Origin of the sequence: Paenibacillus sp. sptzw28 (assembly GCF_019550795.1) — a bacterium.
In the GTDB taxonomy this organism is placed as follows: Bacteria; Bacillota; Bacilli; order Paenibacillales; family Paenibacillaceae; genus Paenibacillus_Z.
Genome location: NZ_CP080545.1, coordinates 4,314,804 through 4,372,474, shown reverse-complemented (window position 1 = coordinate 4,372,474; position 57,671 = coordinate 4,314,804). Strand labels below are relative to the sequence as shown.

Annotated in this window: 57 protein-coding genes and 1 other RNA gene (2 of these 58 cut by a window edge); 51 read left to right on the top strand and 7 right to left on the bottom strand. The window is 52.8% G+C overall.

The window, feature by feature from the left end:
- The 3 genes from KZ483_RS20135 to KZ483_RS20125 all read left to right on the top strand — a co-directional run.
- A protein-coding gene (locus KZ483_RS20135; protein ID WP_220349351.1) for an AAA family ATPase crosses the window boundary here: on the top strand, positions 1–3,046 show its 3' portion. Its footprint begins 452 nt before the window's first position; only the last 3,046 of its 3,498 coding nucleotides appear in the window; the start codon falls outside the window, past its left edge; it ends in the stop codon at positions 3,044–3,046.
- 136 nt (positions 3,047–3,182) lie between these two features.
- On the top strand, positions 3,183–3,797 hold the full coding sequence (locus tag KZ483_RS20130) for a hypothetical protein (protein ID WP_220349350.1): 615 nt from the start codon (positions 3,183–3,185) through the stop codon (positions 3,795–3,797).
- 262 nt (positions 3,798–4,059) lie between these two features.
- Positions 4,060–5,754: a M3 family oligoendopeptidase gene (locus tag KZ483_RS20125; protein ID WP_220349349.1), complete on the top strand. Its 1,695-nt coding sequence runs from the start codon at positions 4,060–4,062 to the stop codon at positions 5,752–5,754.
- Between the two features lie 106 nt (positions 5,755–5,860).
- Here KZ483_RS20125 and rpiA read toward each other — a convergent pair whose 3' ends face one another.
- A complete protein-coding gene (gene rpiA / locus KZ483_RS20120; RefSeq protein WP_220349348.1) occupies positions 5,861–6,544 on the bottom strand; it encodes a ribose-5-phosphate isomerase RpiA in 684 nt (227 codons plus the stop codon).
- A 43-nt stretch (positions 6,545–6,587) separates the two neighbouring features.
- Entirely contained in the window at positions 6,588–8,537 is a 1,950-nt protein-coding gene (locus tag KZ483_RS20115; protein WP_258881341.1) for an FAD-dependent oxidoreductase, read from the bottom strand.
- A gap of 186 nt (positions 8,538–8,723) precedes the next feature.
- Here KZ483_RS20115 and KZ483_RS20110 point away from each other — a divergent pair, with 186 nt between their 5' ends.
- From KZ483_RS20110 to rnpB, 27 genes are all read left to right on the top strand, one after another.
- The gene (locus tag KZ483_RS20110; RefSeq protein WP_309568597.1) at positions 8,724–9,104 is read left to right on the top strand and encodes a hypothetical protein; all 381 of its coding nucleotides are present in this window, start codon (positions 8,724–8,726) and stop codon (positions 9,102–9,104) included.
- Positions 9,105–9,267: 163 nt separating this feature from the next.
- Positions 9,268–9,609 (top strand): histidine triad nucleotide-binding protein, encoded by a 342-nt coding sequence (locus KZ483_RS20105; RefSeq protein ID WP_220349347.1) that lies wholly within the window; start codon positions 9,268–9,270, stop codon positions 9,607–9,609.
- A 125-nt stretch (positions 9,610–9,734) separates the two neighbouring features.
- Complete coding sequence (gene rpsU, locus KZ483_RS20100; protein ID WP_005547957.1) at positions 9,735–9,908, top strand: 30S ribosomal protein S21; 174 nt, start codon at positions 9,735–9,737, stop codon at positions 9,906–9,908.
- Positions 9,909–9,923: 15 nt separating this feature from the next.
- Entirely contained in the window at positions 9,924–10,367 is a 444-nt protein-coding gene (locus KZ483_RS20095) for a GatB/YqeY domain-containing protein (protein ID WP_220349346.1), read from the top strand.
- Positions 10,368–10,552: 185 nt separating this feature from the next.
- Complete coding sequence (locus KZ483_RS20090) at positions 10,553–11,944, top strand: NfeD family protein (protein ID WP_258881340.1); 1,392 nt, start codon at positions 10,553–10,555, stop codon at positions 11,942–11,944.
- Positions 11,945–11,957: 13 nt separating this feature from the next.
- Complete coding sequence (gene floA, locus KZ483_RS20085) at positions 11,958–12,950, top strand: flotillin-like protein FloA (protein ID WP_309568596.1); 993 nt, start codon at positions 11,958–11,960, stop codon at positions 12,948–12,950.
- A gap of 52 nt (positions 12,951–13,002) precedes the next feature.
- Positions 13,003–13,494 carry a hypothetical protein gene (locus KZ483_RS20080; protein WP_220349345.1) on the top strand — a complete coding sequence of 164 codons (492 nt, stop codon included), beginning with the start codon at positions 13,003–13,005 and terminating at the stop codon, positions 13,492–13,494.
- Between the two features lie 463 nt (positions 13,495–13,957).
- On the top strand, positions 13,958–14,236 hold the full coding sequence (yqfC, locus tag KZ483_RS20075; protein ID WP_220349344.1) for a sporulation protein YqfC: 279 nt from the start codon (positions 13,958–13,960) through the stop codon (positions 14,234–14,236).
- Positions 14,237–14,271: 35 nt separating this feature from the next.
- A complete protein-coding gene (yqfD, locus tag KZ483_RS20070) occupies positions 14,272–15,465 on the top strand; it encodes a sporulation protein YqfD (RefSeq protein WP_220349343.1) in 1,194 nt (397 codons plus the stop codon).
- Between the two features lie 6 nt (positions 15,466–15,471).
- Positions 15,472–16,443, top strand: coding sequence for a PhoH family protein (locus KZ483_RS20065; protein WP_220349342.1), 972 nt, complete (start codon positions 15,472–15,474; stop codon positions 16,441–16,443).
- Between the two features lie 102 nt (positions 16,444–16,545).
- Positions 16,546–18,747, top strand: a complete 2,202-nt coding sequence (locus KZ483_RS20060; RefSeq protein ID WP_220349341.1) for an HD family phosphohydrolase — start codon at positions 16,546–16,548, stop codon at positions 18,745–18,747.
- Positions 18,744–19,241 carry an rRNA maturation RNase YbeY gene (ybeY, locus tag KZ483_RS20055; RefSeq protein ID WP_220349340.1) on the top strand — a complete coding sequence of 166 codons (498 nt, stop codon included), beginning with the start codon at positions 18,744–18,746 and terminating at the stop codon, positions 19,239–19,241. The genes KZ483_RS20060 and ybeY overlap by 4 nt, the downstream gene beginning before the upstream one ends.
- A complete protein-coding gene (locus KZ483_RS20050; RefSeq protein WP_220349339.1) occupies positions 19,241–19,600 on the top strand; it encodes a diacylglycerol kinase family protein in 360 nt (119 codons plus the stop codon). Before ybeY ends, KZ483_RS20050 begins: the two co-directional genes overlap by 1 nt.
- Before the next feature lie 39 nt (positions 19,601–19,639).
- Positions 19,640–20,056 carry a cytidine deaminase gene (locus KZ483_RS20045; RefSeq protein WP_220349338.1) on the top strand — a complete coding sequence of 139 codons (417 nt, stop codon included), beginning with the start codon at positions 19,640–19,642 and terminating at the stop codon, positions 20,054–20,056.
- Between the two features lie 69 nt (positions 20,057–20,125).
- Positions 20,126–21,043 (top strand): GTPase Era, encoded by a 918-nt coding sequence (gene era / locus KZ483_RS20040; RefSeq protein WP_220349337.1) that lies wholly within the window; start codon positions 20,126–20,128, stop codon positions 21,041–21,043.
- 105 nt (positions 21,044–21,148) lie between these two features.
- A complete protein-coding gene (locus tag KZ483_RS20035; protein ID WP_220349336.1) occupies positions 21,149–21,298 on the top strand; it encodes a YqzL family protein in 150 nt (49 codons plus the stop codon).
- Positions 21,299–21,337: 39 nt separating this feature from the next.
- Complete coding sequence (recO, locus tag KZ483_RS20030) at positions 21,338–22,084, top strand: DNA repair protein RecO (protein WP_220349335.1); 747 nt, start codon at positions 21,338–21,340, stop codon at positions 22,082–22,084.
- 366 nt (positions 22,085–22,450) lie between these two features.
- A complete protein-coding gene (gene glyQ, locus KZ483_RS20025) occupies positions 22,451–23,338 on the top strand; it encodes a glycine--tRNA ligase subunit alpha (protein WP_220349334.1) in 888 nt (295 codons plus the stop codon).
- A complete protein-coding gene (gene glyS / locus KZ483_RS20020) occupies positions 23,331–25,412 on the top strand; it encodes a glycine--tRNA ligase subunit beta (protein ID WP_220349333.1) in 2,082 nt (693 codons plus the stop codon). Before glyQ ends, glyS begins: the two co-directional genes overlap by 8 nt.
- A gap of 154 nt (positions 25,413–25,566) precedes the next feature.
- Entirely contained in the window at positions 25,567–26,385 is an 819-nt protein-coding gene (locus tag KZ483_RS20015; protein WP_220353556.1) for a pyruvate, water dikinase regulatory protein, read from the top strand.
- 78 nt (positions 26,386–26,463) lie between these two features.
- Entirely contained in the window at positions 26,464–26,931 is a 468-nt protein-coding gene (locus KZ483_RS20010; RefSeq protein WP_220349332.1) for a YaiI/YqxD family protein, read from the top strand.
- A gap of 38 nt (positions 26,932–26,969) precedes the next feature.
- Positions 26,970–28,820 carry a DNA primase gene (gene dnaG, locus KZ483_RS20005; RefSeq protein WP_220349331.1) on the top strand — a complete coding sequence of 617 codons (1,851 nt, stop codon included), beginning with the start codon at positions 26,970–26,972 and terminating at the stop codon, positions 28,818–28,820.
- An 18-nt stretch (positions 28,821–28,838) separates the two neighbouring features.
- Positions 28,839–29,969 (top strand): RNA polymerase sigma factor RpoD, encoded by a 1,131-nt coding sequence (gene rpoD / locus KZ483_RS20000; protein ID WP_220349330.1) that lies wholly within the window; start codon positions 28,839–28,841, stop codon positions 29,967–29,969.
- Positions 29,970–30,056: 87 nt separating this feature from the next.
- Positions 30,057–30,884, top strand: a complete 828-nt coding sequence (locus KZ483_RS19995) for a hypothetical protein (RefSeq protein ID WP_220349329.1) — start codon at positions 30,057–30,059, stop codon at positions 30,882–30,884.
- Position 30,885: 1 nt separating this feature from the next.
- The gene (locus KZ483_RS19990; protein WP_220349328.1) at positions 30,886–31,653 is read left to right on the top strand and encodes a tRNA (adenine(22)-N(1))-methyltransferase; all 768 of its coding nucleotides are present in this window, start codon (positions 30,886–30,888) and stop codon (positions 31,651–31,653) included.
- A complete protein-coding gene (locus KZ483_RS19985) occupies positions 31,644–32,765 on the top strand; it encodes a Nif3-like dinuclear metal center hexameric protein (RefSeq protein WP_220349327.1) in 1,122 nt (373 codons plus the stop codon). Before KZ483_RS19990 ends, KZ483_RS19985 begins: the two co-directional genes overlap by 10 nt.
- Positions 32,766–32,840: 75 nt before the next feature.
- Positions 32,841–33,265: RNase P RNA component class A (gene rnpB / locus KZ483_RS19980), an RNA gene on the top strand.
- An 83-nt stretch (positions 33,266–33,348) separates the two neighbouring features.
- Here the strand turns inward: rnpB and KZ483_RS19975 are convergent.
- Entirely contained in the window at positions 33,349–35,223 is a 1,875-nt protein-coding gene (locus KZ483_RS19975; RefSeq protein WP_220349326.1) for a S8 family peptidase, read from the bottom strand.
- 185 nt (positions 35,224–35,408) lie between these two features.
- Here KZ483_RS19975 and KZ483_RS19970 point away from each other — a divergent pair, with 185 nt between their 5' ends.
- The 6 genes from KZ483_RS19970 (at position 35,409) to thiI (ending at position 39,910) form a co-directional block, all read left to right on the top strand.
- Entirely contained in the window at positions 35,409–35,909 is a 501-nt protein-coding gene (locus KZ483_RS19970; RefSeq protein ID WP_220349325.1) for a YpuI family protein, read from the top strand.
- Positions 35,910–35,962: 53 nt separating this feature from the next.
- On the top strand, positions 35,963–36,175 hold the full coding sequence (locus tag KZ483_RS19965; protein ID WP_220349324.1) for a DUF1540 domain-containing protein: 213 nt from the start codon (positions 35,963–35,965) through the stop codon (positions 36,173–36,175).
- Complete coding sequence (locus KZ483_RS19960; RefSeq protein WP_220349323.1) at positions 36,172–36,570, top strand: DUF4190 domain-containing protein; 399 nt, start codon at positions 36,172–36,174, stop codon at positions 36,568–36,570. Before KZ483_RS19965 ends, KZ483_RS19960 begins: the two co-directional genes overlap by 4 nt.
- A 148-nt stretch (positions 36,571–36,718) precedes the next feature.
- Positions 36,719–37,420, top strand: coding sequence for a lytic transglycosylase domain-containing protein (locus KZ483_RS19955; RefSeq protein WP_220349322.1), 702 nt, complete (start codon positions 36,719–36,721; stop codon positions 37,418–37,420).
- Between the two features lie 109 nt (positions 37,421–37,529).
- The gene (locus KZ483_RS19950) at positions 37,530–38,687 is read left to right on the top strand and encodes a cysteine desulfurase family protein (protein ID WP_220349321.1); all 1,158 of its coding nucleotides are present in this window, start codon (positions 37,530–37,532) and stop codon (positions 38,685–38,687) included.
- Positions 38,688–38,689: 2 nt separating this feature from the next.
- On the top strand, positions 38,690–39,910 hold the full coding sequence (gene thiI, locus KZ483_RS19945) for a tRNA uracil 4-sulfurtransferase ThiI (protein ID WP_220349320.1): 1,221 nt from the start codon (positions 38,690–38,692) through the stop codon (positions 39,908–39,910).
- A gap of 25 nt (positions 39,911–39,935) precedes the next feature.
- Here the strand turns inward: thiI and KZ483_RS19940 are convergent, their stop codons facing one another.
- Positions 39,936–40,637: a TerC family protein gene (locus KZ483_RS19940; protein WP_220349319.1), complete on the bottom strand. Its 702-nt coding sequence runs from the start codon at positions 40,635–40,637 to the stop codon at positions 39,936–39,938.
- Positions 40,638–40,789: 152 nt separating this feature from the next.
- Here KZ483_RS19940 and KZ483_RS19935 point away from each other — a divergent pair, with 152 nt between their 5' ends.
- The 7 genes from KZ483_RS19935 to KZ483_RS19905 all read left to right on the top strand — a co-directional run bounded on the left by KZ483_RS19935 (position 40,790) and on the right by KZ483_RS19905 (position 46,366).
- Positions 40,790–41,449: a TerC family protein gene (locus KZ483_RS19935; RefSeq protein WP_220349318.1), complete on the top strand. Its 660-nt coding sequence runs from the start codon at positions 40,790–40,792 to the stop codon at positions 41,447–41,449.
- A 106-nt stretch (positions 41,450–41,555) separates the two neighbouring features.
- On the top strand, positions 41,556–42,038 hold the full coding sequence (locus KZ483_RS19930) for a hypothetical protein (RefSeq protein WP_220349317.1): 483 nt from the start codon (positions 41,556–41,558) through the stop codon (positions 42,036–42,038).
- Between the two features lie 68 nt (positions 42,039–42,106).
- The gene (gene typA, locus KZ483_RS19925) at positions 42,107–43,948 is read left to right on the top strand and encodes a translational GTPase TypA (RefSeq protein WP_220349316.1); all 1,842 of its coding nucleotides are present in this window, start codon (positions 42,107–42,109) and stop codon (positions 43,946–43,948) included.
- 178 nt (positions 43,949–44,126) lie between these two features.
- Entirely contained in the window at positions 44,127–44,441 is a 315-nt protein-coding gene (locus tag KZ483_RS19920; RefSeq protein WP_220349315.1) for a YlaH-like family protein, read from the top strand.
- Between the two features lie 44 nt (positions 44,442–44,485).
- Positions 44,486–44,764, top strand: coding sequence for a hypothetical protein (locus KZ483_RS19915; RefSeq protein ID WP_220349314.1), 279 nt, complete (start codon positions 44,486–44,488; stop codon positions 44,762–44,764).
- Positions 44,765–44,775: 11 nt separating this feature from the next.
- Complete coding sequence (locus tag KZ483_RS19910; protein WP_220349313.1) at positions 44,776–45,837, top strand: LCP family protein; 1,062 nt, start codon at positions 44,776–44,778, stop codon at positions 45,835–45,837.
- A gap of 76 nt (positions 45,838–45,913) precedes the next feature.
- Positions 45,914–46,366, top strand: a complete 453-nt coding sequence (locus KZ483_RS19905) for a pyridoxamine 5'-phosphate oxidase family protein (protein ID WP_220349312.1) — start codon at positions 45,914–45,916, stop codon at positions 46,364–46,366.
- 42 nt (positions 46,367–46,408) lie between these two features.
- Here the strand turns inward: KZ483_RS19905 and KZ483_RS19900 are convergent, their stop codons facing one another.
- The gene (locus tag KZ483_RS19900) at positions 46,409–46,954 is read right to left on the bottom strand and encodes a YhcN/YlaJ family sporulation lipoprotein (protein WP_220349311.1); all 546 of its coding nucleotides are present in this window, start codon (positions 46,952–46,954) and stop codon (positions 46,409–46,411) included.
- A 115-nt stretch (positions 46,955–47,069) separates the two neighbouring features.
- Here KZ483_RS19900 and KZ483_RS19895 point away from each other — a divergent pair, with 115 nt between their 5' ends.
- Both KZ483_RS19895 and KZ483_RS19890 read left to right on the top strand, forming a co-directional pair.
- Complete coding sequence (locus KZ483_RS19895; protein ID WP_220349310.1) at positions 47,070–48,401, top strand: PhoH family protein; 1,332 nt, start codon at positions 47,070–47,072, stop codon at positions 48,399–48,401.
- 176 nt (positions 48,402–48,577) lie between these two features.
- The gene (locus KZ483_RS19890; RefSeq protein ID WP_220349309.1) at positions 48,578–49,891 is read left to right on the top strand and encodes a sugar ABC transporter substrate-binding protein; all 1,314 of its coding nucleotides are present in this window, start codon (positions 48,578–48,580) and stop codon (positions 49,889–49,891) included.
- Here KZ483_RS19890 and KZ483_RS19885 read toward each other — a convergent pair.
- Positions 49,862–50,950: a coiled-coil domain-containing protein gene (locus tag KZ483_RS19885; protein ID WP_220349308.1), complete on the bottom strand. Its 1,089-nt coding sequence runs from the start codon at positions 50,948–50,950 to the stop codon at positions 49,862–49,864. The genes KZ483_RS19890 and KZ483_RS19885 overlap by 30 nt on opposite strands.
- Before the next feature lie 102 nt (positions 50,951–51,052).
- On the opposite strand from KZ483_RS19885, the gene KZ483_RS19880 reads away from it, so the two are divergent.
- A complete protein-coding gene (locus KZ483_RS19880) occupies positions 51,053–52,234 on the top strand; it encodes a class I SAM-dependent methyltransferase (RefSeq protein WP_220349307.1) in 1,182 nt (393 codons plus the stop codon).
- Between the two features lie 150 nt (positions 52,235–52,384).
- Here KZ483_RS19880 and KZ483_RS19875 read toward each other — a convergent pair whose 3' ends face one another.
- Positions 52,385–52,621, bottom strand: a complete 237-nt coding sequence (locus KZ483_RS19875) for a DUF2626 domain-containing protein (RefSeq protein WP_220349306.1) — start codon at positions 52,619–52,621, stop codon at positions 52,385–52,387.
- A 274-nt stretch (positions 52,622–52,895) separates the two neighbouring features.
- Between KZ483_RS19875 and KZ483_RS19870 the strand changes: the two genes are divergently transcribed.
- From KZ483_RS19870 to KZ483_RS19850, 5 genes are all read left to right on the top strand, one after another.
- Positions 52,896–53,543 (top strand): RsfA family transcriptional regulator, encoded by a 648-nt coding sequence (locus KZ483_RS19870; protein ID WP_220349305.1) that lies wholly within the window; start codon positions 52,896–52,898, stop codon positions 53,541–53,543.
- Positions 53,544–53,634: 91 nt separating this feature from the next.
- On the top strand, positions 53,635–54,594 hold the full coding sequence (locus KZ483_RS19865; RefSeq protein WP_220349304.1) for a ketopantoate reductase family protein: 960 nt from the start codon (positions 53,635–53,637) through the stop codon (positions 54,592–54,594).
- Positions 54,595–54,616: 22 nt separating this feature from the next.
- The gene (locus KZ483_RS19860) at positions 54,617–55,012 is read left to right on the top strand and encodes a DUF3397 domain-containing protein (RefSeq protein WP_220349303.1); all 396 of its coding nucleotides are present in this window, start codon (positions 54,617–54,619) and stop codon (positions 55,010–55,012) included.
- 140 nt (positions 55,013–55,152) lie between these two features.
- Positions 55,153–56,811, top strand: a complete 1,659-nt coding sequence (bshC, locus tag KZ483_RS19855) for a bacillithiol biosynthesis cysteine-adding enzyme BshC (RefSeq protein ID WP_220349302.1) — start codon at positions 55,153–55,155, stop codon at positions 56,809–56,811.
- A 16-nt stretch (positions 56,812–56,827) separates the two neighbouring features.
- Positions 56,828–57,671 carry the 5' portion of an adenosylhomocysteinase gene (locus KZ483_RS19850; protein WP_220349301.1) on the top strand. It continues 425 nt past the right edge of the window, so 844 of the gene's 1,269 nt are visible here — the first part of the coding sequence; it begins with the start codon at positions 56,828–56,830; the stop codon falls past the right edge of the window.

Here is a 57,671-nt window from a genome sequence, read left to right as displayed (position 1 = left end):
TCCGCAGGGCAAGTTCGCCGAGTTCCTGTCGCTGACCGGCAAGGATCGCCGGTCGATGCTCCAGCGGCTGTTCCGCCTGGAACGGTTTGGCGACGGTCTGGCGCTGAAGCTGAGCCAGCGCATGAAAGCGGCGGAGACCGCGCTGAATGAGGCCGCGGCCGAGCAGCACGGCCTTGGCGACGCCTCAGCGGCCGCAGTCGCTGAAGCGGCCGAACGCCACCGCGAAGCGGCAGCCGCAGCAGCGGCCGCGCGGGCCGCAATGGCCGAAGCGGAGCGGCTGCACGCTGAGCGGCTGCACGTTCGCGAGCGGCAGGAAACGCTGGGCGCGAAGGAAGCGCTGCAGGCGAAGCTGCTCGCAGAGGCGCCGCGCGTAGCGGCGCTGGAGCGCGAGCTGCAGCGCCTCGCGGCTGCGGAGCGGCTGCTGCCCGCGCTCGCCGCCGCTGAAGCGGCCGAAGCGGCGCTGCGCGCCGCCGCTTCGCGCCGCGAGCAAGCCGGGCTGGCGCATGCCGCCCGGCTGGAAGCGGCCTCGTCGGCCGCCGCCGCGTGGACCGCGGCGGCCGGCGAGGCCGCAGCTGCCGAGCCGCGCATAGCGCTGCGGCTCGATCAGCTGGCGCAAGCGCAGCGGCTCGAAGTCGAAGCCGCTGCGCTTGCAGCAAACGCCGCCGATGGCGAGCGCCGCTATGCGGACGCCTCCGGGCGACAGCGCAGCTTTGGCGAGCAGGCTGCCAAAGCGCAGGAAACGCTTGGCCGCGCCCTGCAGCGGCAGAACGAACTGAAGGCCGAGCTCAAAACAGCCGAGCTCTCTCCCGGGGAGCGCGAGCGGCGAACGGCGCTCGCCCGGCGTTTGCAGCACTACGAGGGGCTGCAAAGCCAGCTTGAAGCTGCCCGGCGCGAGGCCTCCTCACATGCGCTGAAGCTGACCGCAGCGAAGCAGGCACTTGAAGCTGCCCAAGCGGAACGGGATGAATCGCTAGCGGCGTTGGCCGTCCGCGGTGCGGCCATCCGTCCCGCGATATACGAACTGCGGCAGCTTCAAAGCGGGCTGCGGCGGATTAGCGATCAGCTGCCTTCTTGGATTAAGCGCGCCCGTAACCAGCAGCGCGAGCTGCAGCGGCTGCAGCTCGCAGCTCAGCTCGCTGAAGGACTGCAGGAAGGCGAAGCCTGCCCCGTGTGCGGCTCTTATGACCATCCGCTGCCGCAAGGCGGTTCCGAAATTCATACGGAAGCGGCGGAATATGAGGATGCCTCCGAGCGGTTGGAGGGAGTCCTTCAGCAAACGCAAACGATGCTTATGCGTCTAACTCCTCTGCTGTCGCGAGCGGAAGCGGCCTACGAACGGTTTAACGAAGTCGCCGGCATTGAGGAAACAGCGCAAAACGCATCCGAAGCGCCTCCCGGACCGTTGGAGTGGCAGTCCGAAGCCGCGGCGGCTTCTGAGGCTGCAGACCGGCTATCGTACATTAGCGCTCTTACGGACGACCGGGATGAGTCGTTCGAAGAGACGGAACAGAAATTTAACGCGGCGTTACTGGCCGCCGACGATACATACAATTCACTTGAACAATGGTTTACGGGAACTGAAGCCGAGCTCGGCCATCTCCGCATCCGCTTTACGGAGTCCGCACGCCTGTTCGAACTGGCGGCGAGCGCGCTTGGCTCGCATTCAGCGATGGATGAGGCCGTCAGGCATAAATCCGCTGAACTGTCCGAAGCAGTAAATAAGGAATTAACATTATGGCTGGAACAGTTTGACGGCGGAATGACACCGGACCTTGCCCGGGACACTCTGGCAGAATATGAGCGGCGCGATAATGCAGCACACGAGTTGCGAAGCCGGCTGGAGCGAAGCGTCGGTTTCATAGAGGAAACGACCAGGCTCATCAGCGAGAATGAGAAGCTTGCCGGGGCTGCGCAGCTTGAAGCGGCCGAACTTTCCGTGAAGCTGGAAAACCAGCGGCAGCAGTTGACCGATATGAGGCGGAAGCTGATCGATTGGACCGGCGGAGAGCCGGCTGCTGAACTTCTTGCGGCAGCTGAGCGCGAGCTTGGCGATATGCGCGCCCGGCTGAAGCGGTTGAGGGACGAGAATGAAGCAGCTCAGGCGGCACTCGGAGTAGCCGCCGAAGAGCGAAGCGCTTCTGCGGAAGCGGAGAGCTCCGCGAGTGTGCGCTGCTCGGAAGCGGGAGCAGCCCTGCAAACAGCGCTGGAGCAATCGCCCTTTGCATCTGCAGAAGAAGCTGCCGCACTGAAGCCTTTGCTTCGCCGGCAGGAAGCCCTTGCCGGTGAAATCGCCCGGCACCGGGAATCCGAACAGCAGCTTGCCGCGCAAATCGAGCTGCTGCGCGAACAGCTGCAGGGACGCACCGTCACGGACGAGGAATGGGAACAGTGCATAGCTGCGCTTCAGCAAACCCGGACTGCAAATGAGTCTTCTCTGCAAACCGCCGCCAAAGCGGAGCGCGATCTTGAAGAGCTGAAGACCAAACAGGAGCGGTGGCAGAAGCTGGAGGCAATACGTGCGGAGATGGAACAGCTTTGCGGCAGGATGAAGCTGCTGCAGACGGTTTTCCGCGGTAATGCGTTTGTGGAATATGTAGCGGAGGAGCAGTTGGTTCAGGTATGCCGCGCTGCGTCCGAGCGGCTCGGATTTCTGACCAAACGCCGTTACGCGCTTGAGGTGGATTCCGGCGGCGGTTTCGTTATCCGCGATGATGCAAACGGCGGAATTCGCCGGCCGGTCTCAACTCTTTCCGGCGGTGAGACATTTCTGGCCTCCCTTGCACTTGCTCTTGCGCTGTCGGGACAGATTCAGCTGCGGGGCAAATATCCGCTGCAGTTCTTTTTCCTTGACGAGGGGTTCGGCACGCTCGACCCGGAGCTGCTTGAAACCGTCATTACCGCACTCGAGAAACTGCATAACGATACGCTCGCAGTCGGCGTCATCAGTCATGTGCCGGAGCTGCGGGCACGGCTGCCCCGCAGACTGATCGTCACCGCATCGGAGCCATCGGGCCGAGGCAGCAGGGTAGAGCTCGAAACAATGTAGAACGTGAAACCCGGCTCACCAAATGTTACCATCCGGCTCGGTTTCGGCTTGCAATACAAGCCGGAACGAGGTAACGTATTATACAGTAGATTTGGGAAGCGCATTGCCCGCAGCTCGAGGTTTGGAGGAATTATTCGTGGAGGAACCAAAAACAAAGCGGCCGATCTTCACCCCGGTCGTACTCCTGTTACTTGTCTTCAGCTTAATGGGAAACGTTTATCTGTACAGCAAGCAGCTGCAGAACGACAGGGATCGGCGCATACAGCGCGGTCTTGACATAATCAAAGCGGGAAATCAGACGAAGCAGCATATTGACAGCGTAAAGGCCGGGGTAGGGAAACTGCTTGACGAGAATAGCATTGCAGACCGGATCTCGGCCAAAACAGCGCTTGAAGCCGCATTTGATCATGCAAGCGAATTGGTCCGTTTCATTGATGAAGCGCAAATATCCAACGGCAGGCCCTTTACATTCACAAAGCGCAATGCAACCACATTTCTCGGTCAGGTCGAGCAATCCACACTGCTTATCGGCAATCACGAAGGTCCTCTTACTGAAGCCGAACGCACCTATCTGCAGCAGGTGGAAGCTTGGTATACACAATTAAAAGCGACTGCCGATTCGTTCAAACAGGATACTTCGTCAGACGCGGCCGCGCTTGTCATTCAGGTTAAGAAAGAATGGATCGAGACCGGCCGGAAGCTTCTCTCCATAATGAACGAACCGGAAAATGTCATGTTTAAGCAAGAATGATTCGCCCAACTACGCTTGAATTGTCGAGCAAGCTTGAATGTCGACAAGCTTGGATTGTCGTATGAGCTTGATTTGCCAATGAGAGTGTCCTCGCCAGTTTCAAAGTTGAACCGATAGCTGCCGTGATTTTACGGACCGGCTGCCGGTTCTTTTTTCTGATGTACGACATGATCCCGGTAACCAAATAGGCAATAAAAGGAATTTAGCCGTTTCTCACGAATAATAATTATGGGGTATTCATTATAGAGAGGATGATATCGATATGAAATTCAGCGAGTATCAATATGAACGTCCTGATCTCACAATAATTGAACCGCAGTTCAAGGAGCTGCTCCAATTGTTCAATACGGCAGAAAGCTTCGAGGAACAGGAGCGCGCGATGGAAGCGATCAACAAGCTTCGCACCGACCTCGATACCCAGGGCTCTATCGCATCTATTCGTCATTCCATCGACACGAATGATGCTTTCTACAAGGCCGAGCAGGATTATATGGATGAGATGAGCCCGATTGTCCAGGAATACATCACAGACTACTATAAGGCATTAGTACATTCCAAGTTCAGAATGGAACTGGAGAACAAGCTCGGAAACCAACTGTTCAAGCTGGCGGAGCTCTCGCTCAAGACATTCAGTCCCGAAATTATCGAGGATTTGCAGCAGGAGAACAAGCTTGTTACGGAATACAACCAGCTTATCGCATCCGCCAAGATTCCGTTCGAAGGCGAGGAACGGACATTGTCCCAGTTGACTCCTTTCGAATTGTCCACAGATCGGACGGTAAGACGACGTGCCGCTGAAGCCCGATATCAATTTATGGCCGCACATGAAGAACATTTCGACCGGGTCTACGACGACCTTGTTAAGGTACGTACAAAGATTGCTGCAAAGCTTGGGTTTGATAATTACATCCAGCTTGGCTACGCGCGGATGAGTCGTACCGATTACGATGCCGAAATGGTCGCTCGCTTCAGAAATCAGGTGCTGGAGCACATAGTGCCTGCTGCTACCAAGCTGAAAGAGCGCCAGCGCAGCCGGATCGGCACCGAGCAGCTTTATTATTACGACGAAGGATTCAGCTTCAAGTCGGGAAATGCGGCTCCTAAGGGAGACGCGGAATGGATCGTTCAGAACGGTGCAAAGATGTATGCCGAGCTGTCGCCGGAAATGAACGAGTTCTTCAAGTTTATGACGGATAACGAGCTGATGGATCTGCTCAGCAGGAAAGGCAAGCAAGGCGGCGGTTACTGCAGCTATTTAAGCGGATATGGAGCGCCGTTTATTTTCGCCAACTTTAACGGCACCTCCGGCGATATTGACGTATTGACCCATGAAGCGGGCCATGCCTTCCAGGTATATGAGAGCAGACATTATGATGTGCCGGAATATCGCTGGCCAACCTATGAAGCCTGTGAAATCCATTCGATGAGCATGGAATTTTTCACTTGGCCGTGGATGGAACTGTTCTTCAAGGAGGATACGGACAAATACCGGTTTAAACATCTAGCCGACGCACTGTTGTTTTTGCCTTACGGCGTTTCTGTTGACGAGTTTCAGCATTTCGTATACGGAAATCCGGAAGCGTCGCCAAGTGAACGCAAGATGGCATGGCGCGATATTGAGCGCAAATATTTGCCTCACCGTAATTATGAAGGAAATGACTATCTTGAGCGCGGCGGCTTCTGGCAGAAGCAGGGGCATATCTTCCACACGCCGTTCTATTACATCGATTATGCGTTGGCCCAAATATGCGCGTTTCAATTCTGGAAACGAATGAACGAGGATTGGGCGTCGGCGTGGAAGGATTATCTCGATCTGTGCAAATTAGGAGGCAGCCGCTCTTTCACCGAGTTGGTGCAGGCTGCCGGTCTCATATCACCCTTCGAGGAGGGCTGTGTAACGGCTGTTATCGGAGATATCGAGAATTGGCTGGACAGCGTGGAAGATAAGTCGATGTAAAGAAAGGTATATCGGTGTAAGAACGTCGATATAAAGCATAAAACCGAAAGAACCCGGGTATTGTGAAAGCGTCACGATGCCTGGGTTCTTTGCCGTTTGGCGAATTCTAAATCTGATTGCTGCTTCTCTTCAGCAATTTAACAGTCCCGTTCTCATACCCGATTACTGCCTGATTCGCCATACCGATAAACAGTCCGTTTTCCACCACCCCGACAATCCGGTTAATCCGGTCATGCAGAGTCCCGGGGTCTTCGATTGAGGCGAAGCTGCAGTCAGCGATATAATTACCGTTGTCCGTCACAAAAGGCATGTCTCCGGCGCCGCGAAGCCGCAGGGTGCAGCCGAGCTTGCGCAATCGCCTCATCGTCATTTCAGCGCCGAACCGAGCGATTTCCACTGGAAGCGGAAAAGCACCCAGATGTTCGACCGCCTTGCTCTCGTCTGCGATAATAACGAGCTCGCGGCTTGCCGATGCGACGATTTTTTCACGAAATAACGCACCCCCGCCGCCTTTTATCAAGTTTAAATCCGGATCCAGCTCGTCGGCTCCGTCAATCGTCAAATCGAGTTCATCGATGTCCGTGAAAGCGATTATCGGGATCTCAAGCTGCCTTGCCAACTGCTCGGACTTGTCGGATGTCGCAACCGCTTGAACGCTCAGCCCGCCCTTGACCAGCTCTCCGATTTTTTGAATCGCCCAGTAGGCCGTTGAGCCCGTTCCAAGTCCGACTGTCATTCCGTCCTTAATGAGCTCCACCGCGCGTTCCGCAGCAATCTGCTTGCTCTTCATCGTTTCACCCGCTAGTCCCTGGAATTAGCAATCGCTGCCGCAATTATTTTACCGCCAGCAGTTCGGCGGCCAGCAGCTCCGCGGCCCGGCGCCCGCTGGAGAAAGCTCGCTCCGCCAGCTCGCCCTTACCCTCGCAGCCATCGCCGCAGAAATAGAACGGCATGTTTTCGATGCGCCCCGGCAGTAACTGATTGCCCGCTATGTTCTTCACGCTCTGCACCATCGCTTTTTTGGATACACGTTTAACGGCCACCGCATCCCGCCAGCCCGGGTAATGACGATCGAACAGTGCTTCCATTTGAGCAGTCCGTTCATCCAGATAGACTTTACGGTCGACCTCGCCGCCTGCCGTTTCATCACTCAAATAAGCGATTCCCTGCAGCAGTTGGCCTCCGCCCGGTACGAGTGTGTGATCCGTCGCAGAGACGTCCGATATAAAAAGCTTATTATTCATGTCGCTAATATAACTGAAGGGACGTGCGACAACGCTGTTTAAACCGACATCATAAACCATGACTTCGGTTGCCGTGTTCCGTTCATAAGGCTCCAGGAACGGCTCCCACGGCGTGCCGCGAAGCAGCTTGACGACCTGCTGGACTGGCATCGCGAAGACGACGCGGTCGAAAGTTTCTTCCCGAGCTTTGGTCTTCAGCACATATTTGCCCTGCTCGTAGCGAATCCCGTCCACGCCTTCCTGCAGCGCAAACGTCCAGCGGCCGCTTAATTCGATCTTATCACGAAGCTGGCCCGTAATGACCGCCCAGCTGCCAAGCACATAATTAACCGGACGCTGCGACAGGAACAAGTTATGGTAATAATCGCTTATGACCGGTCCCGGAACGCGCCTGGCGTCTTCAGGCGTAATGAAGAAATTGCTGCAGACCAAGTGCTCCCACAGTTCCTTCACATCATCATCGGCGCCGGACTCGGCCAAATAGTCTCCGAGCGTGCTGTAATTCTTGATCTGATGAATATTCGCTATTATTGCCGTAATTTCGCCGACGAACCTGAGCTTCTGCATGGTGGTCAATATATCGGTTTTCACCAAGTTTACGAAATCGAGCGGAGCCGGCGTTAACTGGTCGCCTTTCTCATACATAACCTTGCGTTTGTCGACCTGCTTGCTGCTGAACGACAGCTGCAGCTCGCGCTCCATAACCGACAGCGTATGCCGGTCCAAACCATAAATGGCATGAGCCCCGTAATTTAACGTAAAGCCGGCTTTCTCGTACGTAAATGCACGGCCGCCCAGCTGCGGACTCCTCTCGAAGAGGACGCCCTCAATACCGCTCTGCTCCGATAAATACGCTGCGGCTGTAAGTCCGGCCAATCCGCCCCCGATAATGGCAACCTTCATTGAATATTCCTCCTCCGAATCCGATGAAACGCAATATTTAATTCTCGAATTATCTGAGTTGGGACGGCCCGGTATCCCGGCATTGCCGGTCCCTTCGATCCCTGCCCAGGCTGCCTCCAGCTGCACCCGCAGGGAAGCGGTCAAATCTCCCGCGCCCTCTACGGCCCAGCCGATAACCGTCCCCGTATAAACGGCATAAAGAAGCTCAGCCTTCCGCTTGTCGCCGAGCAAACGGGCTGTTTCCGCTATGACAAGGGAAGAGAGCTTCGACTGCAGCCGGTTTAGATCCGCATGTTCCATCTGCAGTGCGATCAGGCTTCGTACGATTTTCGGCATGGCCTGAAGCGTCGAGCCAAGATCGAGGAACAGCCGGATAACCGGCTGCCGGACGGAGCCAACCGCGGGAGAGACCCGCTTGGCCCATTGCTGCACGGTTTCTATCTGCTTATGTGGAATCTCGGTGAGAAGCTCGTCTTTGCTTTTGAAATAATGATAGAACGTTCCTTTCGACGTGCCGGTAGCCTGGATGATATCGTCGACCGACACATGCTCGTATCCCCGTTCACGGAACAGCTTCAAGGCCGTTCCCACAACGAAATCCCGCTTTAATCGGGTTGAAGCGCGCATGTATTTCATGTCGCCGATCCCTCCGTTCTCTGATCATTATACGTCGGAATTTATAGCCGATCCATCTCAATTTAGACTGATAGTCTAATCAATTCGGCATTGATTCGCACACGCCTATTTTTTTATGTGGCCAAGCCGCCATTTGCGTGCTGGGCGAATATCATGGTAGTAGAAAAAAAGGAGGTAATGACAAGCATGGAAAAAAAAGCTGAAACTAAGCCCGTGGGAAAGATGCCGACAGCAGTTGCCCCGATCGCCGCACCGGCGGTCAAGCCGATGGAAAAGCATGAGATGAAAAAACTGTGTATCGAACATCTTCACCGCTATGTGCTGGTGCAAACGAAAGACGGCTGGTGCTGCGACGGTTTCGTCGAACATATCGATGACGAGGTGGTATGCATCGCAGTCCCGCACTGTGAAGGGCAAGAGTATCATTCACGCGCCTTTTTGCCTTACCCGCCGCTGTATCCATATCCGCCGCTGTATCCGTACCCTTATTTTCCGCGCCGCCGCTTCTACCGTCAGGTGTTCCCTCTTGCAGCACTGCTTGCGCTTTCTCTGCTGCCGTTTTATTGATCGGTCTTGTTCGATACTCCCCGAAAGCCGGCGTCTGTTTTCGCCTGGCTTTTTGCGAGTTGGACGAGCCTTATTTTTTTCGCTATTATGGAGGAAAGAGGAAGCTTCCGGGCTTTGGCCTGCTTCCGAAATTCTTTATGCGAACTCTTGGGAGGGAAATATCGTGGATTGTTTATTTTGCAAAATCATCGAAGGGTCCATCCCGTCGAAAAAGGTATTCGAGAACGATCGAGTTCTGGCGTTCCATGACATTCAACCGGCTGCGCCCGTACATATCCTGATCATTCCCAAGAAACATATACCGACGATGAACGATGTGACGGAAGAGGATGACGCGCTGATGGCCGAAATCTTCTCAGTCGCGCGTCATATCGCCAAGGAGCAGGGTATTGACGAATCCGGTTACCGCCTGGTTAATAACTGCAACGCCGAAGGCGGCCAGGTTGTCTACCATTTGCATCTCCATCTTCTTGGCGGGCATCAGATGAAATCTCTTGCCGGATAGTCCGAACCTTATTCATATCGGTAGGTTTGTTGAAGTTGACACTGACTTTCGTTATATCATATAATGAAGTTTGATAAACCGTGTTCTTTCTTGGACGGTCTGTTTCGGAGGGAGGGTGAAAACTGGTGTCTGAAACTAAAGTTCGCAAAAACGAGACAATCGATGCTGCACTCCGCCGCTTCAAGCGCTCCATCGCAAAGGATGGCGTATTGGCCGAGGTGAAGAAACGCAAGCATTACGAGAAGCCTAGCGTCAAGCGCAAGAAGAAGTCCGAGGCTGCGCGTAAGAGAAAGTTTTAGGAGGATCCTTCCACAATGAACCTTAGCGAACGATTGAACGACGATATGAAGCAAGCCATGAAAAGTCAGGATAAATTCAAGCTTTCCGTGATCCGGATGGTCCGATCGTCCATCAAGAATCAGGAAATCGACTTGAAGCGACCGCTTGACGATAATGAAGTGCTTGATATACTTAGTCGTGAAATCAAACAACGTAAAGATTCCCTCCAAGAATTTGAAAAAGCCGGCCGTGACGATCTTGCGAAAGATCTCGCCGCAGAAATTGAAATTATTAGTGTATACCTGCCTCAGCAGCTGACCGAAGAAGAGATCATGGTGATTGTTCAACAGACCATCCAGGAAACCGGTGCTTCTTCTAAAGCCGAGATGGGGAAAGTCATGAGCGCGCTCATGCCTAAAGTAAAAGGGCGTGCTGATGGTAAGCTAGTAAACACATTTGTGCAGCAATTTCTGCAATAACATAGGCTGACAGCCAAACACTCCCCTTGCAGGGAGTGTTTTTTCAATTTATGGATAAAGCTGATATTATATTAATAGCTTTGTTTTACAAATCATTACATACGAACGCTTACGCATTGAAACGCTTGCATGCTTCATAACGTAGTAAAGACTATGGTCATGTTAGTAACAAAGGAGGGGCATAAGTGCGGCGAGTAAAAAAATGGTTTGTCATGGGACTTCTGTCATGCGCAGCTTGCTTTATGCTTATCAATCTGCTGTTTACCGCCGTGCCGGCCGCATCTGCCGCGGCAGAGCAAAGTAAGCCCGGTGAAATAGGAGAGACCGTCTACATTATCCGGGCGGAGCAGACGATCGAATCGGGCCTGCAAAGGTTTCTGGAGCGGGCATATGCGGAAGCTGAGAACGCCAAGGCTGAGCGGGTGCTGCTTATTATTAACACTCTTGGCGGACGAGTGGACAGCGCGGAGGAAATCGGTCATATGATTAGGACCAGTAAAGTTCCGACTACAGCGTTCGTTCAGGGGAAAGCGGTCTCAGCCGGCACGTATATTGCGCTGAACGCACAGCAGCTCGTGATGGAGCCGGGAAGCACAATTGGCTCAGCCGCTGTTGTTGATGCGACGGGTACCCTCATAACGAATCCGAAAACAGTAAGCTACTGGACGGAAGAAATGAAGGAGGCGGCGCGGCTTGGAGGCCGTGACCCTAATATCGCGGCAGCGATGGTGAACCCCGATATAACGTTAGAGCTTAAAGAGCTTGGCCGCACGAAGCAGAAGGGCGATATACTCGCGCTGTCGGCCACCGACGCGCTCAAAGTCGGCTACGCAGATTTTACGGCAAGCTCCGTAGATGAAGTGCTCAACCATTTGGGAATTTCGCAGCCCAGCGTTGTGGAGGTGAAACCGACCGCGGTAGAGCGGATCGCGCAGTTTTTGACCCAGCCACTGGTAATGACGCTGCTGCTCATCATTGGCATCGCCGGCGTCGCGATCGAGCTTGTTGTACCAGGCTTCGGGGCTCCCGGCATCATCGGGATCGCGGCCTTCGGACTTTATTTCTTCGGGCATGTCATCGCCGGCTTTGCCGGGATGGAGGAAGTCATTCTGTTCGTCCTGGGTATCGTCCTGCTCATTATCGAGCTGTTTGTACCGAGCTTCGGCATTCTCGGCATACTAGGCTCGGCGTCGCTTATCGCCGGGGTGGTGCTGGCTGCGCCGGATCCGAAATCCGCTCTGGTTTCGCTCGCCGTCGCGCTCGTTGCAGCAGGTACCATTGTGTTCTTCGTCGCCAAACGGTTCCAGCATCGCGGAATTTGGAACCGGTTCATCCTGCGCGACTCACTGACGACGGCGGAGGGATATGTGTCGACCGCCGATAAGGCGTCGTACCTCGGTCAGAAGGGGCGTTCAATTACGCCGCTAAGACCGGCAGGTACCGCGCGAATAGGCACAGAACGGGTCGATGTCGTGACCTCGGGCGAATTTATCGGCGCAGACGTTGCGGTTGAAGTAATTAAAGTTGAAGGCACACGTGTCGTTGTGCAACAATGGAACGAAACTACACTTAAATAATGGAGGGTTATCTATGCAATTGGATCCGATGATTTCAGTCGTGATTATCGCTGTACTGGCTGTGATCGCATTGTCAGTGTTTCTAAGCTTTTTCCCGATTATGCTTTGGATTTCCGCGCTCGCTTCGGGCGTGCGTGTCGGTATCATCACTCTGGTTGCGATGCGCTTGCGCCGGGTCGTTCCAAGCCGGATCGTCAATCCGCTGATTAAAGCGACGAAGGCCGGACTCGGCCTGACGATCAATCAGCTTGAAAGTCACTTTCTGGCAGGCGGCAACGTCGACCGGGTAGTCAACGCCCTGATCGCGGCTCAAAGGGCGAATATTGAGCTTGTATTCGAACGTGCCGCGGCTATTGACCTGGCTGGCCGCGATGTGCTTCTGGCCGTACAGATGAGTGTTAACCCGCGTGTAATCGAAACGCCGATCGTTGCCGCTGTGGCGAAGGACGGTATCGAAGTAAAGGTTAAAGCGCGCGTTACCGTTCGCGCCAATATCGAACGGCTCGTCGGCGGAGCAGGCGAGGAAACCATTATCGCCCGTGTCGGCGAAGGGATTGTTACGACAGTCGGTTCGTCCACATCGCATAAAGACGTGCTCGAGAATCCGGACTTGATTTCCCGAACCGTTCTGGGCAAAGGTTTGGATGCCGGTACAGCCTTTGAAATCTTATCCATCGATATCGCGGATGTCGATGTAGGAAAAAACATCGGCGCGCACCTGCAAACCGAGCAAGCTGAAGCTGACAAACGGATCGCTCAAGCGAAAGCGGAAGAGCGCCGCGCCATGGCCGTCGCACAGGAGCAGGAGATGAAAGCCAAGGTCGTTGAAATGCGTGCGCGCGTCGTTGAATCCGAATCGCAAGTACCGCTCGCGATGGCGGAAGCGCTGAAAAGCGGCAAAATCGGCGTTATGGATTATCTCAACTTGAAAAACATCGAGGCCGATACGCAAATGCGAAGCTCGATAGGCAAGGATGGCTCGCATCCGGAAAAAGAGGACCGCTAATGTTGGCCGGAAGTAAGCGAATCGGATTTGACGGTTCGCCGGAGGTGATCAGATGAACGAGCTGATTCAATTTATTCTCAAAAACTTCTTCGTTGTCATCGTTATTGTTGGCTTCATCGTTTCGCTGCTGAACAAGGCGAGGAAGGGCAGCACGCCGAATAATCGGATGCCGGACTTCGGGGGCGGCCCGCTTATTCCGCAAGCGCAGCGTCAGAAGCCCCTGGAGCAGCGCCCTGCCAATAGACCTGCCGCACAGCCTGCTGCGGCTTCTACAGTTCGACCAGCCACCCTTTCGCAGTCTTCATACCGGGGAATGAGCTCTGAAGAAGGGGAAAGCATGGAATATCCACCCAGCTCTCAAATTCCCGCGGAGGAGCGTGCTCCAACGCTCAGAAGAAATCTGACACCGGAGCACAGCAGCGTGCCTACCGTTTCACAAGATCCGGCCCCATTTCGCCTGCCTGTAGACGAACTCCGCCGGGCTGTAGTCCTGGCGGAGGTACTTGGACCGCCGCGGTCCAAACGTCCGCTCGGCCGCCAATAGCCAGCTTCAACGGGCAGTCAAATGCGGGAGAACCTCCGCATGAGGAGCCTCTGCGGGACACTCTCCAAGGGGAGGTAACAACGGCCTTAGTTGTGGATTCCCTTCCAGTTGCATAAAGAAGCCTTCAGAACCACGATAAAAGTGGAATCTGAAGGCTTTTTTTTCTTCGCTATCTCTCTATCGCAGACACTATCTTTAAAGGTTGAAGAGCGCTCGCTGAAGGTGAGAGAGAATGGGCATGGAGGTGGAAAGTTTACGTGCCGCCTTTAAAGACGCGTTCTTACCGCAAGGTAAATTAAATTGAACACGGCTTTAACAGCGGCTGAAACCCGGTGCCCATCACTCAAACACGCCACAATGAGCGGATCTCCACCGGTTATATAGGATCTGCGAACCCACCTTCTCATATTTCCGGATTCCCCCGCATATTTTTGTACAGTACGGGAAGGGGGCTTCTGCCTGCATGCGCCGCATAAACCGCAAACTGCGTAAAATGGCCGCCGATATGCTCGATCTACCGCAGGACGTCGTGTTCGATTTGCCCCGTCTGACGATGATAGGCGATCGTCAGCTGTATATTGAGAACCATCGCGGCGTGCTTCATTTCTCCAGCGACAGGCTTCGGCTGGCCCTAAGCAAAGGCGAGCTTGAAGTGACAGGCGACGGGCTTGTCATACGGACGATCTGGACGGAGGAAGTGTTTGTGGAAGGACAAATCAAAAATATTGAAATGCGGGATTAACGATAAATCGTAGACGCTCAGAGGGGGAAAAGGCAATGAACGGTACATGGTTGCAGTGGCTGAACGGCATCGTAACAATCCATGTCAAGGGACAATCAACGGAAGTGCTCGTCAATCGGGCGCTTGCCGGCGGGCTGCAGCTGTGGTCCATTCGCCGGACAAGCGGTGGCGAGCTTGTTTGCGACGTGACGGTAAAGGATTTTTTTCGTCTTCGTCCGCTCTTGAAGGAGACAAGCTGCCGGCTTCGGGTCCAAAGCCGCCGAGGACTTCCCTTTTGGCTGGTCAAGCTGGAGAGACGGCTTTTTTTTGGAGCTGGGCTCGTCCTTTTTTTCGCGGGAATGTATTTGCTCTCGTCCCTTGTATGGACGATCGATGTGAAGGGCAACGTGAAGATTTCGGAAGAACAAATCATGCAGGTCGCCAAACAGGAAGGACTTTATCCGTTTCAGTGGTCGTTCCGCCTGCCTGATACCGATGTATTGTCAAAGCGGCTGACGCAGAAGCTGCCCGGCGCGGCATGGGTAGGCGTTGAGAAGCAGGGTACGAGAATTACGATACAAGTGGTCGAGATGACCAAACCGGAGTCGAAGCCGCTGCTGAGCCCCCGCAATCTCGTTGCCTCCACAGATGCTGTCGTAACGGATATCATGGCTGACAGCGGCAGGCCTGTCGTCAAACGGAATATGCGCGTGAAGAAGGGCGACATTCTTATTTCCGGCGTTCTTGGCGACGAAGCCCGCAGCCGCACGGTGGTGGCAAAGGGAACGGTAAAGGGTCTTGTCTGGCATGAATATACCATTGTCTCTCCTCTGGAAAGAACAATGAAAGTATACACGGGTGAGAAAGCAACGAGCTGGTACGCCGTTGTCGGCGACCGCGCTTTGAAGGTAAGCGGCTTTGGGAAGCCGCCTTATGCGAAATACGAAACGATCCGGCATTTCGAGCAAGCCTCATGGAGAACATGGAATTTGCCTTTCGGGCGGATGAAGGAAACGGTTATGGAGGTCCATATCGATAATCGCGCGGTCAGCGTGGAAGAGGCCAAAGCCGCGGGAATACTGCAGGCGCGGGCCGATTTGCTCGCTAAAGCGGGACCGTCGGCTTCGATCCGATCGGAAAACATTTTGCATGAAAAGACAGACAATGGTAAAGTTTATATGAAAGTGCTTTTCGAAGTGGAACAGTCGATTGTAAAAGAAGAAGCGTTAGTTCATATGCAAGGGGAATGAGAATTTTTGTCAAATGAGACCAAGGTTGTGAAAATCCCGCTTGAAAGCGCGGCGGAAGGGCTCGCGCTGTTCGGACCGCAGGACAAGTATTTAAGGCTTATTCAGCAGCAGACGGCTGCGGACATTATGTCCAGAGAAGCGGAAATTACGATTTCCGGACCACTCGCTGATGTCGATTCCATCGAACAGCTGTTTACGGTGCTGCAGCAGCTGGTGCGAGGCGGTTATACGCCGTCGGAGCGCGACGTTATGTATGCGCTCGATTTGGCCGAGACGCTCCAGGCAGATCAGCTGCTGGACCTGTTTAAAGCGGAGATTACGACCACCTTCCGCGGCAAACCGATTCGCGTCAAGACGATTGGTCAGCGGCATTACGTGAAGACGATCAAGAAGATGGATGTTGTGTTCGGCATCGGACCCGCTGGCACCGGGAAAACCTATCTTGCTGTCGTACTCGCCGTTGCGGCCCTGAAAGAAGGCTCCGTCAAGCGGATCATGCTTACCCGTCCCGCAGTGGAAGCGGGCGAGAATCTCGGCTTTCTTCCCGGCGATCTGCAGGAGAAGGTGGACCCTTACCTGCGCCCTCTCTATGACGCTCTGCATGATGTGCTCGGACCCGACCAAACGGCCAAGGCTTTCGAGCGGGGTGTGATCGAAGTCGCGCCGCTTGCTTATATGCGGGGCAGAACGCTTGAGGATTCCTTTATTATTCTGGATGAAGCGCAAAATACAACGCCGGAGCAGATGAAAATGTTCCTTACCCGGCTTGGGTTTGGCTCTAAAATGGTAGTAACCGGCGACGTGACGCAAATCGATTTGCCGCGCGGAAAAAAGTCGGGGCTCATAGAAGCACAGCGAATTTTGCAAAATATTCAGGAAATCGGTTTTATTCTATTTACCGAGCAGGATGTCGTCCGACACTCACTAGTGCAGAAAATCATTACAGCCTACAACGTAGACGCAGAGAACCAGCCTTAAGCCGTCTTCGGTTTAAGGTTTTGTTTTATTTTCGGATAATGTGTGTAAGTTATATTGTTTAAGGCTTTCTGTAAGGGGTTCCAGCTTAAAGGGGGATTGCTCATGGCAAATTGGAAGCACAGCACAGCCGTCCGCTCGGTTCTGCTGCTTCTGTTTGTACTGCTTTTTTATTTCAGTCTTGCCCCTCACCTGCTTCCAAAAACGTACAATATAGAGCTTAACAAGCCAAGTGAGCGCGATATCGAAGCGCCGATGCCGATCAAGGACGATAAGGCGACGATTCAGGCACAGGAGGAAGCGGCGGAGCGGGTCGAACCGGTCTATTCAATAGTCGCGATGCGCAGCGAACAGTTGCTGGAACAAATTTTTGCCCGAATGGAGCAGTTGAATCAAGACGACCAGGTCACAAGCGATAATAAAGTCACCATTTACCGCACCGAAATCCCTCAGCTTTATAACGATTATGTCAATTCGTTCGTGCGCAACAACCGGGGGAAAGACACTTACAACGACACGCTGCTTGACGAAATGGCGACCACGGTGAAAGCGCAGGAATATCGTATTCCCGAGGAAACCTACTACAAGCTTCCTCAGCTTACGCCCTCCCAGCTTGCCGATATGCAGCAGGTCGGCTTGTCGATCGTCCGCAAGCTTATGAGCGATCCGCTCCGGGAAGCGGAGACTGCCCGGACTAAAGTGGCGGAGCTGGTCAACGCAAGCTCGCTCAGTGAGCGAAAGACACGGGAAATCGTCCAGGAGCTTGCGAGATTCGCGATCATGCCTAACAAATTTCTCGATACGGAAGCTACGACTAATGCCAAAGTGGCGGCGAAAGAAAACACACCCGAGGTTGTCATCAAGCAAGGCGATATCATTCTCCGCAAGGGAGAAGTGGTGACAAAGGAAACATATGACCGGTTATCGAAGTTCAACCTGCTTCAGGACAAGAAGTCTTACTGGCCGCAGCTCGGACTGCTGCTGCTGTCGATATTGTTCCTGCTGTTCATTTACAGCTACCTGGAGAAGGTGTCCACAATGAATAGGGACGGCAGTTTACGGTACAATAATATGCACCTTGCGATGCTGTGGCTTATTTTCCTGCTGAACATTCTAGCGATGCACATCGTCGAGCTGACCCAGACGGAAGCCATGCCTTACGTCGGATATTTAGCGCCGACAGCTATGGGCGCGATGTTGATCGCCCTGCTGCTGGACGTTCAGCTGGCCGTCATCAGCTCGTTCTTGTTTGCAATCGCGGGCAGCGTCATATTCAATACGGATTCAAACCGCATCTTCGATTTCAATTACGGCTTTACGACGGCTGTCGTTTCGTTCGCCGCAATATTTGCCATTCATAAGGCGAGCCAACGCTCCACGATTTTGAAAGCGGGCATTATGGTCAGTTTGTTCGGCTCGGCTTCCGTTTTTGCTCTCCTTCTCATTGGAGTAACGCCGCAGAAGACCGAGATGATCACGACTATCGCTTTCGCCTTTGCGGGAGGCTTGCTTACTGCGGTGCTTGTCATCGGGCTGATGCCGTTCTTTGAGGTATCGTTCGGCATTTTATCGGCGCTGAAGCTTGTGGAGCTGTCGAACCCGAATCATCCGCTGCTGCGCAAGCTGCTCACGGAGACTCCAGGCACGTATCACCACAGCGTTATGGTCGGCAATTTGTCCGAAGCGGCGGCCGAGGCGATCGGCGCTAACGGTTTGCTGTGCAGGGTGGGCTCCTATTATCACGATATCGGCAAGACCAAACGGCCAAGCTATTTCATCGAAAATCAAACGAATATTGAAAATCCGCATGACCAGATCGATCCGAAGCTGAGCAAGTCGATTATTATAGCTCACGCCAGGGACGGTGTCGACATGCTTAAAAATCACAATATTCCGAAGCCGATCCGGGATATTGCCGAACAGCATCACGGCACGACTTTTCTCAAATTTTTTTACCACAAGGCATGGAAGCAGGCGGAGGCGGCGGGCGAAGAGCCTGATTTCACGGAGGACGATTTTCGTTATCCCGGCCCTAAAGCGCAGTCGAAGGAAGCGGCCATCGTAGGGATCGCCGATTGTGTCGAAGCTGCGGTTCGAAGTTTGCGGGGTCCGACGATGGAGCAGGTGGAGTCGATGATCAATAAAATCATTAAAAGCCGGCTCGACGACGGTCAGTTTAACGAATGCGACTTGACGCTGAAGGAGCTTGACCAAATCGCTCAAACATTGAAAGAGACGGTCATCGGCATTTTCCATTCCCGTATCGAATATCCGGAAGAAGTGAAACCAAAGGAGCGGCTTGCATGAGTTTACGGTTGGACTTGAACAACGGGCAGAACAAAATTGAAATTCCGGATTCGTTCATCGCGCGTCTGGAGCAGCTTCTCCAGCTGGCCGGCGCAGCGGAAGGCTTGACGGAAGGCGAAGTGACCCTTTCTTTCGTAGACGATGAAGAGATCCATCAGCTGAACCGCGATTACCGCGGCATCGACCGGCCGACGGACGTTCTGTCGTTTGCGATGCAGGAGGAGACTGACGAGGAGCTCGATATCATTTATGAGGTCGAGAGCGAAGACGAAGATATTCCTCTGGATGGTATGCTGGGTGATATTATTATTTCGGTGGAGCGGGCAAAATTACAGAGCGAGGAATACGGTCATTCGCTGGAGCGGGAGCTCGGTTTTCTGTTTGTTCACGGTTTCCTTCATTTGATCGGGTACGATCACCAGGATGACTCCGCCGAAGCCGTTATGACGGAGAAGCAGGAATCGGTGCTCCGCCGGGCTGGTCTTAACCGCTAATGCGCCGCTTTATTCGCAGCTGCGGCTTTGCGATATCGGGAATTGCCATGGCGCTGCGAACGCAGCGCCATATGCGCATTCATCTTATCGCAGCCGTTATTGTTACTGCAGCCGGATTGTGCCTAAGACTCTCCCGCATGGAATGGGCTGCGCTGGTCATTGTGATGGGGATGGTTATAGCGGCTGAACTGCTCAATACGGCTGTCGAGAGTGTTGTGGATTTGGTAAGCCCCGGGCTGCATCCCCTTGCCAAGGCGGCAAAGGATACGGCTGCCGGCGCAGTATTAGTGACGACTGCAGCCGCTATCGTCATCGGTCTGCTGGTGCTGGGTCCGCCTTTGTGGGAAGCGATTCGTTAACTAGACGTTTATTTTTCGGTGAATGGGGAGAGATCGGCGATGGAGATTACAAGCCAGCAGCTTCCCGAAGACTGGAAGCGGCTTTTGGAAGCAGCATTGGATGCCAGGCGGCGGGCATATGCGCCATATTCCGGCTTCTCGGTGGGGGCGGCGCTGCTTGATGAACAAGATGCCGTTCACCACGGCTGCAATGTGGAGAATGCCGCGTACGGCCCGACCAACTGCGCCGAGCGGACAGCCTTGTTCAGGGCTGTTGCCGACGGACACAAGGCAGGATCATTCAAGGCAATCGCCGTAGTTGGCGACACCGAGCAGCCGATTACGCCTTGCGGAGTCTGCAGGCAGGTGCTCTCTGAGCTTTGCGGGCCTGATATGCCGGTAATTATGGGCAACTTAAGGGGCGACTGGGCGGTTACCACAGTTGCGGAGCTGCTGCCCGGCGCTTTCAAGCTATGAACAAAACAGTGTGTCTGCACGCTTCCGAAACAAAAGCGGATCGTGCCGGAAGGGGATAAATGACGTTATATGAACCAGAAATCGTCAGGGGTAAACGAAAAATTTCATTCGGGATTCGTGGCTATTGTCGGGAGACCGAATGTCGGCAAATCAACCCTCATCAATGAGATGATCGGCCAGAAAATAGCCATCATGTCCGACAAACCGCAGACGACCCGGAACAAGATACATGGCGTCTATACGACCGATAAATCCCAGATCGTCTTTCTTGATACGCCGGGCATACATAAGCCGCTGTCGAAGCTCGGTGATTATATGGTGAAGTCTGCAGTCGGCACGCTTGGCGAAGTGGATGCCGCGCTGTTTCTAATCGATGCGTCCGAGGGGCTCGGCGGCGGGGACCGCTTTATCATCGAACAATTGAAGAAGGTTAAAACCCCGGTTTTCCTGGTGATGAACAAGATCGATAAAATTCACCCGGAGGCGCTTCTGCCGCTGATCGCGCAGTATAAAGAGCTTCACGAATTCGATGAAGTGGTTCCGATTTCCGCGCTTGAGGGAAATAACATCGATACGCTTCTGAATGTGCTCTCCCGCTACCTGCCGGAAGGTCCCCAATATTATCCCGCGGACCAGGTGACGGACCATCCTGAGCAGTTCGTCTGCGCCGAGCTCATCCGAGAGAAAATTTTGCATCAGACGCGCGAGGAAGTACCGCATTCGATTGCCGTAGCGATCGAGGATATGCGCGTTCAGGAGAATGGCGTAGTCTATATTGGAGCCGTTATATTCGTCGAACGCGATTCTCAGAAAGGGATCGTGATCGGCAAGCAGGGGGCGCTGCTTAAGGAAGTCGGCAAGCTGGCAAGGCGCGATATCGAGCTGCTGCTCGGTTCCCGCGTATTTCTTGAATTGTGGGTGAAGGTGAAGAAAGACTGGCGCAATCAGGAACGCATGCTGAAGGATCTCGGCTTCAGAAACGACTAATTCTATCCAAGGGAGAATGCCCGTATTTTGTCTGGCATAGGACAGGCCGGTTCATCGCATCCTATCAGTGAGCAATATTTCTGAGAGCGGAAAGGATGAATACGGTTGCGGGACTTTTCGTGGAAATATTTTATGCTGACCGGGGATGTGGACGCTTTTTTGCTTTATAAACAGATGGATCAGCTTGGCAGGCAGGAATTGTCCGAAGACGGGGATTCCGAAGATGCCCTATCCGAGAGAGACAGCCATCTGTGACAATAAGCGTCCTTAGTTGCAAGTTGGGGGAGAGACGCGATGCAGTACCGGGTCGAAGGCATTGTTATCCGGAGCATGGATTATGGGGAAGGCGGTAAAATCGTCACACTCCTTACGCAAACGCACGGTAAAGCAGGCATAATCATACGGGGTGCCAAAAAGGCGAAGAGCCGGCACGGTTCGCTTTCGCAGCTTTTTACGCACGGGGAATATATTTATTTCCGCAATAGCGGGCTCGGAACGTTGACGCATGGTGAGATTATCGAATCTCACCATGTTTTGCGTGAGCGGCTGGAGCTTGCGGCTTATGCTTCATATGCTGCGGAATTGACCGACCGCACGACACATGAGGATGAAGCGGGCGGTTACATGTTTGAGCAGCTGAAGGCATGTCTGTCTGCTCTAGCAGAGGGTAAGGACGTGCAAATTACGGTTCAGCTGTACGAGATGAAGATACTCGAAGCCGCAGGGTACGCACCTGAAGTGGAGGCGTGCGTTTCATGCGGCAACGTTGTCGGGCCTATGGCTTTAAGCGGAAGAGCCGGCGGCGTGCTCTGCAGCCGGTGCCGATCTAAGGATCCGGGAGCGCTGGAGCTTGGCGATGGAGCCCTTAAGCTGCTTAGGCTCTTTAGACGGATGGATTTGCGCAGGCTCGGCAGCATTCAAGTGAAAGATGAAACCAAAGCACAGCTCAAACAAGGAATGCGGCTTCTTATTGATGCCCAAATTGGCATACCGCTCAAATCTCGCACTTTTTTGGACCAGATGGACAAATATTCGTTTTAGAATGATTTGACAGAGTGGATAAATAGAGCTATGATATACAATTATGAATAATGAACGATGATGGAGAAAGTAGTCGGAACAAGTTGTCAGTAAAGCGAGCCGGGGTCAGTGAAAGCCCGGACGGACGAACCGGCGAAAGGCGCTCCGGAGTTTATGCAGCGGGAAAGAAAGCGGATTTCGGACAGTTGCCGATTTAATTAGCGATTGAGCGAGATCAAGTAGGGTGGAACCGCGGGAGAACAGCTCTCGTCCCTATGTCTGATTCAGCATCAGACGTATGGACGAGGGCTTTTTATATTGTCCGGGCTTGCCCTGATGAAGGAAACGAGTATTGACAAACGAAATAAGTAAAGGAGCGGTTAAGTGATGAATTTTCAAGGTATGATTTTGACGCTTCAGCAGTTTTGGGCGGAGCAAAATTGCATTCTTGTTCAACCGTACGATGTCGAGAAGGGTGCAGGCACTATGAACCCGATGACCTTTCTGCGGACTATCGGTCCGGAGCCGTGGAATGTCGCTTATGTAGAGCCGTCCCGCCGTCCGGCGGATGGCCGTTATGGGGAAAATCCGAACCGGCTGTACCAGCATCATCAGTTTCAGGTCATTCTGAAGCCATCTCCCGATAATATCCAGGAGCTTTACCTGGAGAGCCTGAAGCGTCTCGGTATCGATCCTCTGCACCATGACATCCGTTTTGTCGAAGATAATTGGGAGTCGCCGACGCTTGGCGCCTGGGGACTCGGCTGGGAGGTATGGCTGGACGGTATGGAAATAACGCAGTTCACATACTTCCAGCAGGTCGGCGGGATCGATGCCAATCCGGTTGCTGTGGAGATCACTTACGGAATGGAGCGGCTTGCTTCTTATATTCAAGAGAAAGAGAATGTATTCGATCTGGAATGGGTGGAAGGAGTCACCTACGGCGATGTATTTCTGCAGCCTGAATACGAGCACTCGAAATATACGTTCGAAACGTCCGATGCGGCGATGCTGTTCACGCTGTTCAATATGTACGAGGAAGAAGCGAAGAAAACGATGGAGCATAAGCTTGTCTTCCCCGCTTACGATTATGTGCTTAAATGCTCGCACACATTTAATTTGCTCGATGCGCGCGGGGCGATCAGCGTGACGGAGCGAACGGGATATATTACGCGGGTGCGCAACCTTGCGCGCGCTTGCGCTGCAACCTATCTGGAAGAGCGCGAACGTCTGGGCTTCCCGCTGCTCAAGAAAGGAGTGAACGTCAATGGCTAAAGATTTGCTGCTGGAAATCGGACTTGAAGAAGTACCCGCCCGCTTTGTGCGCGGCGCCATGAACCAGTTGAAGGAAAAGACGGTAAAATGGCTGGAGACGGCCCGCATTTCGCATGGCGGGGCTGAAGCATATGCGACGCCGCGCAGAATTGCGGTCCTCGTGCGTGACGTAGAAGAGAAGCAGATGGACGTCAGCGAAGAGGTTAAAGGTCCCTCACGGAAAATCGCCCTTGACGAACAGGGCGGCTGGAGCAAGGCGGCGCTTGGGTTCGCGCGCAGCCAGGGCGTTCATCCAGATGCTTTTTTCTTCAAGGAAGTCGGCGGAGTCGAATATATTTATGCAAATAAAAGCAGCATCGGTACGGTGACAAGCGAGGTGCTGCCGGAAGGCTTAACGTCTCTTATCACCGCGATGTCGTTCCCGAAAAATATGCGGTGGGGCAGCAATGAGCTCCGTTTTGTCAGGCCGATTAAATGGCTGGTGGCTCTGTTTGGACAAGAGATCGTTCCGCTTGAAATCACCGGTGTCAGCAGCGGCAATGTTACTCGCGGCCACCGTTTTCTCGGTGGCGAGACAGTCGTTGCACACCCTTCGGAATATGTGGAACAGCTACGCGCCCAGAATGTTATCGCAGACGTTACCGAGCGCGAACAGCTGATCGTTGCTCAGATCAAGGAGCTTGCGGCCGAGAAAGGCTGGCAAATCGCAGTGAAGGACGATTTGCTTGAAGAGGTGCTTTTCCTCGTCGAGTACCCGAATGTATTGTTCGGTACGTTCGATCCATCGTTCCTGCAGATCCCGCAGGAGGTACTGATTACTTCGATGCGTGAACATCAGCGCTATTTCCCGGTGCTTGACGATAACGGCAAGCTTCTCCCATTCTTCGTTACCGTCCGCAATGGCGACCGCACCTCGATCGAGAAGGTAGCCAAGGGCAATGAGAAAGTACTGAGAGCACGTTTGTCCGACGCTAAATTCTTCTATGCGGAGGATCAGAAGCTGGCAATCCCCGACGCGCTCGCCAAGCTTGATAATATCGTTTATCACGAAGAGCTTGGGACGGTATCGGACAAGGTGCGCCGCATACAGATCACGGTCAGCAAGCTTTCCCGCGCGCTGAACCTCGATGCTCAAACGGCAGACGATGCGGCACGTACCGCAGCCATCTGCAAATTTGATCTTGTAACCCAGATGGTATACGAATTCCCCGAGCTTCAGGGTATCATGGGCGAAGATTACGCCCGCAAAGCCGGGGAACGGGAGACTGTCGCCAAGGCCATCAACGAGCATTACCAGCCGCGGTTTGCGGGAGACCGCGCTCCGGCGTCTGTGGCGGGCGCCATCGTAAGCCTGGCCGATAAAATCGACACAATCGCCGGATGCTTCTCGATCGGCATCATCCCGACCGGCTCGCAGGATCCCTATGCGCTCAGAAGACAGGCCGCCGGGATCGTTCAAATCATTCTCACTCACAGCCTCAAGCTTCCCCTCGGCGTTCTCTTCGATCTGTCGCTCGAAGTTCACGGCGGCAGGCAAATGAAACGGGAAGCTGCCGACATACGTAAGGATCTGTATGAGTTTTTTGCGCTTCGTGTCAAAAACGTACTGTCCGAGCAGGGTATCCGCTATGATGTCATAGACGCGGTAATGGCAGCAGGTTATAACGATTTAAGCCAGACAGTCGGCCGCGCCGCCGCTGTGACGGCTTTAGCGGCGGGAGAAAACCGCGACCAATTCAAAAGCGTGGTTGATGCCCTTAACCGTGTCTGCAATCTTGCCGCAAAAGCATCGTCGAAAGAAGTGAAGCCCGAATTGTTCCTTGAGGAATCGGAGGGGGCATTGTACGAAGCTTGGAGCGGGGCAAGCGGCGGCATCGCTTTGTCGCTTGAATCAGGCGACGCAGCTGGGGCGATTGCCAAGCTTGCAGAACTGAAGAACCCGATCAATGTCTACTTCGACCGGGTAATGGTCATGGCGGAGGACGAGAAAATCCGCGATAACAGGCTTGCTTTGCTTGCGGTTATCGCGGAGCAGGTCGGCGGAATAGCCGATTTTTCCAAATTAGTGTGGTAAGAGGAGAAACCTGTTAAGCACAGGTAGTATGCATAGAACCAAGCGCGGCACCGATGTGCTGATAGTTCGCGCGAAAGCGCCGGTCGTTTCTTTGGTTGACTATGAACGCAGCTTGTCCGTAATTCGTGCACCAAAATTGGAGGGGGACGATAGAATGGCAGCCGTAGCAATGCCCGAAGTGATTATCTACGTCGTTTCGGATTCCGCCGGAGACACCGGCGAGCTCGTTGTAAGGGCGGCGGTCGCCCAGTTTCATCCCATCTATGCAGATATCCGCAGGGCGCCTTTTATTCAGGATGAAGCGGCGGTCGAGAGGGTGGTCCTTCAGGCCAAAGAGTCTAATGCGATTATTTTGTACACGCTTGTGACCCCGAAGCTGCGCGATCTGCTGTGCAAGATCTCGGAAGAACAAGCTGTCGTCGCAATCGACCTCCTCGGCTCCTTAATCGGCAGTCTGGAGGAGAAGACCAGCCGAAAGTCACGGCAGGAGCCGGGTCTTAACCACGTACTCGACGAAGATTATTTCCGCAAGGTGGAAGCCGTAGAGTTTGCCGTCAAATATGACGATATGCGCGATACGACCGGCATACTGAAAGCGGACATTGTACTTGTGGGTGTGTCGCGGACGTCGAAAACTCCGCTTTCGATGTACCTCGCGCATAAGAAATTCAAGGTCGCGAATGTGCCTCTTATGCCTGAGCTTCAGCCGCCGGAAGAGCTGTTTGGCATTCCGAAGGAGAAGGTAATCGGACTTACTATCGGCGTTCATTATTTGAATGTAATCCGCAAGGAAAGGCTGAAGGCGCTGGGTTTGCCGGATAGCGCGGCATATGCGACCACAGCCCGTATCGAACGCGAGCTGGCTTATGCCGCCGAAATTATGGGGAAAATCGGCTGCGTAGTGATTGACGTTTCGCACCGGGCGGTGGAGGAGACCGCAAGTCTTATTATGGAATGCATTCAATCGAACTAAAGTCCTAGCAGGATTTTTTCGATATTTGCCGTATATAATAGTACGGTACTTTAATAGAAGATGCGGTGATGCATAGACGTGGCGACTATACCTACGATCGTGGTCGATGCCGACGCGTGCCCGGTCAAGCGTGAGATTGTCGAAGTGGCGCGCGGAATGTCCGTTCCCGTACTTATGGTCGCATCCTATGACCACCGGCTTGAGCCTCAGCCGGGCGTAGAGATCGTACAGGTGGACCGAAGCGGGCAATCGGTTGATTTGTATATTGCCAACCATGTTGCTCGAGGGGATATCGTGGTCACGCAGGATTTCGGGCTTGCCACGATAGCGCTTGCCAAAGGCGCTCTTGCGTTATCTAATCGCGGCCAGCAATATGATGAGGGCAATATCGACTACTTGATGGAACGAAGGCATGAGCTTGCCAAACGAAGGCGTGCCGGCGGGAAGACAAAAGGCCCACGGGCGATGACGGGTGAAGATCGCGTCCGATTTCAGCAAAAGCTGACAAAAGTTTTGCTGAGTCGGCAGGAGAATGGTGAACCGTAGCGAATACCTATTAAGGTTTAGGATGAAGGTGGGGGTGTATGGCTTACGGTAAAATACCGGATTCGGTCATAGAAGCGGTGCTCCGGCATCACGATATCGTGGATACGGTAGGAAAGTACGTCCACCTCTCGAAACAAGGGAAATACATGAAAGGGCTTTGTCCTTTTCATTCCGAGAAGACCCCGTCGTTCACCGTTACGCCGGAGAAGCAGATTTTTTACTGCTATGGCTGCGGCAAAGGCGGCCATGCGATCAAGTTTGTGGCGGAGATCGAAAGTTATTCCTTTCCTGAAGCGGTCCGCGCTATGGCGGAGGAAGCCGGTATTCCGATTACGTGGACAGGACCGAATGACAATCAGGGAGCGGTGGAGAACGGTGACCGCGATAAGCTGATCCAGGCTCATGAGCTGACAGTGAAATTGTACCATTACCTGCTTATGAATACTTCGCACGGACAGAACGCTCTGCAGTATTTGCGTTCGCGGGGAGTCAGCGACAAGCAAATCGATCATTTTATGGTCGGATATGCGCCGCCGGAATGGGACACGCTGGCACGTTTTCTGGAGAAACGGGAGTTCCAGGCGGATTTGATGGAGAAAGGCGGACTGCTTGTCGCCAAGCAGGACGGAAGCGGTTATCTTGACCGGTTTCGTGACCGTGTTATTTTCCCGATCCGGAACCGCGACGGCAAAACCATCGCTTTGGCTGGTAGGATTCTCGGCGAGGGACAGCCGAAATATTTGAACTCGCCGGAGACGATGCTGTTCAACAAAAGCCGCAGCTTTTATAATCTCGATCAATCCAGACCCGCGATGCGGAAGACGCGCAAGGCTGTGCTTTTTGAGGGCTACATGGACGTGATCAAAGCATGGACCGCAGGGGTAAATAACGGTATAGCGACAATGGGCACCTCATTGACGGAAGATCATGCGGCGATCCTGCAGCGCAATGTGGAGGAAATCGTACTATGCTATGACGGTGACAATGCGGGACAAGCTGCGGTACTGAAGACGATTCCGCTGCTGGAGAAAACGGGTTTGCGGGTGCAGGTCGCGATGCTGCCGAAGGGGATGGATCCGGATGAATTTATCGAACGGCATGGCGCCCATGCTTTTATGCGGGAAATAATCGAACAACCGGTTTCCGTCACAAAATTTAAGCTAATATATACAAGAAAAAACCATATACTCCTAGAAGAAGAAGGACAGAAGAACTACCTGCTCGAAGCGGTCGGCATAATCGCCGAACTGGACTCCCCCATCGAGCGTGAAATTTATCTCAAGGAGCTTCACCGGGAGTTCGGAATATCTCTGGAAAGCTTGAAGCAGGACTGCTTTCAACACCGGCAGCAGCTGCAAAAGTTCAAGCCTCAAAGGGATAATAACGACAATTCGTGGAATAATGGTAGGAATGAAAACCGTCGTACGTCTTCTGCGCCTCCAGTATTGCCTGCCTATCAGGTCGCGGAACGAAGGCTGCTCGCCCAAATGCTTCAGGATGGCGAAACGGCGCAAGCGGTGCACGAGAAGCTTGGAGAAGCCTTTAACGTGGAGGATCACGCAGCACTTGCTGCTTATTTATACGCTTATTATGCGCAAGGTCATGATCCGGATGTCAGCCGGTTTATCGCAACGCTCCAGGACGACCGTCTCGAAAGAACGGCCGCTTCAATCTTAATGATGGACGATGAGTTTCCATTTGACGAGCAGCTGCTTGTCCACTATATTAAGGAAATTCAAAAAGTACCCAAATTTCGCGAAATCGAACATAAGAAGGAAGACATGGTGCGGGCGGAACGTTCCGGCGACATGTTGCTCGCGGCACAAATAGCAAGTGAGATTATTGCCCTAGAGAGACAGCTGAAAGGACGGCAGGATGATCGTTTCTAGGGAGGAGGGAGTCGGAATATGGCGAATGATCAACATACTGAATTAGACACCGAACAAAAGCTCGAGCTCGTCAAAGAGCAGCTGATCGAACACGGCAAGAAGCGCTCCTCCTTAACGTATAAAGAGATCATGGAGAAGCTTTCGCCATTCGATCAGGACCCGGAGCAAATTGATGAATTCTTTGAGCATCTTGATGATATCGGCATCGAAGTGGTTAATGAGAACGACGAAACTCATCCGTTGGGAAGAGAGCGGGATGATCAGGAACGGGAACCAGATGAATTCAACTTCGATGATGATCTGGCGCTCCCGCCCGGCATCAAAATCAATGACCCGGTTCGGATGTATCTGAAAGAAATCGGACGCGTGCCGCTGTTGTCCGCCGACGATGAAATTGAGCTCGCGAAACGGATCGAGCACGGCGACGAGGAAGCGAAGCGCAGACTGGCCGAAGCGAATCTCCGGCTCGTCGTAAGTATTGCCAAGCGTTATGTCGGACGCGGCATGCTGTTCCTCGACCTTATCCAGGAAGGCAATATGGGGCTGATCAAAGCGGTCGAGAAGTTCGATTTCACGAAAGGCTTCAAATTCAGCACATATGCCACATGGTGGATCCGCCAAGCCATTACGCGCGCAATTGCAGACCAAGCCAGGACGATCAGGATTCCGGTTCATATGGTCGAAACAATCAATAAGCTCGTGAGAGTTTCACGGCAGCTGCTGCAGGAGCTGGGCCGCGAGCCAAGTCCCGAAGAAATTGCCGCCGAGATGGATTTGAGCACGGAAAAAGTCCGGGAGATCATGAAGATTGCACAGGAGCCGGTTTCACTTGAAACACCAATCGGTGAGGAAGACGACTCTCATTTGGGTGATTTCATTGAGGATCAGGAAGCTCTCGCTCCTGCGGATGCGGCTGCATATGAGCTGCTCAAGGAGCAGTTGGAGGATGTGCTCGATACCTTGACCGAGCGGGAAGAAAATGTGCTTCGTCTTCGTTTTGGACTCGATGACGGGCGAACCCGCACTTTGGAGGAAGTCGGAAAAGTATTTGGCGTTACGCGCGAACGAATTCGGCAGATCGAAGCCAAAGCGCTGCGTAAGCTTCGCCACCCAAGTCGCAGCAAGCGATTGAAGGATTTTCTCGAATAATCATACAGACCTTACTGCTTCGGCGGCAAGGTCTTTTTCAAACTATAGGAGATTATAAGCTGTGGCCGAAAGGAACGAACGGTCGACATGGATCAGGAACGCCGAAAAACAATTGTCAAGGAGATCGAGCACTGGCAGCGCAGCAAGCTGCTTCCGGATCAATATTGCGCTTTTTTGCTCAATTTGTATCTGGAAACGGATGAAGAACGCGCGCAGTCTACCTTTGCAGGAAAAACGGTTCATGTACTAAAGCGAGCTTCGTGGAAGCAGTGGTTTCTTGCAATTGGAATTTTTTCCTTGATTTGTTTTGTTATCCTTTATTTTAATGTTTTTCATCCTCTATTGCAAATCGGTTTGGCAGCCTCAGGTGTATTCGGCCTCCTCTTGTCCGGACAGCGTTACCGGCGGAAAAACGAATCGGCCGGCCTTGCGTTGGTCGGATCCGGTATGCTCCTTATGCTTGGATCAGGCTTATATATGCTCGAGCTTCATCAGCTCACGGCGTGGGGCTGGAAGGCAGGTCTGTTGACCGTATGCTCTTTATTCTGGATCACCTTCGGAATTGGAACGCGTATACCTGTGCTTCATTTGTGCGGATGGATGGCTTCCTTTCTCGTGTATGCCTGGCTGCTGTCCAACTATACGGATTCGCCGGAATGGTATGAAATTCAGTTTTATTGGCTGCCGGCGTCCTTTGTATTTGGTTGGCTCAGTTGGTTTTTTCATCGCTGGTCGCGCCCGGTTGCCGCGGTCCTGTTCGTCGCCGGCGGTCTCATTTGGTTTATGCCCGAGCTGTACTCCGCCGTTTTCGCCCAGGAGCAGGCATGGCTGCAGGTTCAGCTTATCGTGAAAATTACAGCGGGAGGGTTGCTCCTCTTCGCGCTGCGAAAACAATGGATTGCGTGGGTTGCTTGATATGATAATGTTGTCGAAAAGACTGCAAACGATTGCGGACCGGGTAACGTATGGATCGCGGATTGCCGATATCGGTTCCGACCATGCGCTGCTTCCGGTCTATCTTGTGCAAAGCGGCAAATGCCCGGCTGCTATCGCGGGCGAGTTGAACCCGGGTCCGTACCAAGCGGCAGTGAAGCAAACCGCGGAGGCGGGCTTGAATGCTCTTATCGAAGTTCGCCAGGGCGACGGACTGTCGGTGCTTGCCCCTGGCGAGGCGGATACCGTTTCGATTGCCGGAATGGGCGGCAGTTTAATGAGCGGTATTCTTCAGGAAGGGTGGTCCGCTGGGAGGTTGGCCGGAGTTAGAGAGCTTGTATTGCAGCCCAATGTCGGCGAGGATATCGTCAGAAGATGGCTTGCGGAACATGACTATGTGCTTCAGAGTGAAGCGATACTGGAGGAAGACGGCCGTATTTATGAAGTGCTGCACGCGGCGGTCTTAGCGGATGCGAAAGAAGCTCGACGGCATAATGAACAGCTGTACGATGCCTCTTTTCTGTCACTTCAGCTGCCGTCTGCCGGCCGAAGGGAATGGCTTTACCGGATGGGGCCGTATCTTCTAAGAAGCGGTGAGCCGCTGCTTAAGAAAAAATGGCTTCTGGAGCTTGAAAAGCTGGAGCGGATTTGCCGGCAGCTGGAGCTCTCGGCGTTACCCGAGTCGCGTGAAAAAGAACGGATGCTCCGTGGTGAAATGAAACAGATTGAGGAGGTGCTTGCATGTTTGTAAACGGTCAAACGGTCGCCCAACTGATCGAACAGCTGGCTCCGAAACATTTTGCGGTGGAAAACGACAAAATCGGCCTTCAGCTGGGGACGCTGCAAAAACAAATAAGCAAGGTGCTTATTGCGTTGGATGTAACCGATGAAGTAGTGGACGAAGCGATTACCGCGGGTGCGGAGCTTATTATCGCTCATCACGCTATCATCTACAGACCTTTGGCGAAGCTGGATACGTCGACACCTGCGGGAAAATTGTATGAAAAGCTGATAAAGCATGATATAGCAGTCTATATCGCGCACACGAATCTGGACGTGGCGCAAGGCGGTATAAACGATTGGATGGCCGATATGCTGGGCATTTCATCCGAAGGGCGGGCGTCTCTGGAGGAGGTTCATACGGATAAGCTGTACAAGCTTGTCGTCTTTGTTCCCCACAGTCACCACGACCAAGTGCTCAAGGCGATTTGGAACGCCGGAGCGGGCGCAATCGGCGATTATAGCTGCTGCAGCTTTAATATCGAAGGCACCGGCACATATATGCCGGGAGAAGGGACGCAGCCTTTCATCGGAAAGCAGGGGCGGCTCGAGCGAGTTCAGGAGATGCGTATAGAAACCGTTGTTCCTCATAGTGTTCACCGCAAAGTCGTGCAAGCGATGCTGAAGTCTCATCCTTACGAGGAGGTGGCCTACGATTTATATCCGGTGGATCTGAAGGGCCGCTCCTTCGGTTTAGGGCGCGTCGGCAGGCTGACCGAGCCAATGAAGCTTAAGACGCTTGCAAACCGCGTCAAGGAGGCGTTCAGCGTGCCTGCAGCCAGAATCGTCGGTGACCCGGAGCGCGAGGTCCAAAAAGTTGCCGTGCTCGGCGGAGCAGGGGCTAAATATGTGCGTCATGCGCTTTTTGCAGGCGCAGATGTTCTGGTGACAGGCGATATCGATTACCATTCCGCGCATGATGCGCTTGCAGCCGGACTCGCGATCATCGATCCCGGCCATAACATCGAGAAAATCATGAAGCCGAGACTGGCGGATTGGTTGACACGCGAACTAAGCGAACGTAAATATACGACCGTCGCAGTTGCTTCCGCAATCGAAACCGAGCCTTTCAGGTTCGTATAGGCAATAATCGTAAGTAGAGGCAATGTTTCAAACTTGAGCTTTTGCTCTATTCTTAGTATACTGGCTATACAACGGAAAGTTTGACAGACAATCGCTGGCGGCTGAGAAGCCGCGAGAGGAAAGTCCGGGCTCCATAGGGCAGAGATGCTGGATAACGTCCAGTCGGCGCGAGCCGAAGGATAGTGCCACAGAAACGGACCGCCGATGGCCGGCTTTACCGCCGGCACAGGCAAGGGTGGAACCGTGGTGTAAGAGACCACGAGGACCGTTGGTGACAACGGTGCTGGTAAACCCCATCTGGAGCAAGACCGAGAGAACGCAGCAGCCGGCTAATGGAAGCATTGGCATGCGCTGCACCCCTGCCCGGGTGCGTTCGGGTTGGTCGCTTGAGCCGGTCAGCAATGATCGGCCTAGATAGATGATTGTCGCTTCGAAGTGGGAGGGTCGTTCCCGTTCAGACCACATGAAGTACAGAACCCGGCTTACGGCAAGCTTTCCGCAACGATTAATTTTACAAATTCAAAAGGCTGTTCCTTCTCCTCGGAGTCTGGGAACAGCCTTTTTTGTTCAGCCTTTTTGTTGTTTATTTGGCCCCGTCTGCTGCATTGACCTCATACTTATCGGCAATTTGCTCCAAACGTTGTTTGACCTGCTCCGGAAACCGCAGCAGCGAAACATCAGACCTCCGGGCCATTTCCAGCGCTTTGACAATATCGATCTGCCCGTATCCGAAATTATTGTCTTTCCCGGCGGCTCCAAGATCCCGGGCAGATTTACGCATAATATCCATGACCTCAACATTGGTCAGGTCCGGATTGATCGAACGGATCAAGCCCGCAAGAGCGGCTACATGCGGACTTGCCATTGAGGTGCCAGACAATGCCGCGTATTGACTGCCGGGATAGGTGCTGGCAATACTTGCTCCGGGCGCCGCTACGTCAATGTAGTCGCCATAGTTCGAGAAGGAGGATCTGGAGCCGTCGGCATCGGTAGACGCTACGGCGAATACCTCCGGATATGCTGCAGGATAACCGGGCCGATCCGTATTGTCGTTTCCGCTCGCGGCTACAAGCACGACGCCGCGGTCATAAGCATACCTTATCGCATCATGCAGAAACTCTGCCTGCGCGTAATTGCCCAAACTCATATTAATGACTTTGGCTCCATGGTCGGTTGCCCATATGATCCCCTGCGCTACGGAATAAGTCGAGCCCGCTCCGCTGCTGTCAAGCACTTTAACCGGCAGGATTTTATTGTACCAGGACAGACCGGCCACTCCCTCGCCATTATTGACGGAGGCTGCAATGATGCCTGCTACATGCGTTCCGTGGCCGACATCATCGTCGGGCGCATCGCCTTCGGTCATAATATTCGTTCCTTTCTCCAGCTTGCCCTTTAAATCCGGATGGTCGGCCTGAACCCCGGTATCGAGCACCGCAATCAGCACTTTATCGCTGCCTTTCGTTAGGTTCCAGCCCTTCTCGGTTTCAATTGACGGCAAATTCCACTGATACTGCGAATAAAGCGCGTCATTGGGAATTATCGGGGTCACATCATTCGTCATATACAAATAATGCGGCTCTACGTACTGGGGGCTCCAAGACGTGCGGAAGTAATGCATCATCGTCTCCGCTTCCATTTTTGCCGAACGGAACACATACGTATAGCCGAGCTTTCTAACCGAAATAGCTGATAAATCTTTCTTCATCCGGTTTATATCCGCCTCGCTCGGCGGCTGCTGAAATCTGACAACCACTTCATTGATGCGGTAGTGGCTGGCATTACCGTTGTCTTCACCGGATTTGACCGTGATATCCTTCGTGCTGTTAGGCGCTGCGGATTCGATTCTGTAATTGCCTTCAGCCGGATACGGTATTACGCGGAGATTGCGGCGCTGATGGTGCTCGACCTGTGCGACGATATCCTGAAGCAGAATGCCGACTATGCCTTCTCCTGGTTTACGCTGATCGGGAACCGTTATAATGACATAACGGTGATTACCTGTCTGAAACGAGGGAGATGAATAGGCTTTACCTGTTTTTAAACTTGCTTTGGCGGCGGCCAGATGCTGATGCAGCGGCTTGCTTTCGGCTGACGGCATATTTCCTTTGGTCAAGGTTTTCCCCCCTCGCTTCCAAAGGACATAAACCATTTGCTTATGCATCTTCATCATATGGCTTAGCTCGTTTTCCGCTCCGTTGGCGGTAGGGTGGGCGGTTGACTTCGACATCAGCTTGTGAAAATTTCTCGCGCATTCGGTCCTGCATAACAGAGCAGTTGCCTCCATATCGCGTTTGACCGTTTGCATTTTCATCACATGTTCCTGGTTTACGGACATTGTGCGGGTCTGATCGGCGGGTCTGTTGACGTTATCCGGCGCGCCGAACCAGGGCATGAGCGGAATGAGAAAAACGGCGGCCGCCACCACGGCGGACCAGCCGAGCAATTTGCGTCTCATTTGGTTAGTTCCTCCTCGGGTTCCTGATCAATGAGCCGTCTCCGGCTGCTATTGCTTAGAGTTCGGTCCGGCTCATGAAAATATACGGCAAACTCGTCGCTCAGACAGTACCATCCGCATGCATTTTGTGGTACGATGTAATGGTTTAAGTATGGTTTTGAACGACGAAAGGGGATCTACCGATTATGCCATCGACAAACGTGAAACCGCTGAGCGAGTCGACAAGGGACAAGTTAAAACATGCTATTGGGCACCTGGAGACTTTTTTAAACCAGCATGCGCTTCCACAGCTTGTAGCTGAAGACCAAGGGAATGAAGCGGAGCTTTTCTATAAAGGATTGCTGTCTGACCTTCGCCATCTGCTCGTTTTCTCGGAAGTCGCTTACGAAAAATTGGGTGTAGCGATCAGACGCCCCAATTTCGACAACGATTTCGCGGAACGCGCACTTTATGAAGCATACCATCAGTGTGTGAATGCGTTTTTCTATCCGAAAAACGAATGTTACTCCGAGGACGGCCGTTATGCCTACACCGGGCAGGACGCGATCCGATTCCGCAGAAAACCGGTCGGTGAAGCCCGCGATACGGTTCTCACGGTTTCCAAAGTGTTCGAGGAACTTCGCGATGATTTATCTTACTACGAGAGCGACTACATGACGCAGCGCCGCATGCAGGGCCAAAAATAAACAGGCATAACTCACCCCCGGTACGGGCAACTTGAATACCGGGGGTGATTTTTATGCCGAAAGGCGTAAGCTGCAGCGTCTCGAACTGCACCTATTGGGGGCAGGGCAACAATTGTCATGCCGATGAGATCATGATTGATGTCGACAGCCATGCGCATGATAATTTCAAAGCTGAGTTTGCCGAGGAGAACTATATCTCGGAGCATAAGGATGCCGCGAAGGAATCCGCCGGCACGTGCTGCCACACGTTTAAGCCGAAACAATGAGGCGCAATATGGGACACCATCAGAAGCATTCGGCGGATGATGTTTCAAAAACGCACCAATCTCTGGAACTCGACAGCCGTCCTTACAACGCAGAGATGGCTGCCGAGATCGCACCACCGACTGCTGCCGGCAGGCAAGACCGCTCGCGACGGCTGCGTAACGACGCCGTACAAGAGACCCGTTCCGCAGGTGTCGCGACAGGCTGGTCGGCTCTCGTTCTCGCTGTGATGTCCTGGTTTATATGGCCTGTGCTGCTTGGTGTGTCTGCAGCGGTCGTAGGGTACATCGCATTTCGCCAAGGGGCGAGGGTTCTTGGAATCTGGTCCATTACATTAGGCTTGATCGCTATGCTTTCGTATCTTGTGCTCATACCCGTTTATTACGCTATCACGTAGGGTACGGCACCAACCGGCGGACATAATCCTCCGCCGGTTATTTTGCAATTCTTATGGTGGGTCTATAAACATGCTGGCATATCCATTGAAAACGATGTAAAATAAGATCAAATTCTGTCATTATTATAGGGCAGATCGGAGGAAAACGATGAGCATCGACCCACGCATTATGAGAACGCTGCTCCAGCTGCAGTGGATGCCCGGTCTCAATTTGGACGGCAGCAGCCAGAACATGCTTTCAACGGGTACTGACAACGGGTCCTCATTGTTCGGCGATATGCTTCAGCAGCTTCTATCGGAATCAAGCGGGCTTCTTCAACCCGGCGGCGAAACGGAAGCCATGACAGATACGGCATCCGCAGCGCAATTATTCAAGCAGCCGCTGCCTTATTTTCCGTCAATCCAGAACACCGGTGAAGTTCCCGCGGGCGATTCCTCGTCCTATGATTCCTACATAAACGAAGCCGCTTCGAAATTCGGAATCGATCCCACATTGATCAGGGCCGTGATCCATACCGAATCTTCCTTTAATCCGAATTCCGTATCTTCGGCCGGGGCCAAAGGGCTCATGCAGTTGATGGATGCGACAGCCCGCGGACTTGGTGTGACGAACTCTTTCGATCCTAAGCAAAATATTGAGGGCGGCGCACGTTTTCTGTCCTACCTGATGCGTAAATACGAAGGCAACGAGCAGGCTGCTCTCGCCGCATACAATGCCGGTCCCGGCCGGGTCGACAGGGCGGGTATCCGGACGGATGCAGACGTCGCGGAGAAGCTTGAATCGCTGCCTTCAGAAACACGGCGGTACATTGAGAAAGTGTTAAACGCCAAGGCGATGTACGCAGTTTAAACAGGAACATTGTTTCCAAGGATGTATAGATCGCGAAGAGCTCTGTCCGTGAAGCCGCCGGGCTCTGTCGTTGATCTTTTTATTTTGCACGGGAAAGGAGAATCGGCAGATGTATTATTTCGACCATTGCGCTTCTACGCCCCCTCATGAAGAGGTCATCCGCACGATGGCCGAAGTGATGGCAAAGCATTATGCGAACCCTTCCTCGCTGCACCGGGGCGGTTTGGAGGCCCGCCAATTGCTTGATAGGGCGAGAACGGTGATCGCCGGTCTGTTCAGTACAGAGCCGCAGGAGTGGATCTTCACCTCGGGCGGAACGGAGAGCAACAATCTGGCGGTTGCCGGCGCCGCCATGGCATACGCTAACCGAGGCAGGCATCTCATAACAACCGCTATCGAACACCCCTCTGTCTTCGATACCTTCAAGAGGCTGGAGAAGGAAGGCTTCCGGGTCACGTACCTGATGCCCGATGGCGGCGGCGTCGTGTCGGCAAGCGATATAGAAGCCGCTTTGACGGGCGAAACGACCGTTGTGAGCGTCATGCATGTAAACAATGAAGTCGGCTCCATCCAACCTGTAAAAGAAATCGGGAGCCTGCTGAAGGCTCGCGGCCGCGGCCCTGTGTTTCATGTCGACGGCGTACAGAGTGTGGGTAAAGTGCCGGTTGATTTGTCGGAATGCGGCATTGATTTGTTTACCGCTTCCGCACATAAGGTGGGTGGACCAAGGGGAGTCGGACTATTATATGTACGTGAAGGCGTACAGCTAAACTCGCTGCTCTCAGGCGGCTTGCAGGAGTATGGCCTGCGGCCAGGTACGGAGAATGTTGCGGCGATCGTCTCCGCGGCCAAGGCGTTTCGCCTGGCTGCCGGGAGCCTTGCCGTCCGCAGTGAGCGAATGTATGCATTGCGAAGCATTCTGGTCGGCGCAATCAATGAAATTCCCGAATTGTCGCTTAACGGAAGCGATTTCGGCCGAACGGCTCCGCACATCGTGAATTTTTCCTACCCCGGAATGAAGCCTGAGGTGTTCGTTCATATGCTCGAGAAGCATAATATCCTCGCGTCGACCAAATCGGCATGTTCGTCCAAGGACGATAAGCCCAGCCGTGTGCTGGAAGCTATGGGTGCAGGGAGGGAACGGGCGTCAAGCGGCATTCGGATCAGCTTCGGCGATGAGCACGGAGAGGCTGAGCTTGAATATTTGTGCGGGACGCTGCGGAAGGTTGTACAGGAGTTAAAGCCTCTCGAAAGAAAGGACAAGTGAGAATGACGCCGGATATAATCTTGATTCGCTTTGGCGAGTATACGATAAAAGGCCGCAACCGCGGTCAATTCGAGAAAAGAATGGTAGAACAGGTGAGAAGGGTGCTTGCCCCGTTTCCGGGCGTCAAGATCAACCGCACTTACGGCCGGATCTATGTTACCTTAAATCATGAGCCTTACAGCCCTATTGCAGACGTCCTGAAGGACGTATTCGGCATCGGGTCTTTCAGTCCGGTCAAGCGTGTGGCGAATGAACTGGAAGTCATACTGGGCACTGCTCTGGACGTTATGAAATCGCTTGCGAGGGAGCCTGAAACGTTCAAGGTTTCCGTTCGCCGGGTAGAGAAATCGTTTCCTTACGATTCTCAGCAAATGAACCAGCTTGTCGGGGCGCATGTACTGCGGGCCATACCCGCTTTGAAGGTCAATGTAAAGGAGCCGGAGGTGGAGCTGCGCGTGGAGATCCAGCCTGAAGGCACTTATATCTTCAGCGAGGTGGTGCAGGCGGCAGGGGGCTTTCCGTTCGCTACAAACGGTAAAGCGATGCTGATGCTCTCCGGTGGGATCGACAGCCCTGTAGCCGGATATCTGTCGATGCGGAAAGGGCTTGAAATCGAAGCCGTGCACTTCCACAGCTACCCGTTTACCAGCGAGCAGGCCAAGGAAAAAGTCATCGAGCTGACCAGAAGGCTGTCACATTTCAGCGGCGCCCCGATTAGACTGCACCTGGTGCCGTTCACCGATATTCAGACGGCCCTTGCCGGATGCAATCAGGATCATTTGATCATTACGCTGATGAGACGCTCGATGCTCAGGATAACCGAGCGGATTGCCATACAATCGGGCGCCCTCGGGATCATAACCGGAGATAGTCTTGGTCAGGTCGCCAGCCAGACGCTGAGCAGTATGAATGTTATCGGCAGGACCGTAGAATTACCGCTGCTGCGGCCGCTTATTATGATGGACAAGAACGATATTATTCGCACTGCGGTGCAAATCGGAACTTATGAGACCTCAATTCTGCCTTATGAGGATTGCTGTACCCTGTTTGTGCCGAAATCACCGAGCACTAATCCGAATTTGAACGTGGTTCGGAAAGTGGAATCCTTTGTTCCGGGATTGGAGGAAATGATCCAAGCCGCCGTCTTCGCAACGGAGATACTGGAAATCTCGCCGGAACATAAGTCCGCTGCCGAAAAGGCGGGCAGCGACGATTGGTTCTAAATACAAAAAAGCAGGGAGCCCATAATCAATGGGTTTCCCTGCTTTTTTCATGTGCCATTTTGCGGCTTTTTGCAGTGTTTCTCCAAAGTCCCGCAACGACAATGACGATCACGACCAGTATCATGAATGACCATCTGAACAAGTCGCTTTTTGCAAAGAAATTTTCGATCCAGGGCTCATGAGTAATCATTTTTGCGGCGGTGTACGCGAGCACCCCGGAGCCTACATAAACGATCCATGGGAACCGTTCGATCATCTTGATAAATAAGGTGCTCCCCCAAACGACGATCGGAATGCTGATTATAAGACCGAGTATGACCAGTGTAATATTACCGTGCGCAGCGCCCGCCACGGCTATAACATTGTCCACACCCATTGCGGCGTCGGCGATAATGATTGTCCTCACCGATTGCCACAGCGTGTTGCCTGCTTTAATATCGCCGTGATTGCTCTCATCAACGAGCAGCTTGTAAGCGATCCAGAGCAGCAGTATGCCCCCTGTTAACATCAACCACGGAATGTCGAGCAAATATACCACTAGCACTGTGGCCAGCGCCCGGATACCGACCGCCCCGACGGTTCCCCATATTACTGCTTTGTTTTGTTGAATTTTCGGCAGCTTGCGGGCCGCCAATCCGATGACGATCGCATTATCTCCGGCCAGGATCAGATCGATAAATACAATCGTGACCAGTGCCGAGAAAAACTCCAGCGAAAAAAATTCCATTCCTGTCCACTCCTTCAATGCGCTGTTAATCCAAAGTATATACGTATGAGAACAAAGATGGATTCAAATATTTTTTCTGAACATAAGCTGTCCAATAGGGACATACCGTTTCTTAAGCTTATCTTTCCACAGTCGTTAGGAGGGTATGACTATTGGACAGCCTTATTATTTTTGCCGAAATTATTTTTATTAATGTTCTATTAAGCGGCGACAATGCCGTAGTCATTGCATTAGCCAGTCAACAGCTGCCGCCGGCTCAGCGGCGGAAGGCGGTTTGGTGGGGAGCTGCGGTCGCGGTGGGACTGCGCTGCTTGCTGACGATAGTAGCCATTGCGCTGCTGAAAGTCCCCTTTCTGCAGGCTGCAGGAGCGGCACTGCTGTTTCTGATCGCAGTTAAGCTTGTGACGGATGCTGCCGCGCATACCTCCGAAATGCACGATGTGCGCAGGGCCACTACGCTTGCGGGTGCGATCAGGACCATTGTCGTCGCCGACTTCGTGATGAGTCTGGATAATGTGCTTGCGATCGCGGCCGTTGCGGAAGGAGAGCCTGTTCTTATCCTGCTGGGAATTGCACTGAGCATTCCAATGATTATCTGGGGAAGCCAACTACTCGGATCGCTGCTGCGTAAATATCCGCCTCTGGTTTATTTGGGGGGAGGGCTGCTCGGCTATGCAGCCGGTGAAATGATGGCCCACGATCCCGGTATCACAGCAATAGGGCTGCACAGCTATCCGACTGTACAGCAGGCATTGCCGGTTTTATGCATCCCGCTTGTCATAATTGTGGCTTTACTTCGCCTTAAAAGATGAGCGCAACCGTTTTTTTGTTGGAATTTCACTTCATACACTGGTTTTTTGCCGCCCATTCCAGTACACTAGTAATGATAAAAAAGTGTCGAGAGAAAGGATCTTGGGCATGTCGAAAAATCAATACACCGTCGGTATTCTTTTTTTATTTGCCGGCGTTGTTATTTTACTCGGGAAGATGGGCTTGTTCGCATTTATTGGAACTAATTTTTGGCCGCTTTTCGTATTGATTCCTGGCATATTGCTGCATATGCTGTTTTTCGGCAGATTGCTTCCCGCTTATGCGCTTGTACCGGGTGCGATATTGTCGATAAGCGCTTTAATTTTTTTCTTTTGTATTGCATTCGGATGGAACAATATGCAGTACCTGTGGCCCTTTTTTATTTTCGGGGCTGCGATCGGGATGTACGAGTTTCACTTATTTGAAATGTCCCATCCGAAATTTCCGCTAACGGTCGCCATTGTACTGGCGCTGGTTGCGGCATCTTTTTTTGTCATAATGCTGTTGTGGGGCTGGGGGTTGTATGTGGTTGCCGCAGGGCTTATTGCGATCGGCGGATGGCTGGTCGCCGGGAGAAGAGCCCGCTGGTGACGAGAGCAAGACATTTTTACAGAGCAACAACAAAAAATTCAGAATAGAAAAGTGGAGTGGATACAGAAATGCTAGCAAGAGAAAATTTACGCAACATCGCGATTATTGCACACGTTGACCATGGTAAAACAACGCTCGTCGACAAATTGCTGCAGCAATCCGGAACGTTCCGGGACAACGAAGCGGTGCAGGAACGCGCTATGGATTCGAACGATTTGGAACGGGAGCGCGGCATTACGATTCTGGCAAAAAATACGGCGATCACTTACAAAGACTATCTCATTAATATTGTCGATACGCCGGGTCACGCCGACTTTGGCGGCGAAGTGGAGCGGATTATGAAAATGGTTGACGGCGTTCTGCTAGTCGTTGACGCATTCGAAGGATGTATGCCGCAAACCAAATTCGTTTTACGCAAGGCACTCGAAAGCCAGCTTACACCTATCGTAGTTCTAAACAAAATCGACCGCCCGAATGCAAGCCCTACCGAGGTGGTAGACGAAGTGCTCGATTTATTCATCGAGCTTGGAGCCAGCGATGAGCAGCTCGACTTCCCGGTCGTGTATGCATCGGCTTTAATGGGAACTTCGAGTCTCGATGTCGACAAGCAGGACGATAACATGCAGGCGCTGTATGAAACGATTATCGAGCATATACCGTCGCCTACCGAGAGCGTTGACGAATCACTTCAGTTCCTGGTTACTCTGCTCGATTATAATGAATACTTGGGCCGTATCGCCGTTGGCCGTGTAAACCGCGGTAAAATTCGTCAAGGCCAGTCCGTGGCGGTAATCAACCGGGAAGGCGTAACGAAGCAGGCCCGTATCGAGAAGCTGTTCGGTTTCCAAGGTTTGAAGCGTATAGAGGTTGAAGAAGCGGGCGCGGGAGATATCGTGGCGATTGCCGGCATCAAAGAGATCAATATCGGGGAGACCATCGCCGATCCTGCTAATCCGGAAGCACTTCCTGTGCTCAAAATCGATGAGCCGACATTGCAAATGACGTTCCTGGTTAACAACAGTCCGTTCGCCGGGCGCGAAGGTAAATGGGTAACGTCCCGTAAACTTAGGGACCGCTTGTTCAAGGAACTGGAGACGGATGTGGCGCTGCGCGTTGAAGAAACCGACAGCCCCGACGCTTTCGTAGTATCCGGACGCGGTGAGCTCCACTTGGGCATCCTAATTGAGAACATGCGCCGTGAAGGCTATGAAATGCAAGTATCCAAGCCTGAGGTTATTATCAAAGAAATCGACGGAACCAAAATGGAACCCTACGAGCGCCTTCTTATCGACGTTCCGGAAGAAAGCACCGGCGCCGTAATGGAAAGCCTTGGTACGCGTAAAGCCGAGATGGTTAACATGATCAATAACGGTACGGGACAGGTCCGCTTGGAATTTATCATTCCGGCGCGAGGTCTGATCGGCTACCGTACGAATTTCTTGACACTGACCCGCGGCTATGGAATTATGAACCACGCGTTCGACAGCTATGGTCCGCTTGCGGGACAATCGGTCGGCGGCCGTCATCAAGGCGTACTCGTCGCCAGCGAGAATGGAACTTCGACGTTTTACGGTATGCTGGGTGTGGAAGACCGTGGTCTGCTGTTCCTGGAGCCGGGAACGGAAGTTTATGAGGGAATGATCGTTGGAGAGCATAACCGCGACAGCGACATCATCGTCAACATTTGTAAGGAGAAGCAGCTGACCAACATCCGTTCTGCTACGAAGGATGAAACCGTCCGTTTGAAAACGCCGGTGCTCTTCTCGCTCGAACAGGCGCTCGAATATTTGAACGACGATGAATATTGCGAAGTAACGCCGAAGTCGATCCGTCTCCGTAAAAAAATATTGAACAAAAGCGAGCGGGAGCGTGCGGATAAACAGAGGAAGACAGCTCAAGCGGGCGTATAATATCTGACCGATCGCTGATCTCATTATGACACCAGGCAGGGTAACGGAACCGAAGTCGGTCTCATTACCCTGCCGTTTGCGTCAGTAGGCGTTCGAAGATGCGTTTACTCGCGTAAACGCCAGCTTATGCTTTCGAAGATGCGTTTACTCGTAAACGCCTGAGGAGGATATCACAAACATGCAAAACTGGTTCCACGCCCATCCCTTCGTTACGTATTTTTTGATTTTGGGCTTGACTATTTATATCTTTAACGCCGTATTCCGCGTTGGGCGCCTGCCGATTCTCAAAGAGATTCTGGTCCATCTGGTAATGGCCGCCGGATCGTGGGTTTTATGGCTGCTCCAGTACGACAAGCTGCCGATCATTCAATGCATGTCCGTCGCCGTCATCATGATGCTGATGCTTCGCGGCCGTCAATTGTACGACAAGTGGAAGACTAAAGGGAAAAGTCGTGAAACTGCGGCTGATCCGGGCGGCAAAGCTAACGGCTGACAAGGATCCCGGCTTAACCGCTCATAAACAGAGGAGGGTGCGCTATGCGTTTTGACGACGCCTTGTTCAACTGGCTGCAAATTCAGCTTGTGGCCGAAGCAAGACCGGATGACCGGGCTGCGCTTGATACCCGGGATTTCTTTATGCAAATATTGACCGAAGATCATCAAATCAAACATGTCGTGATCGATAAAATTGACGATACGATGATACACGTTCGTTACGGACGGGAAGATGGAAGAAGCAAGGTCCAGATGATTCCCCGTGAATCGGGTGAACAGCTGCTGAACGATATAAATGGAAACCCGAAATATAACTGTTAAAGGTGGTAACGATGAGCAGATCTTCTTTACCCCCAAGATCCGGTTCGCGAAGCTCAAAATCAATTAATGCATCCAAGCTTCGGAACGGATCGGGCGGACAGGACCGCCCCAAGAAGGGCGTCTACTGGTTCCGCCGGATTATGATCGTCCTCCTGCTGCTGCTCGTGGCGGCGGCGGGCTACTTATACTACGTATATAAACAAACACTTGGTGAAATTACGACAGATGCCGATCCTTCGGTAGTTGTACCGGCCGGGGAATCGGTAGCGGTAAAACCCGTAGCGTTTATGCTGCTTGGCTTCGATACGCGCAAGGAGACGGGCAGCCTGAATACCGATGTTATGATGGTGGCCGCGTTCAACCCGAAGACCAAGAAGGCGACGGTCGTATCGATTCCCAGAGACACCAGGGTTGCTCTTGACGGATACAACATAAGAAAGGCTAACGCATACTACGCCGCTTTCCTCGCCAGCGCCAAGAAAGACGGGTTGAACAAAAAAGATGCGGATCAGAAAGCCAAGCAGGACCTCAGGAAAATGTTCGGACGATTTCTCGGTATCGACATTAACTATACAGTAACGATCAATTTCCAGGGGTTTATCGATGTTGTAGATGCTCTGGGAGGTATCGATGTTGATGTTGATATGGATATGAACTATGAAGACAAAGCCGACGGAACCAGTATCCATTTGAAAAAGGGACCTCAGCACTTAAACGGGGATCAGGCGCTGGACTTCGTCAGGTACCGCAAATCTAACGACGGCACCAATATGTCCAGTGATTTCGACCGGAACAAGAGGGAAAGCCAGGTCCTCGGGGAAATTACGGACAAACTGAAATCATTTTCAGGCGTCCCGAAGATCGCCGGCGTGATTAAAGCGGTAGGCAGCAATATGCGGATGGATGTTCCGACTGCCGAAGCCCAGAACATGATCAAAACCTATTTTGGCATCAGCCGCAATGATATTACTTTCATCCCGCTTGAAGGCACGTGGAGAAGCCCTTATGTACGGCTGGATCAAGATAAGCTGCAGTCAGCCAAAGCGGCGCTTCAAGCAAATCTGGCGGATTGACGGGTGGAAGACCGGCCTTGGCTATGATATACTGGACACATCGTAGCAATCATCTAAACGCAAGGAGGCCATGCGGATGACAGAAGCCGTTACGGCACTTTCCGAAGAACTTTTCAACCAGCTGCAAAAAGAACCGTTCGTGCTTCTGCATACCATTGATGCAGAGGGCGGATCACCGACTTCCAGCGCCATCTCCTGGATCTACGCGGTAGATGGTACAACGCTCCGCTTTGCAATCGACGGCCGGTCCCGATTGGCTGCCAATATGACGGCTAATCCGGCCGTTAGTGTGACCGTATTTGCTCCGGGCAGTATTCAGACGGTATATGGCTCTGCCAGGCTTGTGACAGAAGAGCTTAATGACGTCCCTTTCAAACTGATCTGCTTCGATATCGAGATCGGCCATATCCGCGATGCCATGTTCTACGGAGCACGCTTGTCCGCGTTGCCGGAGTATGAAAAAACGTATGATAAACGAGCTGCAGACAAACTGGATGGCCAGGTGTTTGCCTCCATGAGAAAAGCCTAGTGCACGATGACTAGGCTTTTTGTGTTCTTACGAGGTTAATCTTTACAAATTCTTCTTCATTTTGGGTGCATCCTGATTGCCTTGTTCCGTTTCCCTCGTCTGCGTCTCGCGGGGCAATTGAGGTACAATTCGTCCCATGATGTCCGAGAGCTCCTCGGCAAAGCCGGAGAACGGTCGTCCACGCCCGATATCGGCCCCAATTTCCCTGATACGGTTAGTAAGGTCCATATCGGCTGTAACGATGGCATTGATACCGTAAGGATCTTTTAGGAACGCTTCCGCCACCGCATATTTAATCGTTCCCACCCGGGACCGTTCCATCCTGCCATCCACATCAATACCGACGACCGCCGTATTTCCCATAACAACACAGTGGGCTCCTCTTACACCGGGAACTCGCCGTGCCAATGACTCCAAATGCGCCGCAACTTGTTGCGGGTTGCTGATTTCTTCCTTGCGGGGCGCAGTTTGCTGAACGCGAACGCGGTTATCATTTTGCGGGGAGGGTGATGTCTCATTGCGAGCGACAGTACCGCAGCCTGTTGCGAGCAAGCAAAGGACCATAGCCGACACCAGCCACTTAAACATAATCGCCACCTGACCTTTCTTAGTCACGTTTCGTCTTTTCCAGCATAGTTTGCCCGAAGCAGGTAACGCTATGTACGCGATTCAAACGAAATTCCAACGCCAGGAGGGGTCACGCATGAAAAAAATATTCGTGCTCGATACTAATGTGCTGCTGCACGATCCACAAGCGATATTCGCTTTCGCTGACAATGAGGTCATAATTCCCGCGGTGGTGTTGGAAGAGATCGATTCGAAGAAGAGGCTTGCCGACGAACTGGGACGCAACGCCCGCTCCGTATCGAGATTGCTTGATCAGATGCGCGAGAACGGCCATTTACATGAAGGCATCCAGCTGAACAACGGGGGGCTCCTTAAAGTAGAGCTCAACCATCGCAGTTTTGTACGTGTACAGGAAATGTTCGGCGAAATGTCCAACGATAACCGCATCTTGGCCGTCGCCTTAAATTATTACATGGAGGAACAAAATAAAGAGGAGCCAAGACCGGTCGTCATTGTGAGCAAGGACGTGCTGGTCCGGATCAAGGCGGATGTGCTGGGACTTTCCGCCGAAGATTATTTGTCCGACCGTGTCGTCGCTCCCTCGGACGTGTATGCCGGCTATTTGACGATATTCGTTCATCCATCAGTAATTGACGAATTCTATACCTATCGTTTCCTGACGATTAAAAACCTGCAGCTTGGCACCAAGCTCCATCCTAATGAGTTTGTTATTCTGCGGGACGAGATGGGCACTTCCAAATCGGCACTGCTGAAAGTGACGCAGGATGGGGCGAGACTCGAGCCGCTTTACTTAAGCAACGATCCGGTATGGGGTATTACCGCCCGGAACGCGCAGCAGCGTATGGCGCTGGAGCTGCTCCTAAGCGATGATGTTCCGCTTGTAACGCTGACGGGTAAAGCCGGCACCGGCAAAACGCTGCTTGCACTGGCGGCAGGGCTTATGAAAGTCGAGGATGAGCATAAATACAAGAAGCTGCTCATTGCAAGGCCGGTAGTGCCGATGGGGAAGGATATCGGTTATTTGCCAGGCGAGAAGGAAGAAAAGCTGCGTCCGTGGATGCAGCCGATTTATGATAATCTGGAATATTTGTTCGATACGAAGAAGTCCGGGGACATTGATAAAATACTGATGGGTTTGGGCAGCATTCAGGTCGAAGCTCTAACCTATATCCGCGGCCGCTCGATACCGGCGCAGTTTATCATTATCGACGAAGCGCAAAACTTGACACGGCATGAAGTGAAGACAATTGTGTCACGCGTCGGCGAAGGCAGTAAAATCGTGCTAATGGGTGACCCGGAGCAAATCGACCATCCTTATCTGGATTCAGTTAGCAACGGTCTGACCCACATCGTGGAGCGATTCAAGCAGGAGGGCATCAGCGGCCATATGACACTCGAGAAGGGCGAACGCTCCAAGCTCGCCCAATTGGCGGCCGACCTCCTTTAGCTGCAATCCGCATCAGCCTTGAAGTCGTCGAAAAGTAAGATCGCTCTCCTCTTGCCCAGTTTTTTGGCGGAGGAGCGCGATTTTTTTGTTTCGGGCATAATGTCCGGGCATAGCGACAAAGCAGGCCTTTCTTGCTACAATGGGTAATAGGTCGAAAGGCGGAAAGGGAGGAAGAAGTGTCGCGCAGGAAATATGTATTAATGCTTATTGGCGTGTTCCTTATTTGCTCGGCGCTGCTTGTTCCGATGATCGGCAAGCCCGGTTCTTCGGCTACAACCTGGGGTGGAGTCGCTTCGGTGAAGAAGCCGCCGCTCATTGATCCAAATAATGAAGCAGCAGCTACTATCCGAATCGCCGTCTCTATGAGCGAAGCTGAATATCATTATTGGCTTGAAAGCAATGAAATGTTTGAAATGAAGCATCCCGCGGTGAAGGTCGTTATCGTAAATTTCCCGGAGAACGCCGCCTATGAAGCGTGGAAGACAGCGGCGCAAAGCGGAGAACCGTTCGACGTTATGCTTCTGTACAACAACCGTGTCGGAGAATTTGCGGTACAGGGGTACTTGCTGCCCGCTGATGAGATCTATACAGGCGATATGCTCAGCGATCAATTGGAAGCGCTAACAAATACATTGAAATGGAACGGTTCGCTTTGGGGAGTACCTGTTGACAGCAACCCTATGCTTATTGTCTGGCAAAGTGAGCTTCTGAAGAGATCGGGTCTGAATAAACCGCCGGACACTTGGGAGGACTATATAAGAGGCTATAACGCGCTGCAGAGCGCATTGCCGTCCGTTATGCCCATCAATATCCTTCTGTCTGATCCAAGGCAGATTACAGCTTGGCTGGGCGCTTTCAGCGGGCGTGGGGAGGCGGCAAAGTTACCGCCTTTAAATGCAAAGGCAAAGCAGCAAATCCGATTTCTTGCCGAGCACCGGGGGAAACTCGCCGAGCCAAACAGCCAAGAACAGACAGCCGAGGTACTTAGTAGGCTTAGAGCCGGTGAATTGATGTCCGCCGTAATGCCGTGGACGGTATACCGGTCAAATGTAGATGACAGTGTGACCATCGCGACTCCCTCAAAACTACCGCTTGCATGGCTTGGCGGCAGAAGCTTTGTACTATCGGCTCAATCAGAGCGCCTGGAACAGGCACGCTTATGGATAAGCCAGATGACTTCCGTTGACGGGCAGGTTAGGCGGTATCAAACAATCGGCACGCTGCCGGCGCGAAAATCGGCGTATGCGGGAGAGTTCGAAACCGCTGCAATCACAAGCCGTCCTCCCTACTGGGCGCTGGGTTTATTTAAAGGGCAGGCACTGGCAGCCGATCCGTATTGGACGGCGAGCTGGGACAGATGGGCCAAGCTGTGGGGGAGCGTTAAAGCGGATGCTTTCACCTCGGAAACGGCGGAAGAGCTAATTGGCCAGTGGAATGAAGAAAGCGGCGCCAAAGCGCCGCTACAGGTTGACGGAAAGCTTGACAATTAATTTCCCGTCTTCTACGGCAACTGATTTCGCCTGAAGAAACGAGACTATTTTTTGCGGATAGAAGCCGAGGTCAAATTGATCCTCAAGAGACTTTCGCGTTGTGTCGGGAAGGGCGAGTCCGTTGAAAATCAGCTCGTCGACATGGAAGATGATAGCGTTCCCCGTATCAATCTCTTCGACCGTGTAGTGCCCGGATATCTTGACGTCGAGCCCGTCGCGTTTACCTGTCACCGAGAGCACGCCATGCTCGAAAACGAAGGCGAAGTTGTCGAACAGCGGGTTCTGCCCGCGCAAAAATGCATTTAATTTGTTTTCCGGTATCGTAAGCGTATAGTTGAAACCGTCGATCTCCAGCATATCCTTGTTTTTTTGCACCCATTCAGGAAGGTTTTTCATGGCATCCGCGAGCGCGCCGAAATAACGTTTGACCTCGTACACTCCGACATTCTGCCAGAAGCTTGTAAGTTCCGATATCATCAGCCGGAGCTTGTCGGCATCCGAACGTCCGCTTAAAGAGCTGTCCACATCGTGCTGAAGCACGGTTACTCTTTCACGCTGAGCCTTTAGCTGCTCTCCCACTTGATCCAGCTGTTCTGATTCTTTTCCAAGCCGTGCGACGCCTTTTTTTAATTCATTGTATTGTTTCGAATAGCGATCGAGGGTAAGCTGGTCATTAGAGAAAATAACATCGAAATAGTCCATCATCGCAAGAAAATCGGCAAAACTGTCCGAAGAAAGTATGGCGGCAAGCAGCACGTCGCGTTCACCTGTATAATAAGCGCGGAGCACTTTGCCGGCGTCCTCGCGATGTTTATCGATCGCCGCCCGCTGCCGCTCCAGATTCTCGCGGGATTCCTTCAACTGGCGTGTGATCGTTTGCTGCTGCTGTTCGATGCGGTTAATCTCCTTGTCCAATTCCACGACAGACAAGCTTTTCTCCAGTATGCCCCGGATTTCATCATCCTCCGGCGATTGGGCGAGAACGGGGGAGACGGTCAACCAGACGGCGAGTGCGCCGGCCGCGAACGCCACAAACCGGCCGCGTTTCTTTCCTACCAAGATCGGCCCCCCTTTCTTGAGTGTTTGGCTTGCACTACTATATGCGCACAATCATTCTATTATATCTTGAACAGGCAACTTTGTCCTTTAGGGGGAATTGGATTGAAACCGTCGGAAGAGCTGACGAAACGGATTATAAACCGTATAAGGACTGAAGGCGCGGAGGGCTGGCTCAGGGCGGAACCGGATGTCATGCAAGCCGTGAGCTGTATATCGTTTCGTGATTATATGGATATGTGCCTATATGACGATGAGGGCGGCTATTATCGGTCAGGAGCGCTCCGAATCGGAAAAACGGGAGATTTCTATACGAGCTCGGCCGTTGGCTCGGTTATGGGGGATAAGCTGGCCGCCTTTATTGCCCGGGTAATTGAATCGTTCGGGGGGGATGCCGAAGTCGCGGAATGGGGAGCGGGAACCGGCAGACTGTCCCGGCACATTCTCACAGCCTGGGAGAGACTTGGGCATCCGTGGATGAACAATTTGACATATTCTCTCATCGAAGGCAATCCGGTTCACTTAGCCGAAGCCCGGAGAACAATTGGAGAAGTCGGCTGCAAGGCGCCAGTGCGGTTTATGACTCCGGAAGATGCAGAACGGTCGGATTGGAGCGGTAAACCACTCATCGTATTCGCAAATGAGCTGCTTGATGCGTTTCCCGTTCACCGGGTCGTTTGGAAGAACGGGCGTTTGTGGGAGCTTGGCGTAGCCTGCGCTGCCGACGCGGACAATGAAGCGGTATCCGGAGGGCGTCTTTTCCGGTATGCTTTCATGCCGCTAACTGATGCGCGTATTGCGCAATCGCTCAAGGCTGATGGCATAGTACTGCGGGAAGGACAGGAATTCGAAGTGAATCTTGCCGCGGAGCGGTGGATCTCCTTGGTCGGCCGGCTTGCGGCGGATGGAGCGCTCATTATTATCGACTATGGCCATGAAGCGGCTGAGCTTGCGGCGCCGCACCGGATGCGCGGCACTCTGCTTTGCTACAAGGAACATGTCGCGCATGACGATCCTTTCGTGTATGCCGGCCGGCAGGACATTACCGCGCATGTCAATTTTAGTGCATGCAGGCGCGCTGCGGAGGGTTCAGGCTGGGAGGTCGTTTACTATGATACCCAGAAGCAGTTTCTTGTTGATCAGGGAATACTGAATGATCTCACTGCGCATGATGGGTCGAATCCGTTCGGCGAAGCAGCAAAAAACAACCGCGCAATACGCCAACTGCTATTGAGTGACGCTATGAGCGAGGCGTTCAAGGTGATGGCGCTGCGCAAGAAGCGGTAAACATAAGCACAAAAAAGGCTGCTTCCGGTAGACATTGTCTACGCGTAGCAGCCTTTTGGCTATGTAAGGCTCAAGGATCGCCGTACAAAATGAAATTACTTGCTTCAGCATATAAGCAAAGTTCTGCGGAGAGAAACTTTGCTTATATAACTAAAATGGGTTACCCATTACAAATACGGTCCAATACGTGAAGCCGATAAACGAGATTACCATATAACCCCAGAACATCAGCAGGTAAGTTTTTTCGGAAAAGTTCAAATAGCCTAACAGGACAAACACGACCGTTTGGATAAAGAACAAGAGCGCCATCTCGGTCATATCGCCGGCGAACGCCATAAGAGCGATGACAAGCGTCCAAAAGCCGAGTACCCGGAACATACGTGCCATGATTTTGCATCCCCCTCTCGCAAGTACAAAGACCCCGATTTCTACTGCTCATTATAACGTTTATGGAAACGAGTTGTAAACCCGCCTCTCGTGACGAAATGGCAAACTTTTCGGCTGCTGAAAGGCGCTCTTAATAAGTTTGGTACAAATCCGGCCAAAACATGTATGAGCCCTCAGAAAAATGGATATACAATTTAGTATCCGATAGATTCTATGAACTCTACCAAGGGCATAGAGATAAAGTAAGCGCCTAATGTTGGGAGGTTTTCGTTGCATGACAGCAGTCAGACAAGATGCGTGGAGCCCGGATGACGATCTCATCTTAGCCGAGGTCACGTTGCGGCATATTCGGGAAGGCAGCACTCAGCTAGCCGCTTTCGAAGAAGTCGGAGAACGAATCGGAAGGACTTCCGCCGCATGCGGTTTTCGTTGGAACAGCTGTGTCCGCAAGCGTTATGAAGATGCGATTCAAATCGCGAAGCAGCAGCGCCAGAAACGGAACTATATGAAAAAGCAAACGTATGTCGCAGCCCCTCATGTGTCTTCTATCGCGATCATCGACACGGAAGAGCGCACGTACAAAAACGAGCCGGTTACGGAAGAGTCGTTATCCATCGATACGGTTATTCGTTTCCTTCGTCAATGGAAAGGTACTTATCAGGAGCTGACACGGCAAATCAAAACGCTTGAGCGGGATCTGCGCGACAAGGATGAAGAGCTTTTCACTCTTAGGGAGCAAAATCAAAAGCTGTCGCTGGAAGTCAATAACGCACAAACCGATTACCGTGCCGTTAATGACGATTACAAAACGCTCATTCAAATTATGGACCGTGCCCGGCGTCTCACTGTGTTAACGGAAGAAGACGAAGCGAAGCCCAGGTTCAAGATGGACGCCAACGGCAACCTGGAACGAATCGAGTAAGGGAACTAACAGAGTCGATAAAAAATCTCGCCGAATCAACAAAACGGCGGGATTTTTTGTTTTTATTCTGTTACGATGGAAACAACAATGCATGACGAAAAGGGCGATAAACGTGCGTATCATCATCATCGGAGCCGGTTCACTCGGACTAATGTATGCGGCAAGACTGGCGCGGTCGGGTGTTTCCGTCCTGCTGCTTACGCGAACGGAAGAGCAAGCGGAATCGCTTAACGTGAATGGAATCACGCTTGAGGAAGCCGGAGCTTGGTTGAGGCCTGTTCCCGTGACAGCCGTAACGCTCGAGAATTACGCCGCATCTCGCCGGGCGGAAAGCGGCGATTGGATTTGGCTTGCGGTGAAGCAGTCGCATCTGAGCGGTGATTTCATGGACAAGGTTGCCGTTATTTCTTCGCACTCGGCCGGGCTACTCTGTTTGCTGAACGGAATCGGCCATATGGAGAGGCTTGAGGCGGTCATCCCGGCCGCAGGGCTCTATGCTGCGGTTTCCACTGAAGGGGCGCTTCGCGTCGGCGATAACTCAGTGCGTTATACAGGCCGGGGTACGCTTACTCTCGGACGCTGGCCGAAGGCTGACGGATTAGAGGACGAAGCGCAAAAAATGTTGGCGCGTGCGCTGGCGGCGGCAGGAATTGATACAATTCTGTCGAATGAGATGGATAATCGTCTTTACTATAAATTGCTGATTAATGCCGTCATTAATCCCCTAACGGCCATTTACGGTGTCACGAACGGCGAATTGAGCTTGGACCCGATAAGGAAAAAACTGATGGCTGCGCTTCACGACGAGTGCGAAACGGTCCTGCTTGCCGCCGGAATGCGGCCGGACGGAGATGCGTGGGAGCGTTTGCTTTCTGTTTGCCTGCAAACGGCGGGTAACGAATCCTCCATGCTGCGTGACGTAAAGGCCGGTCGGACGACTGAAATCGAGTGGATAAACGGGGGGATTTCGGCTCTGGCGAAGCGGACGGGCATTCCTTCTCCTCTGAACGACGCCGTTTCGGCAATAGTCAAAGCGTTAACATTGAATTAATGGCGAGAGGAGCCGGGCCGTTATGCAAATGATTTGGGAGAGCATCATGCACGTCTATGCGGTGCTGGCCGTCATTCCCATTATCCCTTTCTTACTGATTTATTTTGGATACGCCGCATTGAGCGGCAACCGGAAGAAGGCATTCCGGACGGCGATGGATGTGACGACCGCTTTGCTGATCGGCTGCGTGTCCGTACTATTTAACAATGTATTCAACAGCACCTTCGGGTTTTACGGAATACTGCTCGTGCTGCTGCTCGGCGGAGGATTGATCGGCAACGTTCAGTACCGGACACGCGGCAGCATCGATGTCCCCCGAATCATGAGAGCGATTTGGCGGCTCGGCTTCTTCTTGATGGGATTGTTTTATGTCGTGCTCATGTGCATCGGAATCGGCAAAAGCTTTTTTAATGTGTAGCGGCACGCAGTCGTCTTCCTCTTCAGGGAAGGCGATTTTATTTTGACGGTCCGCATTACGTTGTGTACAATGAGGAAAACTGCTTTGCATTCATTATAAAATTATCCACTTAGTCATTCAGGGAGAGGTAGAGACTGTCCATGAAAATCGAATCGGTGCAGCTGCCTTTCAGCCAGCCGTTAACCGAAGCTTATGTGAAACGGACCAACCCGAAAGTTGAGTCCATTTACGGCAGCCACCCCGCAGAAGACGAGGCTTGGAAGCTTAGACTGCAGCGGCTGAACGAACAATCGGCGAACCGCGTGCCGACGGATCGATTGGCAAATGTGCTTAAGCGGTATAATACTCGTTTTAACGGATACGCTGAGGTTGCAGGGAATATTAATGAAATTGCATCCGGCGCACCTGTCGTGGTCGGAGGTCAGCAGGCCGGGTTGATGACGGGACCGCTTATGGTCATACATAAAGCCGTATCGATAATTGCAGCAGCGCGGCATGCAAGCGAATTAACCGGTCAGAAGATCGTTCCGCTGTTCTGGATCGCCGGCGAGGATCACGATTGGGACGAAGCGAGCCATGCGTTCGTTCAAAGCAGGGATCAAGGATTAATTAAAATCGGCATCGGCCGCCCCGAGGGCCCGCGTACATCCGTCAGCCGCACTTTACTTATATCAGAGGCGATGACGGAAGCCATAGAGAGCTTGAGCACTGCGCTCGAAGATACGGAATTCAAGCCCGGGCTAATTGAAACTCTGACCGGATTTGCCGGTCGTTCCCGAAGCTTGTCCGAATGGTTCGCTTATATTATGGGGTGGCTGTTTGGTAAGGAGGGCTTGGTGCTGCTTGATTCCGACGACCCGGAGCTGCGCAGACTGGAAGCCCCAATGTTCCGGCAAATGATCGAGCGCAACGACGAACTTGAAGCTGCCTACAGGACCTGCGAGACCGAGATTCGAGAGCTTGGCCATTCCGCGCAGGCGGATGTTGTTGAAGGAAGCGCCAATCTGTTTCTGTTTCTGGAAGACCGGGATAACGGCGAAAATGCAGGTGGCGAGCGTACATTACTCTACAAACGGAATGGCCGCTTCGAAAACCGTAGAGGCTCGTTGTCGTGGTCTCATAGCGAACTGCTCGCCATTGCTTCGGAAACGCCCGAACGCTTCAGCAACAATGTGCTGACCCGCCCGTTAATGCAGGAATATGTGCTTCCGGTGCTTGCGACGGTTCTTGGGCCGGGGGAAATCGCGTACTGGGGCTTAACCGGCGCAGCGTTCCGGACTTTCGGTATGCAAATGCCGATTGTCGTGCCGCGCATGTCGTTTACCTTAGTCGAAGGTACGGTTGCCAAGCATATGATGAAGTATGGTTTATCGTTCGAGGATGTGGCACTGCGCTTCGCGGAGCTTAAAGCAGATTGGCTTGCCAGGCAGGATGAGATCGACATCGACGCGCGCTTTGCTCACGCAAAGCGGCAATTTGCCGATATTTACGAACCGCTTCTGCAGGCCGTAGGGTCGGTTCAGACCGGTCTTTCCGCGCTTGGGGAAACGAATAAACGTAAAATCATCGAACAAATTGAGTTTCTTGAAGCCCGAACGAGAGATGCTCACGCGAAACGTTTTGAAGCGGTTACCCGGCAGCTGGACCTGGTCGCACAGTCCCTTTGGCCCGATACCAAGCCGCAGGAGCGTATTATCAACGTAACGGTCTATTGGAACCGGTACGGCCGGATGTGGCTTGACCGGCTCCTGGAAGCCCCGTTCGACCCGTGCGGCGGACACCGAATGATTTATTTATAGAGAGGAAGCTGAAGGAATGACAGTCAATGCAAAGGAAACAAGTATTGTAACGGATCTGGCTCTGGCTCCGGAAGGACATTTGAAAATCGATTGGGTGGCGGCTCACATGCCGGTTCTCAATCGGATTCGCGAGCAATTCGAGAAGGAACAGCCTTTTAAAGGACTCAAAGTGGCGATCTCGCTGCACCTCGAGGCGAAGACAGCATATTTGGCAAAAGTTGTGAAGGCGGGGGGAGCCGAAGTAACGATAACCGGAAGCAACCCGCTTTCGACGCAGGACGACGTTTGCGCAGCGCTTGTCGAGGACGGTATAACAGTTTTTGCCAAATACAATCCCGAGCCGAAGGAATATAAAGAGCTGATGATCAAGACGCTCGAGACGAAGCCGGATCTTATCATTGACGACGGCGGCGACCTGGTTTCCATCCTTCACGCGGAACGTCCGGAATTGATGAAGCAAGTTCGCGGCGGAGCCGAGGAAACCACGACAGGCATTCTTCGTCTTAAGGCGATGGAAAAGGATGGCTCGCTGCAATTTCCGATGGTCGCGGTCAATGATGCATATTGTAAATATTTGTTCGACAACCGTTATGGCACGGGACAGTCGGTCTGGGATGGAATTAACCGAACGACGAACCTTGTCGCAGCAGGCAAAACGGTCGTTGTCGTCGGTTACGGCTGGTGCGGCAAGGGCGTTGCGATGCGGGCAAAAGGGCTTGGCGCCAATGTCGTTGTGACGGAAATCGACGCGATCAGGGCCGTTGAAGCCTATATGGACGGTTTTACGGTGCTGCCGATGATTGAAGCTGCGAAAATCGGCGATATTTTCGTAACCGTAACCGGCAACCGCGATGTCATTC

Bases quoted from the DNA above. Each gene is read 5' to 3' on its own strand.
- KZ483_RS19865 (WP_220349304.1), top strand. From the start codon at position 53,635: ATGACGAAAAGGGCGATAAACGTGCGTATCATCATCATCGGAGCCGGT.
- rpiA (WP_220349348.1), bottom strand. From the start codon at position 6,544: ATGAAGAGCAAGCAGATTGCTGCGGAACGCGCGGTGGAGCTCATTAAG.
- KZ483_RS19860 (WP_220349303.1), top strand. From the start codon at position 54,617: ATGCAAATGATTTGGGAGAGCATCATGCACGTCTATGCGGTGCTGGCC.
- KZ483_RS20050 (WP_220349339.1), top strand. From the start codon at position 19,241: ATGCGCCGCTTTATTCGCAGCTGCGGCTTTGCGATATCGGGAATTGCC.
- KZ483_RS19870 (WP_220349305.1), top strand. From the start codon at position 52,896: ATGACAGCAGTCAGACAAGATGCGTGGAGCCCGGATGACGATCTCATC.
- dnaG (WP_220349331.1), top strand. From the start codon at position 26,970: ATGGCTTACGGTAAAATACCGGATTCGGTCATAGAAGCGGTGCTCCGG.
- KZ483_RS19895 (WP_220349310.1), top strand. From the start codon at position 47,070: ATGAAAAAAATATTCGTGCTCGATACTAATGTGCTGCTGCACGATCCA.
- KZ483_RS19920 (WP_220349315.1), top strand. From the start codon at position 44,127: ATGCAAAACTGGTTCCACGCCCATCCCTTCGTTACGTATTTTTTGATT.
- yqfD (WP_220349343.1), top strand. From the start codon at position 14,272: ATGAACGGTACATGGTTGCAGTGGCTGAACGGCATCGTAACAATCCAT.
- rpoD (WP_220349330.1), top strand. From the start codon at position 28,839: ATGGCGAATGATCAACATACTGAATTAGACACCGAACAAAAGCTCGAG.
- ybeY (WP_220349340.1), top strand. From the start codon at position 18,744: ATGAGTTTACGGTTGGACTTGAACAACGGGCAGAACAAAATTGAAATT.
- KZ483_RS20080 (WP_220349345.1), top strand. From the start codon at position 13,003: ATGAACGAGCTGATTCAATTTATTCTCAAAAACTTCTTCGTTGTCATC.
- KZ483_RS19965 (WP_220349324.1), top strand. From the start codon at position 35,963: ATGCCGAAAGGCGTAAGCTGCAGCGTCTCGAACTGCACCTATTGGGGG.
- KZ483_RS19910 (WP_220349313.1), top strand. From the start codon at position 44,776: ATGAGCAGATCTTCTTTACCCCCAAGATCCGGTTCGCGAAGCTCAAAA.
- KZ483_RS19950 (WP_220349321.1), top strand. From the start codon at position 37,530: ATGTATTATTTCGACCATTGCGCTTCTACGCCCCCTCATGAAGAGGTC.
- bshC (WP_220349302.1), top strand. From the start codon at position 55,153: ATGAAAATCGAATCGGTGCAGCTGCCTTTCAGCCAGCCGTTAACCGAA.
- typA (WP_220349316.1), top strand. From the start codon at position 42,107: ATGCTAGCAAGAGAAAATTTACGCAACATCGCGATTATTGCACACGTT.
- KZ483_RS20015 (WP_220353556.1), top strand. From the start codon at position 25,567: ATGGCAGCCGTAGCAATGCCCGAAGTGATTATCTACGTCGTTTCGGAT.
- KZ483_RS19970 (WP_220349325.1), top strand. From the start codon at position 35,409: ATGCCATCGACAAACGTGAAACCGCTGAGCGAGTCGACAAGGGACAAG.
- KZ483_RS19940 (WP_220349319.1), bottom strand. From the start codon at position 40,637: ATGGAATTTTTTTCGCTGGAGTTTTTCTCGGCACTGGTCACGATTGTA.
- KZ483_RS19900 (WP_220349311.1), bottom strand. From the start codon at position 46,954: ATGTTTAAGTGGCTGGTGTCGGCTATGGTCCTTTGCTTGCTCGCAACA.
- KZ483_RS19955 (WP_220349322.1), top strand. From the start codon at position 36,719: ATGAGCATCGACCCACGCATTATGAGAACGCTGCTCCAGCTGCAGTGG.
- KZ483_RS19905 (WP_220349312.1), top strand. From the start codon at position 45,914: ATGACAGAAGCCGTTACGGCACTTTCCGAAGAACTTTTCAACCAGCTG.
- KZ483_RS19975 (WP_220349326.1), bottom strand. From the start codon at position 35,223: ATGAGACGCAAATTGCTCGGCTGGTCCGCCGTGGTGGCGGCCGCCGTT.
- KZ483_RS20060 (WP_220349341.1), top strand. From the start codon at position 16,546: ATGGCAAATTGGAAGCACAGCACAGCCGTCCGCTCGGTTCTGCTGCTT.
- floA (WP_309568596.1), top strand. From the start codon at position 11,958: ATGCAATTGGATCCGATGATTTCAGTCGTGATTATCGCTGTACTGGCT.
- KZ483_RS20095 (WP_220349346.1), top strand. From the start codon at position 9,924: ATGAACCTTAGCGAACGATTGAACGACGATATGAAGCAAGCCATGAAA.
- glyQ (WP_220349334.1), top strand. From the start codon at position 22,451: ATGAATTTTCAAGGTATGATTTTGACGCTTCAGCAGTTTTGGGCGGAG.
- glyS (WP_220349333.1), top strand. From the start codon at position 23,331: ATGGCTAAAGATTTGCTGCTGGAAATCGGACTTGAAGAAGTACCCGCC.
- KZ483_RS20045 (WP_220349338.1), top strand. From the start codon at position 19,640: ATGGAGATTACAAGCCAGCAGCTTCCCGAAGACTGGAAGCGGCTTTTG.
- KZ483_RS19930 (WP_220349317.1), top strand. From the start codon at position 41,556: ATGTCGAAAAATCAATACACCGTCGGTATTCTTTTTTTATTTGCCGGC.
- KZ483_RS20125 (WP_220349349.1), top strand. From the start codon at position 4,060: ATGAAATTCAGCGAGTATCAATATGAACGTCCTGATCTCACAATAATT.
- KZ483_RS20115 (WP_258881341.1), bottom strand. From the start codon at position 8,537: ATGAAATACATGCGCGCTTCAACCCGATTAAAGCGGGATTTCGTTGTG.
- KZ483_RS19985 (WP_220349327.1), top strand. From the start codon at position 31,644: ATGTTTGTAAACGGTCAAACGGTCGCCCAACTGATCGAACAGCTGGCT.
- KZ483_RS19995 (WP_220349329.1), top strand. From the start codon at position 30,057: ATGGATCAGGAACGCCGAAAAACAATTGTCAAGGAGATCGAGCACTGG.
- KZ483_RS19990 (WP_220349328.1), top strand. From the start codon at position 30,886: ATGATAATGTTGTCGAAAAGACTGCAAACGATTGCGGACCGGGTAACG.
- KZ483_RS19915 (WP_220349314.1), top strand. From the start codon at position 44,486: ATGCGTTTTGACGACGCCTTGTTCAACTGGCTGCAAATTCAGCTTGTG.
- era (WP_220349337.1), top strand. From the start codon at position 20,126: ATGAACCAGAAATCGTCAGGGGTAAACGAAAAATTTCATTCGGGATTC.
- recO (WP_220349335.1), top strand. From the start codon at position 21,338: ATGCAGTACCGGGTCGAAGGCATTGTTATCCGGAGCATGGATTATGGG.
- KZ483_RS19960 (WP_220349323.1), top strand. From the start codon at position 36,172: ATGAGGCGCAATATGGGACACCATCAGAAGCATTCGGCGGATGATGTT.
- KZ483_RS20110 (WP_309568597.1), top strand. From the start codon at position 8,724: ATGGAAAAAAAAGCTGAAACTAAGCCCGTGGGAAAGATGCCGACAGCA.
- yqfC (WP_220349344.1), top strand. From the start codon at position 13,958: ATGCGCCGCATAAACCGCAAACTGCGTAAAATGGCCGCCGATATGCTC.
- thiI (WP_220349320.1), top strand. From the start codon at position 38,690: ATGACGCCGGATATAATCTTGATTCGCTTTGGCGAGTATACGATAAAA.
- KZ483_RS19875 (WP_220349306.1), bottom strand. From the start codon at position 52,621: ATGGCACGTATGTTCCGGGTACTCGGCTTTTGGACGCTTGTCATCGCT.